Below are 57,175 nucleotides of genomic sequence, written 5' to 3'. Positions count from 1 at the left end.
AATGGTAATATCGCAGAGCGTTGCGAGTTCACAGTGCGTTCCCGGCCCGTTGACCGCCCCGATGGTCGGGATGTCAATGCAGAAGATCAGATTTTCAAGCAGTCTCAGCGATTCATGATACTGTTCGAGCTTCTTTTGCTTCGGCCAGTCCATGAATTTAGTATTCCAGACCTCAGGGTCGCCAATCAGCCATTTATCCCCGGTTCCCGTAATAATCATGACTTCGTTCTCAGGGTCACGGCCAATATCTGACCAGGCATGAGACCAGGCGGTATGAGCTTCCCAATTGTGCGTGTACGATCCTCCGTCGGTGTGAAGACGCACTTCAAGGATTCCGTCACGGCGGGTCATTAACAGGAATTCCTTGTATTTCTCCGAGTACTCTTCAAATTTGGTGGGTCCAATCATCCGTCTCTCTGTCATTGTAATTCCTCCTAAGTTTGGTTTAGAGCTTATCTGTTACTTTCAAGCCAGTCTCTGGCAAAAGCTGCGTAAGCCGCAGCCCCTCTATGAAGCACCTCATCCGAGAACATCGTCTTTGGATGGTGTACAGGGTAACGATAACCATCTTCGATATTGCCTGCGTTAAGAAACACTGTGGTACTTGGCACCGCCTGTGAGACAAACGCGAAGTCTTCCGAGCCCATTAATTTGCCGCCGGGTACCAGTTCGGTTATACCAATGTAGGAACCGTCACCAAAGGTATTTGCAATCGAAACCCTCATTTGCTCATTAAGCCTGCCATCCGTTTTCACTTCAGGACAGCCTCTGGTATAGATCACTTCCACCTTGGCCTGAAAAGTTTCTCCGATCCCTGCGCTAATTTCGCGGATTCGGGTCTCCACTTTATCCCGCAATGCGGTGTTAAATGTGCGTACACTGCCTTTCATTCTGGCCGTATCGGGAATCACATTGTTTGTACTTCCGCCTTCCATCACGCCTATGGTAAGGACTGCATTATCAATCGGCGAAATTTCCCGGCTAAGTATACCCTGCAGCGCCAGATGAAGATGAGCAGCCACATTTAAGGGGTCCACTGCGGCCTCGGGCATTGCGCCATGTGAGCCCCGTCCGCGGATGATGATTTCGAACCAATCCGAAGAAGCAGAAATCGCTCCACCTTCCTCAGGCACTACAAATTGTCCGATAGGAAGTGGCATTCCGGTCAACACGTGAAGCATCATGGCTGCATCCACTTTAGGATTGTCGAGAATCCCGCTCTCAAGCATCATTTTTGCCCCGTGCAGCGTCTCTTCACCCGGCTGAAACATAAGCTTAACCGTCCCGCGAAGCTGCTCTTCGTTAGCCTTCAGGATCTCCGCCGCTCCCAGCAGCATGGAAGTATGCATGTCATGACCGCAAGCATGCATGTTCCCGTTCAACGACGCGTAAGAAAGCTCCGTTTCCTCTGAAATGGGCAAAGCGTCCATATCTGCACGGAGAAGAACCACCTTCCTGTCATGCTGTCCGCCAATGGTAACTGTTAGCCCTGATTCCCCTACGGGAGCGGGCTTAAGACCCATCGACTCCAACACCTCTTTGACGTAGGCCGTTGTTCTGGGCAAACTTAAATCAAGCTCCGGAATCGCATGAAGATGATGCCTGTACATGACCAATTTGTCCTGCAGCTGATGAGCCATACTCAAATCGTCTCCAGCTTCTTCAATCACAATAACATCTCCCAAAACACAAATTGAATGAATGTAAGTACAGAGTTTAAATGGCCTCCTTCACATTTTAAGACTTTTTAAGAACGATTTTATCGTACTTTTAAATTCATTCGCTGTCAAGAGATTATTAGACATTTTAAGAACATTATTTTAAAGGTGCCGGAACGTTGTAATATCACATTTATTGTGATATAACTCTTTTGATTGCATTGTCTTTTGAAAGGAATATACTATGAAAATCAAGCTGGGTATTATCACGCCAGAGAGCCATATGGATTATTTCCGCGCCATTGAACAAGAAATGCGGCCCATATGCCAGTTCCGGTTCCTTACCATCAGCACCTTCGGACAAACAACAGACCTGTATCTGCAGAACTTAGATTCGGTGGATGGATTTGTGGTCAGCGGCAGGATGCTTTATGAGTCAATAGATAAGGATTGCCTGGATGAGAAGGTCCCTATTCACATTTTGCAGGATAATGAGAACCTTCTATATAGAGAACTCTTCCGGGTGCTGGTGACAGAGCCCGGGCTTGATATATCGAGGATCTATGTGGATTATGCGTATGTTATCGATTCCTTCAGTGAATTCCAGCAATACCTGACTCATGAAGGGAAGCCTGTTGACAGCGGAGATTTGTTCGAACGGGTGGAGACCATGCTGGAGAACCATATCACTTTGTGGGAAGCCCAAAAAATAGACCTGTCCATTACAGCGTTCGGCCACTTTGTTCCAGAGCTCAAAAAGCACGGAGTCAGATATATCTTGATCCGGCCCACTTTGGAAGATGTTAAAGAGACCCTAAGCGAGATCATCAACGAGATTACCATCCTCAAGCTTAAGAACCAGCGGGCAGTTGTCGCATACTTATCGGTCCACAATGAGCAGCCACCATCTGAAGATCAGCTTCAAGAGCTGAAAGCCCTGGTTGGCAGGTTTCTGCATAGCGTGAATCTTGCCGACACAGCCCAAATTTCGGAAGGCTTTGTCAGACTATACACCACTTACGGAAATTTCATGAAAATTACCTCCAATGCGCAGAACTGCTCACTGCTGGAGTATCTGGAATTGTACGTAAGCTACAAGGTGAAGATCGGGTGGGGCTCGGGACATGAATATTTTCAAGCTAACGAAAACGCCGCCAAAGCTTACAGACAGGCGAAAGCCTACACGGGCAGCTGCAGCTTTTTTATAAACGAGGATCAGAAGGTTATCGGCCCAATGCAGAGCATGAATGTCATACAGTTCTCTGAACAGGGGGACCCGGAAATCATCGCATTGGCCAAAAATATTGGAATAAACAACATCAATTTGCAGAAAATCATGTCCTACGCAGAAATTATGAGAACAAATAAATTATCCTCTGAGGATGTTGCTGGGTGCCTGTCCATGACCGTCAAAGGTGCAAACCGTATCCTTAACAAAATTGAAGAAAAAAAATACGTACAAACGGTATTTGAAAAACGTGACAACAGTAAAGGGCGGCCGAAAAAATACTACGAGCTGTTGTTTCTCGACAAAGAAGGACGCAAATTAAGCAAATGATGCGCATTGCAAAAAGGCACGTTTTCAAAACTGAAAACGTGCCTTTTTTGCGCTGGATTTATCAAGTCAAATCCCTTCTTGGCCGGACGACCAGCTCTGCACATGCTGCAGGAATCGTCTCGTTGCAGGAGAAGCATATTTCATCGAGCTGACGGCAATTCCCAATGAGCGGAAACTCCGTTCCTCCAGCTCAAGCATGGCCACATTATGATTCTGGAACCGGGTGACCAGCTCCGGGAGGATGCTGATGCCCAGCCCCTTCTCTACCATGGCTATGATCGCATAGTCATCCCCGGCCGAGAATTTGATGTTCGGCTTAATCCCCGCCTTCTCCAGCACCCGCTGCACATCATAGTCCGAGCCGGGTCTCGGAATGATGAAATCCTCGTAGGCGATCTGGGCCAGCGGCATGTACGGGGCTTTGCTCAGCGGGTGGTCCAACGGAAGAATCGCCAGCATCCGGTCCTGCTTCAGCGGAAAGACCTCAAACTTCTCCCGGGTAGGCAGCGACAGGAAGCCGCAGTCGACCACACCAGCCTCAATCCATTGCTCAATCTCCAGATATCCGCCCTCCATCAGCTTGAATTCAATGTATGGGTACTCTTTGCGGAACTGTTTGATCATGTCCGGCAGCCAGTGAACGGATACGCTTGTGAAGGTGCCTAGTGTAATTGTCCCTGTCTCCAGACCATGAATATCGGCCACCTGCTGCTTCAGCTGCTCATTCCATTTGAGGATTTCGCGGATAGGCGGAATAACCTGCTCCCCATTGACAGTCAGCTTGACACCGGAACGGCTCCTCACAAGCAGCGGAAAACCAAATTCGCTCTCCAGGCTGCTGATCGTATGGCTGATACCGGATTGGGTGAAGCCCAGCACCTCGGCGGCTTTGGTCAGACTGCCCAGTTCAACCACTTTGAGGAACACTTCGTATTTGATTATACTCATCGCTGACCCCCACAGTTTGCATGAGAATTTCTCATGTTTCATATGATAAACATTCAGTTACCTTATGTATTTGAGCGTATTATACTATAATCACTTGAAATAAAGAAGGATGATGATGGAATGAAGCCGTTAAAGGCCGAGCTGATGCTCATAGTAGTAACGATGTTCTGGGGTTCCTCCTACCTGTTCATGAAAATGGGACTCGGCACACTGGGGGAATTCAATCTGATTGCGCTGCGCTTCGGACTGGCCTTCATTCTGGCGGCTCTGCTGTTCCGCAAACGGCTGCGCAGTGTGGACGCCAGAACATTGAAATATGGAGCCCTGCTCGGCTTTCTTCTGCTCGGTGTGTTCACCTGCATCACCTTCGGACTGAAGACCACCACGACCTCCAATGCCGGATTTCTGGTCGCTTTGACCGTTGTTTTTGTACCGCTGCTGGATGTTCTGATCTTCAAAAAGAAGGTCGCCCCTCCGCAAATCCTCGGTGCCATTCTGGCCATCGCTGGCATCGGGCTGCTCACCCTGAACGGGTCGCTGCATGTACAGCCTGGTGATCTGCTCTGTATTCTGGCTGCCATTTTCTACGCAGTGCAGATTCTGGTTACCAGCCGCGCTGTCAAGAGCAGCGATTCGCTGAATATCGGCATTCTGCAGCTGGGCTTCGCCGGGGGATATGCCCTGATTCTGTCAGCAGTCTTCGAGACTCCTGCACTGCCTTCGACACTTCCCGGCTGGATCGCCATCCTCGCACTCGGTATTTTCTGCAGTGCCTGCGGCTTCATCCTGCAGCCCGTTGCCCAGAAATACACAACGCCGACCCGCACCGGATTAATCTTCGCCCTGGAACCGGTCTTTGCCGCCTTCTTCGGCTACTGGTTCGCACATGAACAGCTTTCGCTGCAAGGCTACACCGGCGCTGCCCTTGTCCTGCTGGGCATTATAGCTTCCGAACTGCTCGGCAGATTGCACTTCGCCCCTTTTCAGGCAAGGATGCTCAAGAAACGGCGGGCAGATCTATAAGTCTTCAATAATTGCTCTGATCTGTGCTCTCGCTGTCTTGGATTCCGGGAAGAAGAACAGCGGCCAGACATGCAGCATTTGCGGATATTCATAGTAGCCGATCTTTATTCCTTCAACCAGTAACCGGTCTTTGAACCTCTTGACATCGGGATACACAATGTCATGCGTCCCAATGAAGATGCTGACCGGCCCTATATCCGTGACCTCCCCATAAGCGGGGCTGATCAAATGAGAAGTAATCTCCTGATCCCCCGCATACCACTCAGCAATTTCTTTGATGGCAGGAACTGCCGTGACAGGATCTTTACGCTCCACAGCCTTGATATCCGGGTTGCTGAAGGTCATGTCGAGCACCGGGGAGATCAGGATCGTGTGTGCAGGCCGTGGTATCCCCTTTTCCTTAAGCAGCTGCACTAGTGCAAGCCCCATTCCGCCGCCAGCCGAATCCCCCATGACCACAAGCTTGTCTCCACACTTAGAACTCTGTGCTAACATCTCCTCATATAGCGGTACCAGCATCTGAAATACTTCCTTATGTCCATATTGCGGTGCCAAAGGGTACATGGGAACCGCAATCGTACACCTCAGCTTGTCTGCCATACCGGCCAGGAACTCCCAATGCAGCGGGGATATCTTCAGCACATAACCTCCGCCGTGCAGATACAGGATCTGTTTGCCGCCCGAAAGAGACTTTGCAGACAGCACATAGTAAGGAGAACCGGCTATCTCACGCTCTTCGACGCTGCATAACGTATACACTTTAGCCGGCGGCTTACTGCTCTCCTTCCGCTGCTTCGTTTCAATTTCCTTCCGCAAAGCTATCCCTGTCTTCTTCCACATGGCGTTAATCCTCATGAGGCGCAAGCCCAGCTTAACCGCTCTGCTCTGCCAGCTTTCTTGGGAACCCTTCATTGTTGTCCTTCTTTCTGCGTCATCACGGCTTCCCGCAAACGCTGCGCCCAGGCCAGATCCAGCTCCTGCGCCTCCAGACGCACCTGCAGCAGATCCATCGTTGTCGCATAGAACCGCCCTCCCGGCGCGGCAGCATCAGGAGCAGTCTCTTTTCGGAAGGCGTCTATCCCTTTTAGCAGCTCTGCAATGCCTTTAGCGGCGTACGCAAGATAATGGTCTACAAGCGCCAGCTGCGCTTCAGGGGCAAGGAACTCCAAATGCTGGGCTTTAATATGAAAAAGCTTCTGATAGGTTGCCGACTCCGTCCCCGTATCCATCATCAGCTCGGTGAACCGGGTCCGCCCTTTACCGGTGAGCTGCAGCGCACGGGACGGCCGTTCACTGGGATAAGGCACTGATGAAGGATCGGCTTCGCAGATCAGTCCCTCTCTCTCAAGTCTGGACAACAGGGTGGACAGCGTTCCGCGGCTGATTTTCTCCCACGGGCTGATAATCTTCGCAATCAGATAAGCATGCAGCGGGAAATGCATCAGCAATGACAGGACCAGTAATTCATACATAAGGAAACCCCTCGTCAATAGTTTTATTAAAACTATATAGAATTCCTTATCAGCCGTCAAGCGGTTCACAAAATACTCCAACTGGCGCCTGCCCCGGATTAATCCCACATACCGCCGTAATTCCTCCCATTTCGCCTTCTGTATCGCATCCAAGGCGATGTGATGTATACCTCTAATTCCTTCTTTCGCCCTTCTGTATAGCCGTCCTATAAGATGACAGCAATTGAGTGACTTCAGTTCTTGCTGTAAAGACATAAATGTTGTATTTCGTGCAGGATTTCGAATCGTAATCGCGACAACGGGGGTGAAATGAGAAAAAACCGCCGCAGCGATTAGCTGAGGCGGCCGTAAACCCAAGATATAAATTAATGTCCCATCATTACAGCAGCGTCGGCCTGCTGCCCTTCCGGAGTTCCGGCGGAACCGGCTGTCTTCGGCTTGCGCAGAATCAGACTGATGACCACTCCGGCCAGCGCGATGCATGCGGAGAGGAAGAATACATCATTGAAGCCCTGAACAGCGGCGACAAGCGGATTGCTTCCGGCAGCCATCTCACCCATATGAACGGTAATCTGGCTGGTTAAGTATCCGGTCATTCCGGCAACCGCGAACGATACTACGACCTGCTGGGCTGCGGCGGTCAGCGGAGTCACCCGGCCAACCCATTCACGCGGAGCGGAGTTCAGAACATGAGTGTTAACCGGCATCATCGACAAGCCCATACCCAGACCCATCATAGCGAGACAGCCCATGATAACGGGAAGACTGGTGTCTACCGTAACACCGGACAACAGGAACAGTGCAGTGGAAATGACACTGAGTCCGACGAACAACAGCGGACGTGCACCAATTTTATCGAATAAGCGGCCGCCCACCGGCATACCGATACCGGATGCCAGCGCCTGCGGAAGCAGAATCAGACCTGTCTCAAGCGGTGTGTAGTTGCGGATCTGCTGCAGATACAACGGAACGAACAGCATGGAACCGAACAAGGCAGCCTGGGTCACCCAGGATAGGATAATGCCGCGTGTGAAGTCCGATGAACGGAAGACGCGCAGCTCCAGCAGCGGATGCTTCTGCATCAGCTCAGCAATGACGAACAGCACCAGCGCCACACCGCCGACAGATAGACCTACGAGAGCCCCCGTCGAAGTCCAGCTTTCGCCTCCGCCTTGATTGACGCCATAGGCAAGCATGGAGAACGCAAGCGGAGCCAGAATGATACCGAAGATATCCAGATGGGCTTTGCCCTTCTTCTCTGTAACAGGCAGATATTTAACTCCCAGAATGATACCAACGATACCGATAGGCAGGTTGATAAGGAAGATCCAGTGCCAGCTCACGTATTCTACCAGCCAGCCGGAGAGGATCGGTCCAAGTGCCGGAGCCAGCAGCATGGGAATTCCGAGCATCCCCATAATAGAACCTCTGCGCTCTGCCGGAGCCAGTCTGAAGACCATGGCCATACCGATTGGAGCTACCATACCGCCGCCAAGACCTTGAATGACACGGAAGATGACCAGCTGCGTTGAGGTCTGGGCAACCGAACAAAGAACGGACCCCAGTACAAACATAACAATAGTCGTTAGAAAGACTTGCTTGGAACCGAAGCGGTCAGTCATGTAGCCAGCCAGCGGAATTACGGCAGCCAGCGCCAGCGTATAACCCGTAATGGCCCACTGAACGGTCTTAAGATCTGTTGCGAAATACTGCACCAGATTCGGTACCGCAACGTTTACGGCAGTGCTGTCCAGGATAACCATAATCATGCCGACGATAATAGCCATTAACGGCGGAATAATGGCTTTCAGCGAGAACGGTGCTTCTACTGCTGCACTGTTTCCTTTATTTGCGGTGTTTGTCATTCTATTCTCCACTCTTTTCTCTGTTTATAATTAGTTATACTTATGAAAATAAAGATCAAATAAACCGTCAATCTGCTCCTCAAGCGGCGAAAGCCTGAACATCTCCTTGAGATCCTCCCGTTCCTTCGGCAGGCTGGAGACCATAATTACCGGAAAAACAATGGCCCCATAGACTTGCATCATCATCATCATGAGCTTGTCGCGGTCCTGCTCCCCAGTGATCTCACTGAGCACTTCCTTAATGCGCTCCAGTCTCATCAGCTTGGAGTACTTCGCATATTCATCCTGTGAGCCCATAATATGATGTCTTTGATCAAGCATCTGCCGGGCCATTCCCGGGTAACGGCTGAGATTCATAATATAACGCATGAAAAATAACTTCATCCGCTCCTTCGGCGGCAGGCTGTCATCTTCCAGTGCTTTGAAGGCATCATCAAAGGTAGACACGAGTCTCTTCACTGCGTCGCCAAACAGTTTTTCCTTGGAGCCGTAATAATAATTCACCAGTGCAAGATTCGTCTCTGCCCTTGCTGCGATACTCCGAAGGGTGATACAGCTGAACCCCTCTTCGCGGATCAAATCCACGGTTGCATCGAGTATAATCTGCTTCGTATCTTTATCTGAAGAATCAGCTTTGTTGTCAGATTTAACCATAATGCAGCTTGTCGCCCTCCTTTGCCGCGATTTCTAATCATCGATTTAAACAACGTTTAATCAGAATTTAAAATTACTCTCTTTGGAGTGATCTGTCAACAGAAGTTTTCAGGAATTTTCAAAAGAGTTAGCATTAATAAAAAGAAGCATCTCCGGCAGCGGATTACAGCTGCGAGATGCTCCTGCTATGAATGATCAATTATTTGTTATTTCGAAGGGTTGACCAGCACTTCCGCTGCCTGCAGCGCCGCCAGGCTCAGCTTCACGATCTTGCCCGATGTATTCAGCTCCAGGGTCAGCAGCGCCTCGGATTTGGAGAAGGACAACACGCTTGTTATTGTCATATTCCCGTCATGCTGCCGGCTCTCCGTAGATTTCACTCCGAAGTACTGGCCAGCCGGAGCGCTTACACCCTCCCAGTTCTGCTGAATGACGGGCAGCGGGGGCTGTTCTGCTTCCGCAGTGAAGTAACGCTCGCGGAGTCCTGTATAGTTGCCTGCGGCCAGCAATCCGGCTACAGCTCCGGCAGTTACCTCCGGTGAGTAGATTTCAACCTGCCCTTTTGCCTGATTATAGGATGTAACCAGCCCGATCGCTGCAAAAAACGACAAAGGTGCATATGCGCGCTGCTGCTTCAGTTCAATACTATCTGTAAAAGGCACCCGATCCTTGCCGTTCAGAATGATCTCTTTCCCGCTCAATCTGAACTCAATGGTTTCCTGGAAGCGATTCAGCTTGAACTGTCCTGTGGCACCTACAAAGGTAGTCTTATACTTAAGGATTTCCGTAGTCTCCCGGAGCGGGAGCATGAGGGTTGTTCCGCTGGTATAGGTTTGCGGTCCATCCAGCTGCAAGGCTTGTCCGTTCACAATAATATTTACACCCGGTGCTGCGTGGACACTATTTCCGGTTAATACTCCCGATCCTGCTGCCAATAACAGTACACTTAGGAAAACGGCTGCGATTCTGTTCTTCAAATCGATCCCACCTCTCCTGTAATATAATTATTATGCACGCAAACTTCAGGGACTAAACTTATATTAATCATTAACCGTTCTGCGCAGCTTTGGAACAGCCTCACTCCACATTAAAGTTAAAATACTGCTGTGGATAAGGCTCCTTGATCAGTGTGAAATGCCACCACTCCTTGGTATAGGGCTTGAAGCCCTGCTTCGACATGGCATCCTTAAGAACTTTACGGTTGGCATGCTGGGTACTGTTGACCAGAGTGGTATTATAGTAAGAAATCTCGCCGAAGAAATCATACGGGCTGCCCATGTCAACCAGTGCCCCTGTTTTTTTATCAGCCAGTGTCAGATCGATAGTGCTGCCCCGCGAATGCCCCGATTTCTTGGAGATGAAGCCCAGCTTGAACAGATTACGCTTGTCCAGCTTGGGATAATACTGCTGCTTCATCTTAATATCCGCGGCATCCTGTGACCAGCGTACGAAGTGATTAACGGCTTGTTGCGGACGGTAGGCATCATAGATTCTCAGGATATACCCTTTGCCAGCCAGATCCTCACTGACTTTCTTCAGCGCACTCGCTGCTGTCCGCGAGAAAATCGCCAGCGGAGCCTTATACCCGTCCACCCTTGTTCCGGTAAAATTATTCTCACTGTAGTAGCGTATCTCATATTGCGCCGTAGGAATCACTTCATCCAGATACACAAAGCCGCCGGGCAGATTGTGTTTCTTCTCCACCTTGCTTTGCGCCGGGGCTGCGGCTGTATTCTGTAGCTTAGGAGCAGCCGCTGTGGCTGCTGTTGCTGTTGCTGTTGCCGTTAAAAGCGTAGCTCCGCCTAGGATAAGCGCACATGAGACCAGCCCTAATTTTCTACCTGTATTTCGCAGCTTCATCACAATGCTCCCCCTCTCCTGCCTCGTCCGTATTTTCACCCTACCAGTATACGTGCAGCCGCACTAGGCGTCCATAGTTAAGTCTAGGCTTGTGTCCCCAGGGAGCATATCCTTCCGCCGGTAGACACCCATCAGCAGCCCGACAGCGGCGAATTCAATGAAGACATGCTGTCCGTAGCTGAGGAATGGGAACGGTATAGCTGTAATTGGCATTCTTCCGCTGAGGATCGATAGACCATAAGCTAAGCGGATGGCTAGCATAAGGGCCAGAGCAAGGATAAGCATCCGCCCGTAGGTATCGCGTACAGCGCGGGTATAGGAGATCATTTTGAGAACGAACCAGCCCACTGCCGCGATGAAGAGCAAGCCCCCGGCCCAGCCGAAGCATTGAACCAGAAATACCGGAAAAAGATCCGAATACGCATACGGCAGTCCTTCTTCCGCACCTCCGAAGCCATACCCTCTCCAGCCTGCGGATGTAATGGTCTCGTGAATTCTGCGGTTGAGGTAACCCGGGCCATTAAGCATGTAATTATGATTTATCGCTCCGATGACCCTGTCACGCAAGGTCAAATTATTCCAAACATAGATGGCTCCGCCCGACACAAATGTTATAGCCATTAATCCGGCTGTAATCCAGCGCCGTGTTATCCATACATATAGCGTCAGCGATACTGCCAAATAAACCACCAGCTCCGGTAAAGACCGGATCGCCGCATAGATCACCGCAGGCAGCAGCAGTAAGGCGAACTCCGCGAATTCCCTGGTCCGTCCGCTCCATTTCAGCACAAAGCTGTGGCTGGTCCATATTCCTGTCAGAGCGACAACAAATATATAAGGACTGTATCCAACCAGATCAAAATAAAAGCCCATAAAACCAACATAGCGTCTATTCCCATTGATTAATTCAGGACCCAGCAATAGGCTGGCAACGATAGCCATTAATGCTGCAGCATAAATGAATCCTGATGCTTTCTGAAGCAGCTTGAAATTGACGAAGTACATTCCTGTCATAACGGCGATCCCAAGGATGATATACACCGTCTGGCGCATCGTCAGATCAGATAGGGCCGGGTTGAAGGAGGTTCCGGCTTCTATAGCCCCCATCCCCAGCAGACTCACAGCTGACAACATCATTACTGCGGTGAGCAGTCCCCACGGAATCCGCGGTTTATGGATTCTGTGCAGATCCCGGCCGACCACCTGCGGATCACCCATTTGCGCGATCGCATATTGCTGTGCTTCTTCTTCAGTTGCACCAAGCTGCTGCCGCTCCAGCATCAAGTCCTGGAAGTGCCCGCTGAGTTCCTCCCTTATCTCCCTGTGCATCCCTTTGGCTCTAACCTCTGCACACACCCTGTCCAGATAGTTGTCCAGCTTCTTCCGCTGCTCCATCATGCGCCGCCCTCCCCCAGTACCGAATCCACCGCGCCTTTGAAAAGATTCCATTCTGCTCTCTTCTCCTGCAGCTTCGCCTTGCCTTCATCCAGCAGCCGGTAATATTTGCGTTTGCGCCCTTCTACCTCAAGCCAATACGCCTCTACCCAGCGTTCGCTCTCCATCGCATGGAGTATTGGATAGAGCGTGCCCTCCTTCAGGGAAAATACCCCCTGCGAGCGCTGCTCCAGTTCTTTAATCAGTTCGTAGCCGTATAACGGCTTATCGAGCAGCAGAGTGAGAATCAAGGTCCCCGTGCTGCCCTTCAGCATTTCTTTACTGACTTTCATCGGCATTCCCTCCCGTACGAATGGCTGTCCGTCGATACATCGTTAATCTATGCTTAATATACTTTAATTCCCAGTTGATGTCCAGAGATTGTCTCCACGTCAGCCATATGAGTAATCCGTTAAGTTGCATATGAGTAACCTTTAAGCTTGCAGACAAGTAACCCGTTAATATTTGCGCATAAGCTGCCTCTTGGGCATTTATGTTGTACGTTTTACAACTTTGATCCCCAGATACCCGGGCGCCAGAGAGGATTGTTGTACGAAATACAAGAATTGTCCAAATAATCCGTTTGGAGTAGGAGAAATGTTGCCTTTTTTACAACAAATATGAATTAGGAGCGATATCATGAGGGAAATGTTGTATTTAGGGCAGGATTTTATACAATGAATGCTCTGTAAGCTCCATATTGCACATAGCAAAAAAGCACACCCGGATTACGGATGTGCTTGCAGTCAATTAATGAGATTAGTGCATGGAAGCCTGTGTTTTGTGCGAGACAATAACACGTTTGAGGAAGAAAGCAACAACCAGACCGATAATGGCCATCACCATGCCGAAGATGAACGCATTCTGTACCCCATGGGTAAATGCAGCGCCAATATTCAGCGGATCACCAGGATCAGTTACAGTCTTCATGTAGCTCTTGGTACCGGAGGTCATAATGCTTACTGCCAGAGCCGTACCAATCGCCCCTGCAACCTGCTGCAGAGTATTCATGATCGCTGTACCGTCAGGATAGTATTCCAGCGGAAGCTGGTTGATCCCGTTCGTCTGGGCAGGCATCATAATCATCGAGATTCCGATCATCAGCACGCTGTGAAGTACAATTACGAAGATAACGGTAGAAGTTGCTGTAATACTCGAGAAGAACCACAGCGAGACAGCAACGAGCACAAGTCCTGGAATAACGAGCCATTTCGGACCGTATTTATCGAACAGGCGTCCCATCACTGGTGACATCAGTCCGTTGATAATTCCGCCCGGCAGCAGCAGTAAGCCTGCTTTAAACGCTGTATAGCCTTGTCCCTGCTGCAGGTACATTGGAAGAATCAGCATCGAAGACAGAATCACCATCATGCAAATGAAGACCATCAGTACACCGACCACGAACATCGGGAATTTGAAGGCACGCAGATTAATCATCGGCTGCTTCATCGTCAACTGCCGGATGCAGAATAGAACGAGCGCAATTACACCAATAGCAATGGCGATAATCACCTTCGGACTTCCCCAGCCTTCCGCTTCACCGGCGCTGCTGAATCCATACACAACGCCGCCGAAACCAAGTGAGGATAATACAATCGAGAGGATATCAATCTTCGGCTTGGTCACTTCTGTGACGTTCTGCATGAAGAAAATTCCGCTGAACAGCGCGATCACAAGGAACGGCAGGGACAGCCAGAAGATCCAGTGCCAGCTCAGACTCTCAATAAGCAAGCCGGCAATAGTAGGGCCGATCGCTGGAGCTACCATGATGACGAGGCCGATGAGCCCCATCGCCGCGCCTCTTTTCTCAGCAGGGATAATAATCAGGATCGTATTGAACATCAGCGGCAAAAGAAGTGCAGTTCCCATCGCCTGAACCACACGCGCTGTAAGCAGGAATTCGAAATTCGGCGCCATTGCAGCCAGGAATGTTCCAGCAATCGAGAAGCATAGCGCAGCAATGAACAGCTGTCTGGTCGTGAACCACTGCAGGAGCAGCCCGGAGATCGGAACCAGAATCCCCAGCGTCAGCAGGTAAGCTGTAGTCAGCCATTGCGCTGTGGTCGGAGTAATTTGTAATACATTCATAAGATCACTTAAGGCTACATTTAATGCGGTCTCACTGAACATGCCGATAAATCCGGCAAGCAATAAGGAGACGAGAATTGGAAGGGTCTTAAATTTGCGGGGCTCTGTGTGCCCCTTACCAGTCATAGTTGCGTTCACTCTCATATCCTCCTGATAATCTGTTTGTTCTCTCTCTATTTGTTACTGTGTTGCAGTATTGCGATGGTACGATGGTACTATGAAACCTTAAGCCAGTATTGCCGGAATACTCTCTGCTGCCGCAACCAGCGGCTGGACATTTCGGCAGGTTAACGCCAGGAGCAGCGCACCTTCAAACAAGGAGACCACAACAGTCGCTTTTCCCACAGCAGCTTCCTCCTGCATGCCATCCTTCATCAGACGCTGGGCGATCACATCCTGCCAATCCTTGAACACACATTGACAAGCGGTTCGCAGCTCATTGCTGACACAGGAAGTCTCCACGGCTACCCAGAAGCTGAACGGCACCAATCCTTCAAAAGACGATTCCTCCGCTTCCCTCGCCATAGACAGAATGAAATTCTGCACTGCCTGAGCAGGTGAGTCTTCACTCTCTACATAATGCCGCAAATTTTGGGAGACCATTTCACTTGTCCGGTTAATACAGGTCAACACCAGCTCTTCTTTGCCGTGAGGAAAATAATAATACAATGATCCTTTGGGCGAATCGCTGTCCTTGATGATCTGATTTAGTCCGGTTGCATGATAGCCCTGTGTGAAAAACAATCTTGAAGCCGTATCCAGAATAGCTTCACGTGCATTATGCTTGTTTGACAAGCCGGACACTTCCTTTATAGATGTTTCTGCACTTTTATAACAATTGGTCTACATAATAAAACCACGAGTGGGCTCCGGCTGTCAATGGATAATAATTTCAAATTTTAATGTTTACGCTTACCGATTGCCACATTGCGGATCATTGGTTATAATTTAATTATTCCAATGGGAAAGGTGTGATTTAAATGAGTGAGCCTTCAATCATTAAGGGAATTCCCCGGCCGTTAGTCAGAACTAATCAGGCTTTTATCGTAATTTCTGTATTATTGTCACTGTTTACGGGAGCTTACTGGATTCTTGCCCTGCCGCTTGCCGCAGGACTGTCTGGCCTAATCTTCGGATATAATCCGGTTATCAAGGTTGCGGCGAACTTCCTGACTAAGGAGCGCTCCGCCTATGTACTGGAAGACTGGGAACAGCAGCAGTTCAACCAGAGCATTGCCGTCTTCTGCCTGACTGCAGGGCTGGTCAGCTTCCTAGCCGGCTGGACCGTTGCGGCTTATATCTTCACGATCATGGTTGCGGTAGCAGCCACAGTAGCTATCCTCGGCTTCTGCATCGGGTGCTTCATCCACTACCAGTGGAGAATGTATACCTATAGACGCAAACAGGCAGCCCTCCACAAATAAGCAGGAGTCTGCCCGTACGGTGTATCTTACAAGGCCAGTAAGCCACAGCAGCAGTATGCTGCCAGACCTATGCTGGCCTCCAAGCTCCTTCTCCTTAACATCCCCGGTTATTCCACAATATAATCCGCCAGAATTCGCTCCACTGAAGAAGCGAAGCTTTTGCCGGCGCCCCAATCGAGCTTAAGGATCAACCCGTTGGATCCTCCCGCCGGAATAAGCCGGACATTACTTCTGCCCTTCAGATTATCCACTAGAATCACCAGCGCCGCCTGATTACCGGACCGGAAATAATACCGCTCATAGACCAGCGTTCCGATCATCTTGCCTTCACCGAGATCATTCAGCTCCTCGTACAACAGCTCCGACTCCTGCGTCATTCCCTCTTTGATCAGCGCAAGCGTCTCATTGGGCTGCAATCTGACATCGAGTTGATAGGCCTCATTCATGCTCATCACCCTCCCACGGGTTTAGGTATACAACTATTTGCCTAGCGGCCTTCACCAGCCACATCCCAGCGGTGACGGAATTTCTCCAGCCGCGGATGCAGTTGTGCGGGCGCTTCTGACAACAGCAAACGCAGCTTGACGATCCATTCCTCGAATGAGGAATAGGAAGCGAACAGATTAGCCATCTCCGGAGTCAGATAGAGAAAGTAAGGTGCGGAATAGACCTCGCTGATATGGCGCAGCGCAGAATCAAGCGGGGTGTATTTCTTGCGTTTCCCCTCCAGACTTTCCACGGTAATGAAAGAGCGCCCCTGATCTCTTTTCCACTCATGCAGCCGGTCCTCCCGTTTATATAAAACCTGCACCGGCTCCTTCGTCATCCGTCTCACGGTTTCTTCATGCAGCGGATACAGCACCAGCTTGGTGAATTTGCGCTCTATCGCTGTCTCAGCCGCCTTCAACAAATCCATATCCGAGATATGCTCGAATGAATCATAGAAGATTAAGGTCCCTTTGCGTTCACCGGCTGGGGGTTCATAACCATAAGGCACATGCTGAATGTCTCGTTTCATCATTACCCTCCTGTGTGCTTCAATATCTACAGCATATCATGCTACCCCGGACCGCGTACAATTCCTGGACCTAGAACCTATGCCCTGAATAGTAATACTCGCCAAAAAAGCAGCGGTTGCCAGTCATGGCACCGCTGCTATATGTAAGTGTTGCTCAGTGTAAGGACATTCTGTGCCCTCATATCTAATACCGGCTGGCAGGTGCCCTCTTCCCTACAAGACGGTGAGTCCGTCAGGCTCTGAAGCGGATTGCTCCTCCTGCAGCCGGCAGCGCCGCAGAAACACTTCGGCTAGATCCTTAGCCCGGACCACCAAATACTGATCAGGAAAGCGGAAATCTGTTGAACAAGCGGTCAGCACGTAGCCCGGATCTACCGGATATTGCCTGAACGCATGATCGGGCAGCCGGTCACTAAGCACAGACTGCTCATATTTCAAAGCATACTGCTCAGAGAATACCGAACGGATCGGAACCGTCAGGCCAATGCCCTCCATCTTCAGATAACTCTCCTTCCGCGTCCACAGGTCATAGTAATAGCGTATTTGAGCCTCTGATTTCAAGCTCTGGTATTGCTCCATTTCTTCAGGGGACAGGCTGTACCGGGCTAACGCCGGATTTATGGCAGCCATCTTCTGAATGTCGATTCCAACCCGCTGTCCCTTGCGGCTGACGATACCTGCTACCCATTTTCCCGAATGTGAGAGGTTATAGTCCCACGGTTCGCGCATAGCAGACAGCCGGGGTTTGCCAAACACCCCTTTGTCAAAACAGATCTCATCATTCCGCATTCCCTCCATATCCATGGCGAACATCCGGGCAAGGATGTCTCCGATAAGAGACCTGCGAACATCGTCTTCACGTTTCAGCCGGCTGCTGCTCATCCGGCGCTCCGGTGACACATGGGGCAGCAGCTCAGGAATCGAAAAAGCAGTCCCGAGTGATACAGCAATGATATGCATGAACGGCCAATCCTCCTATCGGTTCTCCGGTCTATTCCTGCTGCTCCCGGAACCAGCCCAAGGTTTCTTTGACTGCATCCTTGTAGGCGGTTGGAGAATATTCCGGGAACCGCTTCATGAATTTGTTCTCGCTCAGCACCAGCGGATACTGGTATTCGTATAGCAGCTCATGGAATTCCTTAGCTTCTTTATCGAATATACCTGCCAAACCAACGGCCCAGCCCGGGAGAGTCCGGCATTTCCTTGGACTGTCTGCTTCATCCTGGATGAGATTCAGGAACTGGCGGCCTTCAATCGCCCCGGAGCCCGACACATGCCATTCCCCTTCTTCCCCGCTATACGCCAGCAGCACGGCTGCTTTGGCCGCATCACGGATATAGACCAGATCATGGGAAACATCCAGCCTGACCGGCCAGGCGATGGTTTTGGCCCGCAGCGCTCCGTTGAATATCGGTCCGAATACCCTGTTCGTAACGTTGGGACCATAGTAGTCGGGATAACGCGGAATGACATAGCGGAAGCCGTTCTCCGCTGCCCGCTTCTTCAGCAGCTCTTCCAGCTGGTTACGGAGCTTTCCTTTACGGGTAAGAGCCGCCTTGGGATGGTTCTCATCCGCGGGAAGGTATTGGAATCTGCCGTATCCGTAGACATTGCCGGGAAATACCAGCGTCTGCCCGGAATGCAGCTTCGCGGTAACCCGTTCCAGCGCTTTGGGCATGATCGTGTACCAGTCCTGGTAAGGCACATTAAGACAGAAGTAGACCGTTTTCACTCCTGTCAGGAGAGCAGCAAGAGCCCTCTCATCTTGTATATCCAGTGAAGCCATAGTCAGCAGAGGTCCTCTCAGTCTGCTTAGTGCCTCATTAGAACGATGATAGGTCGCTGTTACCAGCTTCCCCCGCCACAGTAATTCTTGGGTAATGGAATGGCCTAAACCGCCATTGCCTCCGATTACGAGATTCATAACATTACCGGCTCCTTATCGAGCGTATGAATACCTTCAGCCACCAGCTTCAGTGTTTATTCAGTCTGCCCGGGATGATGTTTAGCAGTTATGAAGAACCGTTACATGCCGCTTCCTCAGGAACTGCCGGATATAGAACTGCTGCCGAATTCTTAACCTGCTATTAGTATACAGCCAAGAATATGCTGTCATCATTGGGATAATTTGACGATTATTGTCGTTTAAGGTCCTTAATATGTAGATATGGTGAATTATTGAGATTCAATAGTTTTGCATCACCTTACGTTAATCTTCGCCGATCATTGTTCCGGTCAATCATCATTTAAGAGCATTCAGTCTCTGGTCCGCATATACTGCTGCGCCAAGTGTGCCCGCCCTGCTGCCCAGTTCGGCTTGAACGATCCTGCATTTGCTCCCTGAGAGCTTCAGCGCATGAGCATTTACAGTGCCGCGGACGCTGCCCAGCAGCCGTTCTCCTGCGGCAGCCATACCGCCTCCAATAATGATCAGCTCCGGGTTCAGCAGATTAATTACATTAGCCAGACCGTACCCCAGCAGTTCTCCGGTTTCATGCATGACCTCAATCGCCAGCGGGTCCCCGAGATCATAAGCCTCCGAAATCATTTTTGCGGTAATTTGTCCGTCATCCTGATTCGTCCAAGTCTGAATCAGACTGCTCCTGCCATCCAGCAGCTTCTCTTTGAACGTGTTGACCATACCCACAGCAGATACATACCTCCCGAGACAGCCGGAGCTCCCGCAGCGGCAGGGCCGGCCCTGCCGGTACATATTCATATGTCCGATTTCACCAGCGCTGAAGGTTGTTCCGTACAACACCTTGCCGTCATCGACAATGCCTGAGCCCAGTCCGGTTCCAAGTGTGAGCAGCACCAGGTTACGGCATCCTTTTCCGGCTCCCTGCTGCCATTCCCCATATAAGTTAACCCGCACATCATTATCGATGTAGACCGGATAATCATAAAAGGGTTTCATTGCATTCACTATATGTATTTGTTCCCATCCGGGAAAGTTAGGCGAAAAGATGGACAGGCCTTCCTCCGGGTCCAGCAGACCGGGAATTCCCATCCCCATACAGGTGATCTGCTGCTGATCTATCCCCTTGCCCTCTGTCAGCTGTGTAACGGCCAATCTGATCCGCTCCAGCACATGCGCCGGTCCTGCCGCCGCTTCCGTTGGCAGAGACAGCTCCTCGACTGCGTTGAAATCCCCATCGAACAATCCCGCTTTGATATTGGTGCCGCCCAAATCGACGCCTATAGTATAATTGTTCATCGCTTCTGCTCCTTTACAGCAATTGTCCTTATCCTTACTTTACTCTCACCACTTATTATGCGCTTTCATGTATTGGACAGGTAGGATTTTTTGAGCATTGTTATAGTATTTTCTACACAAAAAAGGGCCGTCCGCGCCAGCCAATGAATAGCTGCTTGGACGACCCTGTATAATGTTCTTTGCGGAATCCCTTAAGACCCCGCACCTTTGTACCGCTTAACGCCATAGCTCCAGGCCATCAGGCCGATGCCGAGGAACACTGCACCCACAACGGGGGTCAGCAGCGCCATCCCCTTCATCTCATCACGGTGGAGGAACAGGGCTGCCGGATAGATCCCGACAAAGGCAAACGGGATAATCCAGGTTAGCAGCACCTGAATCGCCCGGTTGTAGATCGTAACCGGATAACGGCCGTAGGTCTGGATATTATACATCAGCGGCAGAATACCCGTCGGCGCATCCGAGTAGAACGACAGTGAAGTCAATGTCGTATAGATGCCGGTATAGATTGCTACCGCACTGAGTGTCAGGATAATCAGCATCGGAATGGTCCACCATTCGAACGGCAAGCCCAGATTGCTGCCGCTGATGGCCATAACAATCAGTCCGATGAAGGAACCCACAAGTGACGGCGGGTCCACATTCTCCAGGAAGATCTGGAACAGGTTATGCGCCGGACGGGTCAGAATACGGTCCATCTCGCCTTTGACGATATAACGCTCACTGAAGCCCCACATATTCACGAAGCAGCTGAACACGCCGAACGGCACCATGAAGAAGCCGTAGACGAACACCACTTCGTTCTGATTCCAGCCGCCCAGGCTGTCGGTATGCATGAAAATGACCAGAATGAAGATAAAGTTCGTTGCCTGGAAGAGCAGATCGGAAACCACCTCCACCCAGAAATCAGCACGGTAGGTTAACCTTGTCTTCATATAATTTTTCAGATATTCAATTAACAAGCCAAAATAGTACATTCCGGCTCAACCTCCCTGCACGAACAGCCGCTGGCGCGCTGCGTGATATAGCCAGACAATCGGAACCAGCAGGACCAGGAACCAGATCACCTGGATGCCCAGCACATTCCAAATGCCCACTCCCTGCACACGGCCCGTGAATACGGAACCCGGCAGATACGTGATGGCCTGAAAGGGCAGAACCTTGAGAATGGACGATAACCAGCCCGGAAACAGCGTAATCGGGACGATCAGGCCGGAAAACAGGTCAACGATAACACGCTTCATGCGCATCATCCCCTCATTATTCTCGACGAAGAATGCAGAGAGCCCCGTTATGATATTAATCTGTGAGCTGATCAGGAAGCTGAAGAAGAGCATCACCAGGAAACCGATCCAGGCGGATGGTTCTGTCGGCAGCTGCACCGGAAACAGCAGAATGGCAATCACCATGCCCGGAATCATCAGCATCATGAAGCGGAACAGGCCTTCGCCAAGTCCCTGCATCATTTTGACCAGAACATAGTTATAAGGGCGGATGAACTGAATCGCGATGCTGCCGTCACGGATATCGGTAGAAATCTCCCTGTCCAGGTTATTGAAATAGAACGCCCGGGCCATCCATGAGACGGCCACATACGTAGTCATCTGCGCTCCGGTAAAGCCGCCTAGCGACTCCCCGTTGCCATATATAGCTTTCCAGGTGAAATAGTTAACCCCGATATTCAGCGTGTAGATCAGAATTCCTGAATAGTAATTGATCCGGTAGGCCAGCATCGTCAGGAAGCGGATGCGGATGAAATCGAAATAAGCGCCGAGCAGCAGCCTGCGTCCGTTCTCTCCAGAACCGCCTGAAGAGCCTCCGGAGGAGGCAACTGCACCATTAAGCTGCTCAGACATGGATGACCTCTTTCTCATCTCGGAGTGCTGCTATCATCTCTTCCGGTTTCTCTGCCGAACCTGACTGATAAATACTGCGGACAATATCGTCCGTGTTCGTCTCAATGATTTTGATGTCTGTAATATCTGCCTGTCCAACCACCCGGCCCAGTACATCCGATACATTCAGCTCGAGCGGAATCCATACCTTGGCACCCAGCTCATTCTCGGCGGTCCAGGTAACCGGCATCCCCTCTGTCCACTGAACCAGCTGCTGCAGCTTCGTCGCAGTACCGAACTGAAACTGCACCTCGCGTCCGGTTCCCCACCGCTGCTTGAGATCCTCCAGACCCCCGTCATAGATAATCCGCCCGTCATCCAGCATGATTACCCGCGAGCAGAGAGCTTCAATATCCTGCAGATCATGCGTCGTCAGCAGAATGGTTGTACCATGCTCACGGTTCATATCCTTGAGGAACTCACGAATCTCCGACTTCACGACAATATCAAGGCCGATCGTCGGCTCATCCAGAAACAGAATTGACGGGTTGTGCAGCAGCGCAGCGACCAGCTCACAGCGCATCCGCTGTCCGAGACTGAGCTTGCGTACCGGACGGTTCAGCAGCTCCTGCAGCTCCAGGCGCTCGACGAGCTCATCCAGCCGTTTTTTGAAATCCTGCTCGGAGACCCGGTATACCTTGCGCAACAGCTGGAACGATTCGATGACACCGATATCCCACCAGAGCTGGCTGCGCTGTCCGAATACGACTCCGATATTCTGTACGAACTTCTCCCGTTCCGCATACGGCACGAAGCCGCCTACAGACAGACTGCCGGCGGTAGGTACGAGAATCCCGGTGAGCATCTTAATCGTGGTCGATTTGCCGGCCCCGTTCTCCCCGATGTATCCGCATATTTCGCCTTCCGGAATACTGAACGAAATGTCCTTCACTGCGGTCACTTCGGAATATTGCCGTTTAAACAAATCAGCGAAGGCCCCTTTGAGGCCCTCGCGGTTTTTTTGGACTTTAAATGTCTTGAGCAAGTCCTGCACTTGAATAGCATTCATAGGTTACCTCACTAAGCTAAGTATTGGGTTCAGTACCCCATTATAATAGAATGAATCCAAAAGTACTACCTATTTCCCTTACCATTCTGCTCTGCCAGAGTACGGCCGGCTTATTTAGCTACTCTGCCCTCAAAAAAATCCGCGCTCTGCACAGCCTCCAGATGTCCCGAGCGGGCTACTTTGGTACGCAGATACTTTTCGTTGAAGACCGAGACATCGCCCCATAGCGGTACTCTTTTGACCGTGTTCATTCCGGCAGCTCTCAGAGCTTCCATCTTCTTCGGATTATTGGTGATAAGGGTCACCGGTTTGTTGCGCAGGGACTGAAGCACGCTGATCGCGTCACTGTAATCTCTGGAATCATCGGCAAAACCCAGCTCCAGATTAGCTTCAACAGTATCATATCCTTCTTCCTGCAAAATATAAGCCATGGCTTTGCTGAACAGGCCGATGCCTCGTCCCTCATGATTAGCCAGGTAAAAGAGGGCACCGGAACCATGCTGGGCAATCATCTTCATCGATGTGTGCAGCTGGAAGCCGCAATCGCAGCGTTTGCTGCCAAAAATATCGCCGGTATGGCAGATGCTGTGCATCCGGATCAGCGCTTCGTCGGAGTTCTCGAAATCCCCATAGACAAGAACGCTCGACTGTTGTCCATCCGCAAGGTTCATCGAAGACAACCGGCTGATGAGCAGCTCTGTAGCCTCTTTACCTTCCGCTTGCTGAAGCTCTTCATCCGTCACTTTCAGCCAGCTGTACCATTTGAAGGTAACGGTCTCCCCGTCCAGGTTCACAGGTAAGGTAATGGGACCAACCAGTATATTCGTGGAATCTTCCATTGAGATCCGTTTGATTTTGTTCTGTAATATGGAAAGGATATCGGGTTTGATCATGAGTGCACCGTCCTAAAAGTTTTGATAGCATTAGCTTCTTCGTTTCCGTTTCGCAAAACTTGCTTCGGAAGCATACACTTAGTTTTGATAGCATAGCCCAAGCAACTTTTCTCCCGAAAATGCGTAATAGCCTATGCCTGGTTCGTAAAATTTTAATATTCATTTTTTGCACTAGTAACTATTTGTAAGTTAGTTTATCATTGTAATATAAGTTCGTCAAGTTATAATATATATTTAAATATTAATGATTACTTATTGTAAGTTTATGATATAATGAATGTTGAGGTGATGCTAATGAACAATTTCGAAATGTGTCCACGCTTCGAGAAAGCGGTCGATGTGCTTAGTAAACGGTGGGTTGCTCTGATCGTATTCGTACTGATGGATGGTCCGCGGAGATTCGGGGAAATCGAGCATTGCTTATCCAATCTAAGCGGCAAAGTATTATCCGACCGGCTGAAGGAAATGGAGAACGAAGGCATCATTCAGCGTACGGTATATCCTGAAATGCCTGTGCGTATTGAATATTCGTTAACCGACAAAGGCACGGCACTGGCTCCCATTCTTGGTGAAATCGGTAACTGGTCCACGGATTGGATTGAGATTGGCGTGACCAAATGATTGCCGGCCTGCATGCGAAGCAGCGCCCCTGAAGGTTCCTTAACCAGGAAACTTTGAGGGCGCTGTTTGTTTGTCTTATAAATCCTTGCGCTGAAAATGCAGAATTCCTATCGCAAATACAATTACGGTATAACACACAGCATATACGATGAATGACACTGACGGGTACGCGGTGATATTAATGATGCTGAGTCCGCCGTTACTTAGGGAAACCAGGCCGCTGATATCCTTCAGACTGAACAGCTCGGCGGTCATTCTGCGCTGCAAGGCATCTGCCGGCATCAGCATCGACATGATTCCGGTCAGATTATGGAGCACATTCAGCGCGTCGTTCTCCAGCCGCAGCGAACCGCTTAGCTTATCAAGCATTCCTCCCAGAAACCCTGCCCCATAGAGCATCGTCATGAACACACCGTTACCCAGCGCCGAGAAAATCCCTGAGCCCAGCATGGATACGGAGATTAACAATGGAACCACAGAAGCAAACAGCAGAAATGACTTCACTAGTGCTGCCGGATCTCTGGGTACACTCGCATGGACATTTGTGATCAGCAGGATAGCCAGAAATAGAATGAATGCATAACTTACACCCAGTGTTACGAAACCGAGCCAGCGGCCAAGATACCATTTCCAGCGGGGCAGCGGCCGGGGCAGCAATGCCTGCATGACTCCTTGTTCCGCTTCCCCGGCAATTACCGAGAACGAGCTGAAGATCGCCAGAAAGGCGATTACAAAGGCGCCGAAAAAGTATCCCAGACTAAGAATAAAAGCGCCGTTCGTAAATCGTGTGAACAGCTCGCTCCCGTTATGTACGGACCCTGCCCCGGGGTCATTCTTTCCAACCGTATCGGCCACAAACCAGAAGGCGATCAGAAAGACAAACGTGAGCAGCAGAGTCAGCAGCATCACCTTTTTGCGCAGCATTTCCTTCCATGTCATTTCAAGTATGGTATTCATTCGCTCTCCCCCCTATGGCTAAGTCCGGATACGGCATCCATGAACCACTCTTCCAGCCGTTCTTGTTTGCGGGTTACTTCATATAGAGTCATCCCCTGCTCCACAATCAGCCCGTTCAGCCAGCCCGCCTGCTCCTCGTTGTCCAGCTCTGCTTCCAGCCATACGACACTGCTGCCTAATTCCGGCTCTTGCCCGGTTTTTCCGGCTCCAGCGGCCGTCTGCCGGATGGTAAGCCCTGTATGCTCATTCAGCCAGGACAGCAAAAAAGGCGTATACCCGCCCACTTTGAAATGCCAGCTGGTCCGCTTGCTCAGGATCTCTGATACTTTGCCGTGCCGCAGGACCGCCCCGTTATTAAGCAGGGCCATCCGGTCGCACAGCACTTCAACATCCTCAAGCAAATGGGAGTTGAGAAATATCGTGATCCCCCTCTCCTTCAGCCGCTCCAGAATCATCCGTACTTCCATTCTCCCGATTGGATCAAGAGCAGAGGAGGGTTCATCAAGAAAAATAATTTCCGGCTCATTGACCAGCGCACAAGCCAGTCCCAGCCGCTGCTGCATTCCCTTGGAATAATGCTTGACCCTGTCCTTCCCGCGCTGACCAATGCCTACTTCCTGCAGCAGCTGTGGGATCCTTCTATCCGCCAGAGTCTTCTCGATCCGGCATAGCTTGGCATGCAGTCTGACTACCTCCTCTCCGGTCAGCCACTCCTGATAACGGTATAGCTCCGGCAAATATCCAATCTTGGCTTTGGCTTCAAGAGAACCGAGCGGGTGACCCAGGATGGAAGCATTCCCGCCTGTTGGCGAGATGAGTCCCACCAGCATTTTGACGAAGGTGCTCTTGCCTGCACCGTTGGGGCCGAGGAAGCCGAAGGCTTCCCCTTTCCCCACAGTGATGGTAACATCCCGGCAACCGCGTCCATTAGTATACTCTTTGGTCAGGGCGTTAGCATCAATTGCAGGTACGCTGCTCATTGTGTGATCAACTCCTGTACTTTCTGAATGAATTGATCCCTGTCTGGATAGACATCTCCGCCAGTAAGCTGGAGCATCTGACCATCCTGGACCCAGACCGCAGAATAGCTATAGCCACTGCTGAACTTCATTTCGGTAAGAATAACAGAAGTGTCGGCCACCGTAATCTGTTCATCATTGCTGCCCTTTATCAGCGGCATCGGAATATCGCCTGACAGAATCCGGCTCTTCTGCAGGTCACTTCTCAGATAATCGGGAATTAGCGGAAAGTTAACTACGGCATCCAACGCTTCATCTATATCTATAGAAGGATCAACAGTAACTACAGGTGTATTCATCTGTGACAGAGTAGCCCAATGCTCCGGATCTGGAGACAGGTCATAATTCACAATTTCGGGCAAATGCAGTGTAAGCGGTTTTCCGTCCACAGACTCCGGCAACAGATCGTTCGAGCCTACACGCTTCAACGCCTGATTCACTTCATCCACGTTCAGCGTAAGGGTAATATCACGGGACGGACTCACCTCTACAGTCTTCATGCCAGTCATATCTTGGCCCTTCAGAGGTTCATATCCCAGCACTCCTTGTATTTCCCCAACCGGGAGCTTGCCCTCGACAGATCCGTTAGCGAATGTGAAAGTGCCAAAGGAATTCATCGTCTTGTGGAAATTCCCTTCCCCGCTCACCTGATAGAACATATCGCGCAGATCGCTCTCTTCCACTACAGCTACATCCTGCATCCGGAACTGGTTGAGGATAGCAGCCATGGCGGTATTGCCTACTGGAGTAGCCAGAATAGCGGCGAAGATGGCAACCCCTGCAGCGGCAGCAGCCCACTTACGGCTGCGGCTCAGCACTGGTCTGCGTGATTTGCTGATGGAATTCTGCGGAAGCTCTGAACCTGTATTTTCTCTTGCTCTTACTGAAGATATAGAATTGATTCCGCTTGCCACAGAATCCGTTATAACAGTTTCCTCTGTTTGAGCCGCTAATGCTGCCTCCTGCTTGCCCCATTCGGCCCAAACCGGATTTACCGGTTCTTGTCCGAGCTTCTCCTGCAATTTAGCCCATGCCTCGTCTGTTCCCACGGGCTGAGAATTCCCGTTTGCTCTATTGTTCATTGCTTCATTCCTCCCGGATGATCTTATTCTTGCGGAAGCGACTTCACCGCATGCTGTTTCAATTTGGCGGTAGCCCTGCTTAACAGCGTGCCTACTACCGGCGGTTTCACTCCGAGCTCTCCGGCGATCTCTGCATAGCTGTAACCCGAATACTTAAGCAGCAGAGCCTGCCGGTCCCGCTCGGGAAGCCCGTCCAGCCAGCTCCGCACATCTTCCTGGTCCAGCTTGCCCAACACTACTTCTTCCCCCGTAGGGGCTGAGGCATCTGTATCGTACATTAACTCCTGTTTATTAATCAGTCTTCGCTCCCGCACTTGCTTGTTCAGGTAATCGTATCCGATCCGTGTAAGCACTCTATGCAGCCAGGCTCCCAGAGCTTCGGGATCATCCGGCGGATTTCTGTACAGTCTCAGAAATACCTCCTGCGCCAAATCATCGGCTGCACTCTCATCCCTTACAAGCGCGGACAGCTTTCGGCGCACGATTGGATAATGTGTATAAAAAATCGATTTAAAGTTGTCTGATTCCGGAATGTCCATCAGGTAATCCTCCTTATCCGCTGCAGCTATAAGTAAGACGAAGGCTGAAGCATATTTGTATCATTCCCGTTTCAAATATTCATCCCATTCTTACCATAAGAGCTGCCGATACGCAAAATAACCCCACAAAGTGGGGCCTTAAGTTCGATGTATATTCAATTAAATAGGCACTACCCGTACCCTACATGTCCATGTTAAGTATTCAGATAATTACCATCCGCAAGGTCAGAATATCCATAAATGTGACAAAAATCAAAGAAAAAACGTACCAATTTAGTATAGACAGGTTGCTCTGAACGGTAAAATATAGTAATTTTAAAAGTGTAAACTATTATAAATTGAGAGGTGGAGCTAACGATGGAAAAGATGTGTATGGAAATGATGATGAACATGTGTATGGAGGACATGATGTGCAAGATGAAGAACATGAAGATGTGCATGGAAAAAATGACCGAAATGGGCATGATGGACATGGATATGGACATGATGATGAAGAAAATGCAGGAATGCGATGAAATGATGACCATGTGTATGACCATGATGCGTGAAGGAATGCAAATGTCCAAGTAAGTGACCGCAAGTTGTTGAAGTGAATCCGCTAAATTCACTCTAACAGTATATTCGCATATCATGGCAGAGCAGACTAACTGCATGCCATTTTTTATGTCTATTTTTTATTTATATTTCTGTATCTTCTACCTTATTATATCTCCGAATATCCCTTGCCTGGCCTATCTGATCTTGATATACCGATCCTGAATCTGTTTGGCTACGGTAATCCGCTCCATCTTCAGCTCCCAAATCTGCTCTTTCCACCGGTCGCTACCCTCATCATCCTCATGATCTCTCAGCTTATCGAATAACTGCAGCAGCATGAAGTTAATGTGATCGAACCGCGACCAAAGCTCTCTTACGCTATCCACTTGTTTCTGTGCTTCCGCAAGCTCTTTATAGTTCTTCAAGCGATCCAGGAGATCAGCCTGCCACTGTTCATCGTTAATTGCTATGGCGTAATTTAGAAGATCCAGATAATCATCGATTGACATGTGTACCGACTCCTTAATTTCTTTATACCAAGTATTATACTCGGTATTATGTATATTGCAATAGTTTGCATAAAAAAAAGCAGACATCCAAGATGTCCGCTTCGGAATAACTATTACGCTGCAGAGTTACATCAGCTTTTTGATATCATCCTTAATCTGCTCGGACTGCGGTCCGAATACAATCTGTACAGCCCCTTGCCCCAGTCTCATTACACCGGAAGCGCCAAGCTGTTTAAGTGCAGAGTCCTTAACCGCCTTGTCATCGTTAACGTTAAGTCGCAGACGGGTAATACAGGCATCGATGCTGCGGATGTTCGCAGGGCCGCCGATGTTCTCCAGAATCTTGGCAGCGCGGGAAGAAGCTGATACGGTTGTTGTTCCTTTGCCCAAGTCAATAGCTTCATCATCCGTGTCATCTTCACGGCCTGGTGTTTTGAGATTGAATTTCACGATGACAAAGCGGAACAATACATAATATAGTAAGAAGAATGCCAGCCCTACAGGGAACAGAACCCATGCATTCGTTGAAATCTTCAAATTGGTCAGATAATCAATTAGACCTGCGGAGAAGCTGAAGCCCAACCGTACATCCAGGATGTACATCACAGCCATAGACACACCGGTGAGAAGCGCATGCACGAGGTACAGAAGTGGTGCCACAAACATGAACGAGAATTCAAGCGGTTCAGTGATACCTGTAAGTATTGAGGCAATAGCAGAACCAATAAAAATCGATGCCACCATTTTTTTCTTTTCCGGTTTTGCAGTATGGATGAAGGCAAGCGCCGCACCCGGCAAAGCGAACATCATAATCGGGAAGAAACCGGTGGTGAACATCCCTGCACTTTTATCCCCAGCCAGGAAGCGCCAAACATCTCCATGGACGACCTCGCCGGCTGCGTTCGTATAATCACCGAGCTGGAACCATGCAATAGTGTTAATGACATGATGAAGGCCAATCGGAACAAGCAGACGGTTTGCGGTTCCGAATACAAATGCGCCAATTGCACCAAGGCCTACTACCCAATTTCCGAATTCACTGATGACATCCTGTACCGGACTCCAAATCATACCAATGAAAACAGCCAGCACCATAGTCGAAGCCGCAGTAATTATCGGAACAAAACGTTTACCTGCGAAGAAGCCCAGCCAATCCGGCATTTTGATATTATGATATTTCTTGTACAGGAATGCTGCCCAGGCTCCGGCAAAGATACCGCCAAGCACACCCATATCCAACACAACATCATCGCTAATGAAACCAAAGGTTCCCGGAACGATCAACAATATTTTGGTAAGAACCATATAAGCAATCAGTGCGGATAAAGCAGCTACGGCATCCCCGGCGAATCCAATGGCGACACCAATTGCAAAAATTAAGGCCAGATTGCCGAATACCGCACCAGCACCTGCGTTTAAGAATGGAGCAACGTATTGGTTCAAGAATCCACCTATTGTGCTACCCAGATGCAAATCCTTTTCATAATCGAGAAGTCCAAGCCCTTGCAGAATCGCTGCCGCCGGCAATGTAGCGACTGGTAGCATCAGAGACTTCCCTAACTTCTGTAAAAAAGCTAACATAATGAAATCATCTCCCGGTTTCATATTAGTACGTATATGTTTTTATAGCTTTGAAACCACTGTAAGAATACTGTTCTGTCCCGCAAATACTGCGCCGTAATGGCATTTGACTTCCGGGGTGTACTCCTCGCTGCTGGTCACAATGACTGGTGTAATGGTTCGGTACCCCGCTGTCCGTATCGCCTCGAGATCGAACTCAATCAGCGTCTGGCCTGCTTTCACTTCATCTCCGGTAGCAATACTGCTGATGAAGCCGTTTCCCTTCAGGCTGACCGTATCGATCCCAATATGCATCAGGAGCTGCAGACCGGAGGAATGCTCCAGGATAAGTGCGTGATTGGTTTTGACCACATGGGCGATTGTTCCGTCAAAGGGAGCGATTAATCTGCCCTCGGTCGGTTCTATGGCAATTCCCTTACCCATATGCCCGCCGGCAAACGTCTCATCCGGTACTTCAGATAACGGAACGGCTTGCCCGCTGACCGGAGCGGGTATCTCAATACTTGCTTCAGCATGTTTCTCTTCTTTTTTGGATTTCCATCTGGAAAACATAAATGTCACTCCTTGCTGCTGTTATTTATTTTTCTCTAAGGTCTGGAATAACCGGTGCAGATGCATGGCAAGGAAGCATATTTCTTCTTCCGGTACGTCTACGCCGAGCTTGCCCTGCATGATCTTTCCCATTTTGAGAGCCAGCTTGTATTCATCCTTGTATTCTTTCTTGATATGCTTCACGAATGGATTATCAATGAGCGAACCCTGCAGAATCCGTTCAATAGAGAATCTCAGGTGTACCATCAGCCGGACATGATTCATACTGCCCTGTTCAAAAATAATATTGCGTTCGTTGCGGATCATATCCATCAGATCACTGACGATGTTAGAGGCTTTGACCAGCTGGCCAACCGGCACATTGCTGACCGCAGAATATACGTGATAGGTGAGGAATCCGACTTCATCTTCAGGAATCCGCACCTCGAATTCCACGCTGATCTTCTCCGCTGCCTTGTAAGCGATCTCAAATTCCCTGGGAAAGGTCATCCGCGTTTCCTCAAGGAACGGATTGACAATGTCCATACCGCTCCGCAAGCGGAATATGGTGAACTGGATATGGCTGGGGAGCGCCAAATAGATCTTGTCGTTTAACTTGCCGGGAAACTCACGGGCGATATCCGAAATAATCTCATCCGTAATCCTCATGACCTTGGGATCTATGTCTTCCAGCAGAATCTGATACTGGCTCCATTCCTCCCGGTCCTCCAGCCGAAACAGCTTCTCAATCCGGGGATCATCCGCATCAATCACACCTGCGTCTTTAAGCGCAAAACCGATGCCCTTGCCGATAATCACATATTCCTTGCTTTTCTTGCCTCCTTGGACCATCACGACATTATTTCCAATCACCCGCAAAACCTGAAATTGTTCATTTTCCCTCGCCAAGTTCTCCCTCCTTTCCGCCCATTGCCTGATTTTTCGCACAAAAAAGAGCCAAGACTGACTCAAACGAATGAGATCAGATCTTGGCTCATGCCCTATTAAGGTAACACGCCACTTGCATATAAATGATCATTTATGATCTCATAATAAATCATACCTTGTGTTCCGTCAATGAGTTTTTCGAAAAGTCAAGTTTTACCCCGACAATCATGATTTCAAGATCTATTCTATACCTATATACATTATTTATACACTCTACAAAATGCGATATTCATACTTGTTATAAACACTTTCTAATGATTCATGCGATTCCTTCACAGTTATTAATTTACATTCTAATCATTTTTTTGACTTATTATTACTTTTAATTAAAAATATTGCGTATCATGTAAGGTTGGACTATTATGACAATATTCCATGGAAAAAATTACTAAAGGAGAAGAGAAGATGAATAAAACCTCGATTTCGGACATTTTTGAAGAACTTAATGCAGATGAATTTGATTTGAATGGGGCTGGCTTTAGCGCTGCAGAATGCGCTTACTTATGGTCGATGTGCCTCATATACCCGCAAGGTTGTACAAGCCCTTGCGTACTCTTTTACCAAGGCTGTTCTTAAGTATTGGTTATAAAGGCCCCGGAAGGGGCCTTTATCTCAAGGGGGATGCATACGATGCTTAAAAAAATTCATATTCATACAAAACAACAAGACTCTGCAGATTGCGGCACAGCATGTGTTATGAGCCTGTTAAATTTTTATGATAACTATCTTAATTATCAATATCTTAGAGATATACTAAAAACTGATACTACGGGAACAAGGTCAAGCAGTATGATCCATTCTTTGCAAAATCTTGGGTTTGAGGCAAAACTGGTCCGATTAAAACAGTTAAATGTGGTCTCCATGCAAAAAATTGTATATCCGTGCATTGCACATACATTCGTTGCCGGTCTTGAACACTACATCGTTCTTTATGGTCTTAAGAAGAATAGATTGATCGTTAGTGACCCCCAAAAGGAAAAAATATGTCTAGTAAGCTTCGATGAATTTATTTCTTCTTTTACAGGAGTAATAATCCTGGCATATCCTTCATTAAGCACTTCATTAATCTCGCCCATGCAAAAGAAAAAAAATAGTGCAGGTCAAAAAATATGGCGGATTTGCAAGCATAACCTGCCCTATATTCTTCTCTCTGCTTTTTTTGCTTTGGTTGCTGCTATATCTGCTGTCGTATTTTCTTATATTTACCGAGCAGCATTTGACTTTGTTGTTCCTGAGAAAAACGAAGATTTACTGAACCAGATCATAGGAGCTTTCTTGCTAATTATTCTCGTTAAGGGTTTGTTTGAATTTCTGAGAGGAATGTTCATCTCTATGCTTAGTAGAAGAATTGATGATCGTTTGGCTAATCATTTTTTTACAAAAATACTTAAATTACCCTTAAATTTTTTTACTAGCAGAGAAAACGGAGATACTCTTGCACGTTTTCACGACATTTCTAGTGTTAGAAATTTAATCAGTAACACTTTAATTTTGAGTGCCATTGACCTGATGACTATCTGCATAACCTCTTTCATCTTGTATAAGGAGAATCAACAGCTGTTTTTAATATCGCTCTCGCCGGTGCTAATTTATCTGTGCATCAACAGCTTGTTCTTCAATCAATTACATAAATCCAGCAAAAAAAGTATAGAAGATCAATCTTATTTGACCAGTCATATGATTCAAGTACTTGAAGGCATGGAATCCATACATGCCCTTAATAAACAGCCTTATGTCCATCAGAATCTCATTAATAAATTGAAGGGAGTTCTTAAGCGGAATTTTCTATTCAACCTGCTTTCCAATATCAACATTTCACTCACTCGAACTATCCAATCATTTTTTAGCCTGGTTGTCTTATGGGTCGGCATCAAACAGATTATTAATGATCAGTCCAGCATTGGACAATTAATGACCTTTACGGCACTTGCCAGCTACTTCATTCTTTCGGTGGAACGATTGGTAAATGCTCAGCCTGACATCATTAAAGCTTATGTTGCCATTAACCGATATTACGAATATTTGGATTATCCGACCCCTGAGAACAGTGTTTCCGGAATCCTCTGCAGAATTGATTCCATTATTTTTGATAAGCTTTCCTACTCGTACACCAACAGCAAGGTGCTGGAGAATTTATCTCTCGTGATATCACGTAACGAAAGTATCGCAATTGTTGGACAGAGTGGTTCGGGTAAAACTACTTTGGCCAAATTGATTGTTCGTATTCTGGATTCAAATGAAGGCAAATTAATGATAAATCATACGGATATCAATAACCTTGATATATATTCTGTCCGTCAGAAAATCATTTATCTATCACAAAACCCTTTCTTTTTTGCCGGAAGCTTACGGGAGAACTTGTGTATGGGTACCGATTTTACGGAGAAAGAGCTTAAAATTGCTTGTGAAGCTGCCTGTATCTGGGAAGAAATTCAGCGGATGCCTGGGCAACTTGGCTATGCCGTATTAGAGAGCGGGAGCAATTTTTCATTAGGACAAAAGCAAAGACTCTCATTAGCACGTGCTCTTCTTAATAAGCCTGAAGTAGTGATTTGTGATGAGATCATGAGCAATGTTGATGTGGAGAAGTGCCGTATAATCTACAATAATCTACAAAATATCCAGCTTACAAGATTATATATTACTCATAAGCCTGAGGATATCCCTTATGTAGATAAAATCTTTGACCTTGATAAAAACATGTTAATTAAGATTCGCGAGGAGGTTTCGGTGTGATCAAAAAGCTTATTCTCTTAACAGTTTCAGTAGCAGCAGTAATTATTTTGTTATTGAATGTATTCCACTCCATTGGAGCTGAAAAACCCCTGTATACAAATATCACCCTCTCAGAATATCAAAAGAAAATTAGTGATCTTGAAAATTTCTCGATTTATATCTATGCTACATCCTGCCGAGCGTGTCAGACTTTTAAACCCATTGTTAACGAAGTGCTTAAAAACAAACCAAATGTAGTCTATGCTCTAAATCTTGATAAAAACCAAAATAGAGATCTATCCTTTTTAAAAGAACAAAATATCTCACTAACCCCTACGATGGTAAACTACGAAAAAGGTAAAGAGATCGCCAAAAAAGAAGGCGTTCTATCTGAAACTGAACTAAAAAACTTTTTAAATCTTAATTAGTGTAAGAAGGGAGTACCGTATGCTACTCGCAGATATCTTTCAACATATTCGTAAGGAAAATCCTCTTTGCATAGATAACGATTTGGCCCAGATAATTGAGTGCATTACATATATTAATCCCCATCCGCAAAACAATGAAAAGACAGAAATCATTCACGAATTCCCTTTATCGTTTAAGAATGAACCTTCCCCGCTCCTTACTTTTTGTGTACTAACGAAAAATGAAGAGAGATGTATTCAGAGATGTATTCAGAGCATTTACAATCATGCCGACGAGATTATAGTAATTGATACAGGCTCAACGGATAACACCTTAGAAGTAATTAGATCCGAATTTGAAGGGATCCGCATCTATAATAAGGAATGGACTAACGATTTTTCGGATATTCGCAACTACGCCTTAAATCTAGCGACGTATACATGGGTTTTTTTTCTCGATGCTGATGAGTACATGAAACCAGAGAGTCTAGATACCCTGAAGGATACTCTGAAGCTGGCAGAAATGATAGAGGACCAATGCTATTGTCTCAGTCCGTCCATTCTTGATTTAAATGGCAACCGATATACCAATACGCAAAGAATTTTGAACAAGAAATTTGATTTTCACTACACTGGTAGAGTACATGAAGAACCTAAATCTCATCGATTCAATAAGGTTTTTGATATTGGCCTTTCACTAACTATTTTTCATGACGGTTATGAGCAAAATATTTATCTCAACAAGAGAAAGGCTGAACGAAACATGAATATGATTAAATTAATGCTGAATGAAGAACCAAATAATCTTAAATGGAATTATTATCACGCTAGAGCGCTTCTCAGATATCAACAAGCACCGGAAGAATATGAAGCAGAACAAGAACTGCTAAGAGTATCAGTGACAGTGAATAAATACACTTCAAGATCTCTTATATTACTGGGTCAGCTCTACTGCAAACGCGCTGATATCATGAATCTAAAAAAGATCATCGCTTTAATTAAGGAATCTAATACATTCGTTCCTCAGGTTGATCTTATGTATCTGGAAATGGCTTTGAACCTCATGCTCGTACTTACCAGAATGAACACTATACGAAATGAAGCAGAGAAACTGATAGGTGGAATTAATAATAGCTTGATTCATTCCAGAAATGAACACCTAAAGAATATAGCGGGGCTGTATAGTTTTCATATGGCTGATTTCAACAAAATTACCGATTTTCTCACGTCTAATGAGAACAGTTTAAATGAAATCCCAATTATACATGAAGAAATCGCTTCCTCTTTGAATCTATTGGACAGGATGAAACATAAATTATCGCAGATATATTAAAAGGGGTGTTTTCATTTGAAAAAAAATACGTTGCTAGTTACTGTTGTTGTTGTGCTGGCTGTCTTCTTCTCGGTTATGGGAGCCGCAAAAAGCTCACAAAGAAGTGAACTTGAGAAAATCCCGTCCTTGATGGACGCAGTAGGACAAATCACATTAACTCCAGGAGATTTCAAACTCGATAAGCAGCCTTCGATGGGTGATCCCAGTGCTCCAGTAAAGGTTATAGAATTCATTGATTATAAATGTCCTTCTTGCAAGAAATGGGATGCGGAAAGCTTTCCAAAATTCAAGCAAGAGTTTATTGATACAGGTAAGGTGCAATTTTTCGTCATAAACTTCCCCTTTCTAGGGCCTGATTCCATTGAAGCCGCAATGGCTGCAGAGTCCATTTTCCAACAAGATTCCAATAAATTTTGGGAGTTCAAAGTGCAATTGTACAGCTATCAAGGAAAGGAAAAAAACGTGTGGGCTACTGAAAAACTCCTAAAAAAAATTGTCAGTGAAAATATTAACGGAATTGATCAGAAGAAATTTGCAGCAGATTTAGAGAATCACACTTATCTTCTAAATGTTAAAGAGGATTTTAAAATATCAGCTGCCAATGGAGTATATGGAACCCCTTCATTTATAGTCAATGGCACTTTAGTCAAAACAGATGATCTCAGCGAAAAAATCGCTCAAATGACTAAATAGCTTTCATTGGCAGACTCATTGTATGAAAGGAACCGCAGATGAAGCTAATCAAAACAGAAGGCTATTTTCTAGCCATAACGGTCTCTATAATCAGTGTAATCAGTACTATTTACTTTATAGCTGTCATGGGTTTTAAACCTGGCATCTTATGCTGGATTCAGATTGTACTAATGATATCAGTAATGTTTTCACTCGGACTTAAGTATAAATACAAACCTCAGCAGTGTAGAATCTATAGTATAGCTGTATCATCGACTGGTGTAATCTTCTCAATCTATCATATAGTAAAGCAAAAAATGAGCAGTATACCGTCTCAATGTGTAATTGGGAAATCTGCATGCAATGAAGAATACTTAAATATATTCGGTTTTATATCAATTCCCACTCTTGCACTTCTTGCTTTCTTTAGTATCGTCTTATTTCTTTATTTATCTTGTGAAGAAAAACAAACATAAATAACTCTAATTAAAAGAGCCGGGAAGAAACCAATAAATGGTTTACTTCACGGCTCTTTAGTATGCAAAATCAACTTCTATACGCCATCCTGGATCCACCGGCACATCCGGCTGACTACATCTTTCATTACTACAGGCTTGCTTATGAAATCTGTTGCTCCTGCAGTAAGACAGCGTTCACGGTCTTCCTTCATAGTCTTGGCTGAAATCGCAATGATCGGAAGCTCTGTGAGTAATAGTTCTTCCCGGATAATCGACAAGGTATCGTAGCCATCGAGATTCGGCATCATGATGTCAAGCAATACAATATCCAAGTCAGGCTGTTCTCTGACCATCTGCAGACACTCGTAACCTGTCTGGGCAGTGAGGATATTCATTTCATAAGGCTCCAGGCCCTTCTGCAGTGCAAAAATATTACGTGCATCATCATCTACAATCAGCACAGTTCTGCCCTGAAGCTTCTGGAACTCCTTTTCAAACAGTAAATCCTTGCTGTTGACCTGCGTCTCCCGCCGGACAGACTCTGCCTGTTCAGACGCTGCTGCAGCCTGGGTCTGCCCCGTGAGGCTATCAGGCTCTTCCCCGCTGTCCAGCTCACGGCATGGAAGATAGAGCGTGAACGTGCTGCCTGCACCCTCTTCACTCTCCAGGCTGATATGTCCGCCCAGCAGCTTGGCTAACTGTAGCGAGATGGATAGCCCTAATCCGGTTCCTCCGAATCTGCGCGCAGTCGTCCCGTCAGCCTGACGGAAGGCCTCAAAGATCAGTTCGCGGTTCTCCGCCGAAATGCCGATACCCGTATCTTTTACAGCAAAGGACAGTAAGGATTCATTCATGGCGTAATTCATATCCGAGTAGGAATCCAGCTTATGGACATCCACAGAGACTGAGCCATGCTGTGTGAATTTGAACGCATTGGACAGCAGATTACGCAGGATCTGATGCATCCTCATTTCATCGGTGAAGAACAGATCGGGAACCTCCGCGCCGATGGTCACCTTAAATTCTAAATTCCTTCCCTCAGCGAGCTTACCGAAATAACCCTGCAGCAGGGACGGCAGCTCAGTAAGATTAACGGCATCCATTTCCACCAGCATTTTGCCGGCCTCCACCTTGGAGAGATCAAGAATATCATTAATCATACTCAGCAGATCACTGCCGGAATTGTAAATTACTGAGGCATACCCCTGTTCTTCTTCTGTCAATGTGTGATTGCGGTTCTCCGTAAGCAGCTGTGAGAGAATCAGCATGCTATTGAGCGGTGTGCGCAGTTCATGTGACATATTGGCCAGAAACTCTGATTTATAGCGGGAGCTTAGCTCAAGCTGTTCATTGTACCGCTCCAGCTCTATTGCTGCGTTCTCTGCCACAGCCTTCTGATCCTCAAGCTCCTTGTTCACTGTCAGCAATTCACTGGTCTGGTTCTGCAGCTCCTCAGTCTGTACCTGAAGCTCCTCCGACTGTACCTGCAGCTCTTCGGATTGCACCTGCAGCTCTTCATTCATAACCTGTGAATCATGCAGCAGCTTCTGAATCTCCATCCGTGTCATTACGGAATTGACGGTCACGCCCATCATTTGGAGCAATTCATCCAGCAGCTCGAAGTGATAAGGAGCCCACCGTGTAAGCGCAGCAACCTCCAGCACCGCCACCGTCTTGTTCTCAAAAACAATCGGAGCGATGACCGCAAACCGCGGAGCCGTCCTGCCCAGCCCGGAAGAGATATAAACATAATCCTCCGGCAGATGCTCGATAATGTTAACCCGCTGATCCAATGCGCACTGACCGATCAAACCCGCTCCAGGCTGAACGAGATCTCCGCTTAAACGGGCTTCCTTGTTCTCGGCTCCCGCATAGGAGTACCTGCGCTCAAAAAGCTCATCCCGGTTAAGCACAAATATAGTGGCGTACTGCATTTCCAGCATCAGCGACAGGCGGTTGATAAAGATCCGGCACAAAGCAGCCATATCCGTCGTTTCCTGCAGTGCAATAGACATCGAAGTAAGCTGTTCGCTGTTCCACTGATCCCGCTGCACAGTGTCCAGCAGGCCATTGGTCGCTTCTCCCAATTCATAGATCTCATCAAACGTCTTCACTTTGATGCGCTCTGACTTATTCCCTCCGCCGGCTATTTCGTTAATGGCCCGGATCACACTGTGCAAAGGATTCACAATGCTGGCTGAGAGCAGATAGGTAATGAGTGAGGCTAATAGGGCTACGAGGCCCCAAAGAATGTACATCGTAATGAGCAGCTTATGGTTGCTGTCCTTTAGATTGTTAATACGCTCATTGGTAAGCGTGCGTTCAATATCGCGGAAGTAATCGGATTGCGAGCGAATCGCATCGATCACAAATTTACCTGCATCATTGCGAAAAAAAGCACTTACAGTCTCATCCTGGCCATTCCGCTTCAGATCAACTACATATTGGCCGGCCTCATCGATCCATTTCTCAATATTATCTGATATGTTATTCAGGTTCCCCACTTGCTCCGGATTATCTATAATCAGACCGTTTAGCTTCGCGAAATTAATCCGCCATTCTACAAGACCGTTGTTATATGGCTCCAGGTAAGACTCGTCCCCGGTAAGGGCGTATCCCCTTTGCCCGGTCTCCATATCCAGTACATTTTTTTCAATTTGATATGTAAGTTCATGAACCTCGATATCATGGTCACTCAGAAACACGGTTTCTTTCTCCAGGCTGGTAATCCTGTTGGAGACGATAACCAGAAACAGCCCCAGCATTAATAAAATGATGACATATCCAAGTGCGATTTTGCCACGGATCTTCAAGCTCCACGCATGCTTCTCCGGCAATGGTCCAACCCCCATCTTGCGTTATAATATACTGCATTCCCTATAATTGTAAAGGCTGGAGCAAAGGTTAACAAGCAGACCGGTTTCCAGGTGTGCAGCCCTACAAATATCCTTCTGTGCGCGGCAATCTGTCCTTGAGCTGCCGTACATTGGCTTCCAGTTTAATAATAATTTCTTCCAAATCCAGCGGATCGATCCCTTTGATAACCGGAGCAGGTGCTGTTGCTGCCTTGGTCTCGGCCTTCAACTCCTTCATTTCAATCTGCTGCTCCTGCCACTTATCCATCAGATCGGCAATGGTAGCATAGAACCGCTCATAATCCTTAATTACACTATCCAGAAACGTATCCACTTCCTCGGCATCGTAACCGCGAAGCTTCATGCTGAATTCCTTCTCATGAATAGTAAGTGCATCCAGGGTAATTCCGAGCTGGCTGAACAGCTTTCTTTGCTTGTCCAACCGGCGTTTCATATGTTCGTCCATTTAAGTAACCTCCAAAGTTATGCTGCATTCATCCGGCAGTAATTATTATAACAGGGTGAAAGCAACCTGAAAACATCACTAAAGTTGCATTTCAGCAGAACGGAGCCTGCTGATTGCACTCCGGGACAATAGGGTAAGGAAAGATTACAACAGTATAACTACTACACACACCCGAAAGGAAGATGACCCGATGAGCCACTTATCAAAATCAGAGTTGACTAAGCTCCGGCAGCTACTTGAGGAGCGCAAAACAGAACTGGAACAGCATTTCTCCAGCAACGGGGCTGAAGACAGCCTGCTGGGTGATTCACTCACACTCTCTACGGGAGAACTCTCTTCAGTCGATAACCACCCTGCCGATACAGGAACCGAAACGTTTGAACGCAGCCGTGACCTGTCCATCAACACTTCACTTTCTGAAGAATTAACCGATATCGAAGCTGCCCTTCAGCGGATCGAAGACGGTACTTATGGAATCTGCGAAATCAGCAAACAAGAAATTCCTTATGAACGTCTTGAAGCCATCCCCTACACCCGTTACGCCGTTGAATATGCCCCGTCCAGCCGGAATTCGGACGTGCGTCCCGTGGAAGAAGAAGTCATGACTCCGCCGCCTTCCGGCGCGGGCCAGGGACGGCAGGAGCATAGCGGGAGATTCGATGATGCCGGAGCCTGGGAAGCTGTCGAGGATTACGGCAGTGCAAGCTCACCTGTCACCACTCCGGGCCAGGATACCGAAGAAGAGGATTCCTGAGTTACGGGCGGAATAGCGATCCAATAGATCAGCTTCAGAAGTTGTCTGCTACCGCCTTATTCAGTATCCCCAGACAGCGGTCCAGATCAGTCTTTACCTGTTTTTTGTACAGCTTGGCCTTCTCCTCCCCGTCGGCAGTGAAATGGTATAGAACAATTTCCTGGAAATCAACTTTGGGATCACTGCCCTTTAGCTGCTTCGTGCGGTAAAGTATCCCCTGCTGCACTAATTCATGCAGCGCACGGTAAATTTCACTTTGGGGAGGAGAATACCCATACGCTTTGAAATCTCTCCGCAGATCCTCCAGCATCTGATAACCGTATCCTTTGTGCTGTTCCACCATAGTAATCAGATATACCTTTATAAACGCCCGCTGGGCAATCATAAACGCCATAGGACACCTCCTGGGTGTTTTTTTGATATGGATTCTTTGATATGAATTGTTTGATAGGGTTGTTTACAGTTTGTTATGACTTACTTGTATCCCTAGTATAAACCCTATTTCCCATCATTCACAACAAGTAATGCCCAAGTAAAAATTCAGGATATCGGAAGGGTTTGAATTAAAGGTTCCTTTTTCCGGTTCGAAAAGTTTGATAGGTACGTGGCTAGTTTGGTCTAAGGAGTGTGTGTGGATAGGTATGTGGTGGCATTTTTAGTATTTCTATTGTGAATTTTTCATATGATGAATTTGCAGAATTATAGCGATTAAGTTAGCAAAGTGGCCTTGCTTGCTCAAGCGGACTGACATTCCGTTATCTTGTTCATTTGAGTAAAAATCGGGGCATTTCAGAATGTTTAACGGAATCACTCAGTCCGCATGCCCCTGTATTTAGCCAGAATTAACCGCTTAGCGGAATCTCAGTCCGCATTACAGTTGATTAGTCATGAAGAGCCCGCCAAGTTAAGGGTGACGAAATATAGAATTGGTCAGTTCCATCTTGATCACCCTATGAGTTCGGGTATTTCATGTTTCTTGCATCTGGATACCTGTACTGACTGGACTTATTCATTATGAATTTTTAATTTGGGAGTTTATTTATAGGGATCTATTTATTGAGAAGTTATTTAAAGTAAATATAGATGGTGAGATTTTCAATCTAATCAAACTATTATGATTTTTTCACATAGTGATATTATATCAACAACTTTTTTAGTTTTTTTCTTTGGTCTTCTGTTGGTCTTCTGTTGGTCTTCTGTTGGTCTTCTGCTGGTGTTCTGTTGTTCTTCTGTCAATCCACTACTGGTCTACTGCTGGTCTACATTGAGTTATTTTATCCATCTGATTTCGTCCTTCTTTTTATTTTAATTAGCCGGGTTTAGTTTGTGTGTGTTCTTGGTCTGTTTTTGTTTGTGTGTCTTTCTCGTCTGTTTTTCTCCATCTGTTTTTCTTTGTATGTTTTTCTTTGTATGTTATTCTCGTCTGCTTCCCTTGTCTGTTTGTATTCTTTGTTTGGTACTTTGCTTCTTTTTAATGCTGGAGTTTCTAATGTGAATTTTTCATGTATTGAAATTTCACTTCACTTCACAGATTTATTGTTGTAAATGCAACATAAATCATGTACTATTTTTTTACCACCCTGTCAAAATAATATTGCGGGCTGCAGCAGACACGGCAAGATTACACGAGCGAACAGTCCTAAATGTTGTACAAATTGCAACTTGTATGTTTTGATCCAAGGTGATTCGTAAAGATTGTTGTATGAAATACAAGAATCGACCACGCATAGCCGCTCAAACACAGGGAAATGCTGCTTTTTCTACAACAATTTTCGAATATACTCTATATTCTGCCGGGAATGATGTATTTCGTGCAGGATTTCAGTTAGTGTTGTTAGTCTCTGAAGTTCAGCCTATACAGGGTAGTTGTAATAACGGAAGAATGTTTGAGATAAGGAGGAATCATAAATGAGTATAACTATAACAAAGTGCTCGGCCGGCGATTTGGGCTTGCTTCAAGACATTAGTGTTGAGACCTTCAGGGATACATTTGAGCATCAAAATTCAGCGGAAGTTATGCAAGCCTATTTAGAGAAAGCCTTTAACCTGGAGCAATTAAATACTGAGTTATCTAATAGCGCTTCTGAATTCTATTTCATCTACTCCAAAGGCGAGCTTGCCGGGTATTTGAAGGTAAACACGAATGAGGCCCAATCTGAAAATATGGGTAACCATTCGCTTGAAATCGAGCGGATCTATATCAGGAGGCCTTTTCACAATCAGGGACTTGGAAAATATCTGATTGATAAAGCCATAGCAATTGCGGTTGAGCGGAATATCGATAAAATTTGGCTGGGCGTGTGGGAACGAAACGGGGGTGCGATTGCTTTTTATACAAAAATGGGGTTTGTCCAGACCGGTATGCATTGTTTCTATATGGGTGATGAGGAACAGACTGATTATATAATGACCAAAACGCTTAACAGCACCGCAGCAGACGGTACAAAAATCACTTCAGATAAGCCGGGAAATTCATAGACCCTACGGACTCTTAGACGATACCTGCTTTATATCCCTCCCCAAAGCAAAGACTGCCCCAGGCCAAATGCTCCTGTAAGGCAGTCCTTGTTATTATTTATAATCATGTTGAGCCAATTTGCTCATTTAAAATTTGTCGCGGTTGTACAGATCCGGATCGCTGTCGGCGTTCATCGCGCCTCTGTTGCCCAGCGTGTTACCGACCCTCGTATCCTCCGGAATGATATCCGGATTCGTAGGTCCGCGGTCTGCCAATGTGCTGTTTACGGTATCGTCGGCATAAAGGCTGTCATAACGGCTTGCGTTAAGGGAACTGTTGCCACGGAAAACATTATGGATATCCCTGCCCCGGCCGTTGTCGTCAACGAGGACGAGGATTTTGCCGCTGTCCACGTATCCTTCGTAATCACGCGCTGCATCCTCCGGAATGCCGAGTCCGATTAATCCGCCCACGAGTCCGCCTGCACCTGCGCCGATTGCAGCACCTGTTAAAGTGGCTACAATGGGACCTGCTGCGAGAATCGGTCCTATCCCCGGGATAGCGAGTGCGCCGATTCCTGCAAGTAATCCTGTGATTCCGCCGACTACGCCCCCGGTTGCCGCTCCTGTTGCTACCCCTTCCGGCGCCATCGTTCCTGTATCCTCGGAAATGCTTTTTAAATCATCACGATCCCGTGTAATTACTGAAATATCGTCGTTAGTGAACCCTTGGCTCTGCAAACTTTCAATTGCTCTGGTCGCTTCTTGTTCTGTGTCGAATACACCTACGATTTTATCTGTCACTTGAAGCCCTCCTTCGAAATTGTCGTTCGCTATTGTATTACCCATTCACAGGTGTGCCAAACAGCGATTCCAATTCTTTGCGGGTTAATTTGCGTTAATATGCAAGAATGTTTATTTTGACGGACGGGTGCGGTTGGTTGGAATAGCCTGCAGCGGATCATCCGGCCAGTAGTGCTTGGGATAGCGGCCTTTCAAATCTTTTTTGACCTCAAAATAAGTGCCCTGCCAGAAGCTGGCCAGGTCTGAGGTCACCTGCATCGGCCTTCTGGCCGGAGACAACAGATGCAGCAGCACCGGAATCTTCCCTCCGCCAATCCTCGGCGTATCGGTCTGCCCGAACATTTCCTGCAGCCTGACGGCCAATACCGGAGATCCCGGATTGCTGTAATCCAGTGGAATACGCGAACCGCTAGGCACGGTAATATGTGTGGGCGCTTCTCTATTCAGCGTCTGCCTGCTGTTCCAGTCCAGCATACTCTCCAAAGCCTGCGTCAGATTCACACGCTGCAGATCGCGCAAATTGCGCATTCCGTGGATATACGGGGCCAGCCACTCGTCCAGGGTATCGCACAGCGCAGCATCGGACATATCCGGAAAGTCCGCCCGCAAGGTATGAAGGAAGCCCATCCGCTGGCGCAGCTGGAGGGTTCCCTTGTCCCACGGCAGCCGTTCCAGCCCTTCTGCAGCAATCACTTTCAGCAGTACGCGTTCCGTCTCTTCTGCGGTTGCGCGTTCATGCGTCGTCTCCTTCAGGATGAGCGCGCCCAGCCGGGTTACTCTGCGCGCCTTCACGCTTCCGCTCTCGTTGTCCCAGTAGACTTCGCGCTCTTCAAGAAGGCTGTCCGCATGATGCTTCAGCAGATCCTGCTCGGAGAGCTCTGCGGCAAGCATGATCCGGCTCTGCCCGGCACGGTCATCCACGCCGGGCGCCACAATATAGGGCGAGCGCGCCAGCGGCTGGCCCTCGCGCATCGCCGCCCCCCGGCCGCCGGAGAGGAGAAACGCGCCATCGCCGCGTTTCTGCCCGATGCGGTCGGGATAGGCGAACGACAACAGCAGCCCGCTGAGGCTGATGTTGTCAGGCGGTCCGCCCGGCGCTGCCTGCAGCTGCGCCAGGAAGTTCCGGCTCTCGCGCTGCACCGCGCGAAGGGCCGCCGGGTCCGCTCCGCCGCCGGCAGCGGAGCGCCCGGACCCGAGCAGCGCCTCCACGCGCAGCGTGAGGTCGCTGCTTAGTGCCGCGGGACCCTTGAAAAGGTCCCGCTCCTGCAGCAGCGCCGCGAGCAGTGCCGCCAGCGGCGCCGCTGCAAGGTCTGCCGCGCGCAGCAGCATGTGCGCGATGCGCGGGTGCGCGCCGAGCGCGGCCATGCTGCGGCCGTGCGGCGTAATGGCGCCGCCGGCGTCCAGCGCGCCGAGCTGGCGCAGCAGCGCCGTGGCCTGCGCGTAAGGCGCGGCAGGCGGCGCATCGAGCCAGGCGAGCGCTCCGGGCTCCGGCACGCCCCACAGCGCCAGCTCCAGGGCAAGCTGCGCCAGGTCGGTCTCCATAATCTCCGGTACGTTATCGTCCGGAAGGCGGTCATGCTCCTCCCGGCTCCACAGCCGGTAGCACACGCCCGGCGCCGTGCGGCCGGCCCGGCCGCGCCGCTGATCCGCCGAGGCCTTCGAGACCGGCACCGTGGTCAGGCGCGGCATGCCGGTGCGCGGAGAGAACACCTGGGTCCGTCTAAGACCCGTGTCAATCACCGTGCGCACACCTTCAATCGTCAGACTGGTCTCGGCGATGGATGTCGCCAGAACGACCTTGCGTTCTCCCGGTACAGCCGCTGCGACTGCTGCTTCCTGCATCTGCTGCGGCAGCTGGCCGTAGAGCGGACGCAGCACAGTTCCCTCCGGAAGACCTCCGGAGGCCAGCTCCTGCTCCGTCCGGCGGATCTCCCGTTCGCCCGGCAGGAAGACCAGTACATCCCCCGGCTGCTCGGTAAGTGCCCGGCGCACGGCTGCGGCCGCCGCTAGCTCGGGATAGATCTTGTCGGGGCCCGGTACATACACCGTTTCAACCGGATACGTCCGTCCCGGACAGTTGACTACCGGCGCCCCGCCAAGCAGAGCCGATACCCGCTCACCATCCAGTGTCGCCGACATCACCAGAATGCGCAGATCCTCCCTCAATACACTCTGCGCTTCGAGCGTCAGCGCCAGCCCCAGATCAGCATGCAGGCTCCGCTCATGAAATTCATCGAAAATCACGAGTCCGACATCACCTAGCGAAGGATCGCTTTGCAGCATTCTCGTTAATACACCTTCTGTAACCACAACAATACGCGTATTCCTGCCCACCTTGGTATCCATCCGCATCCGGTATCCGACCGTCTGACCGACACTTTCCCCGAGACAGGAAGCCATATAAGCCGCCGCCGAACGGGCTGCCAGACGTCTGGGCTCCAGCATGAGAATGGTTTTGCCGGCCAGCCAAGGCTCGTCCAAAAAAGCCGGAGGGGTCCCTGTGGTCTTACCCGCTCCCGGCTCGGCGATCAGTATTGCTGCAGTAGTATCTGTAAGTATTCTTTTCAGGTCAGGGAGCACCTGCATAATTGGAAGCTGCTTCATTTCATCTCTCCATCATCCGCTACAAATTAGGTATAATTGGAATTAACATACTTTAATCAGCTATATCCATTTCATTATCATGGGCGAAACCGGCCCGGATATCAAGGAGTTCAGCCATATGAAGATTATAAAAGTGATCAGACTCATTTCTATGTCAGTTTTGGCGTTAAATGCACTAAGCGGGTGTACGCCCAAAGATACCGCCAACTCCCCCGCTTACGCCAGCAGCCAGACCTTTATTCCTGCCGTGCATCCCGTCCCGGAGCCTACGCCCGTCTTTTCGCCGGAAGCCCAGCCTTATGCAATGTCCGTCTCTTCAGGGGACAAAGTTAAGCAGCAGCTGCAATTCGTCTTTCATCATGGTTTTCTTCTGCGAGACGGCAGCCTGGAGACACAGGTTCCTTCTAATTATAGCTCCGCGGATACTGAACTGCCCCCTCATACGGAATTGAAGCTTGAGAGACTCTACGCTTCTACCGCGGATACAGGCACGCAGTCATTCCTTCTCGCAAGCATCGTTTGGCCCACTAACAGTATCGGCAGTACTTTGGAGCAATGGCTGTATAGTTATGAACCCGGGAGAGGCTTCACCCTGCTGTGGTCATTGGCAGATGAGCAGCCCGCTGTGGCGACCACACAGATTGACGCGTACACGCTGCAAGTCAAGCTGGCAAAATACGGACTGACGCAGAATCTACGATTGCTGGATGAAGATATCCTCCGTTTGAAGAGCAATTCTTCTCTGCCGAATCCGCTCAGCCAGTCTGATCTGATAGATATAGGTACACCTACTGCTTACAGCCTGCAAGAGAACGGAACAGATCCTTCCTCATCATGGATTGTTAAGAGACTGGTCAATCTCGAATCCGCGCCTTTTATAGTTGGGAATCTATATACTGAGTTTGAGCTGAAGGGCGGGTCTGCCAGCGTGAGCCGGGCATTCCTCTCCAGTTATGCCAATCTGGCAGAAGGAGTTGTCCTTGACCGCATACTGATAGACAAGCTCCACCTTCCGTCAGACTCCGCAGAACTCCATTCTGCCTTAGCCCAAGCTTCTACTCTTAATACGAATCAGTTGGTCGAGGCAGTCCTGGCACTTGCTGAGCAAGGCATCATTCACGAAGAGCGCGGTTTCTATATCTCTACTCCTCTGCCGTAAAACTCTTCAATGTAGTATAGAAAACAGCCCCCAGTTCTTCGAACTGGAGGCTGCTCCTACATATTCCTTACTCGTCCATTCCTTCAAGGCGCTGCCGGATCTTATCGCCGTAATCCATATAAGCCGCACTGCCGTCCAGTCCGCGTTCCTGCAGCAGGACCTGCAGACGCAGGCGCTTGAGGGACAGCTTGGATTCCAGCTCCTTGCGTTCGCCGCTATCGCTGTTCCCGCTGCGGTGACAGGCGGCCAGCAATTCTTCCAGGGTTACACACTCCGCACGCAGAGAGACTTCCTCCGGGAGCAGCCCTGCATTCTTCATGATCTTGTAGGACATCCGCAGATCCTCAGGCACTCCCGAGAGATCCTCCAGTTCCAGCGGCTTGCCATGCCCCGGCAGATTGGCAAACTCTCCGCTGCGCATGGCCTCCTGAATTCTCTGTTCTGCAAGCCAAGATAATATAGCCATACACCCCGCTCCATTCGCCAGCACCTGCTGTTTGCCCTTATTTTAGCACAGGCGCTGATGAAATTCATTCCCGGTTCACCTTCTCCTTATGATAACCCCGCTCCCCGTAAGGAGACAGCTGCTCCAGCCATTTGGTCTCCAGCTCCGGCAGCATTTTGCGGTATTTCTTCAATTCCTGTACATCTGCCACGAAATCTTCTTCAGGCTTAATCTGCTCCAATACCTCAAAACAGAATCCGGCCTCACCATATTTATTCCAATCGGCCTGCAGCTCCTTGTTGTCATGGTTGTTGATATCCAGCATGAACTTATGCTTGTTCCAGACCCCGTCAAGATTCAGGCTGCTTCCTACATACGCTTTGTCGTTGCCGGTATTTACAATTCTGTATACCCCCATCGGCCTGTGCGTGTGCGCATAATTATATCCCAGCTCTTTGCGTCTTGATTTATCCATTCTCTTGTCTCTCCTTCTCATCTGCGTTAGCTTATCTATTCTTCCATAAGCTTCTGCTATAATTTCACCCAGTAGCTGCTTCCGTCATCTTCGCGGTCCAGCAGTCCGTAATCGATCAGGTAGCGCCGCAGCGTCACATAATCGGGATAAGCCGATTCCAGCACGGCGTTAATTTCTTTCTCACTGTACTCGCGTCCCGTCTCAAAACGCTGGATCAAATGCCGCAGAATTGCCGCTTTACGTTTCTGTTTCTTCGGGAACTCTGACAAGGGGCCATCCAGGCCCTGTTTGAAATAAGCACCCAAGATCTCGGTATTCTCCTGTTCAGTAATGGCAAACCGTTCATCAACCATCACAGCCGTACGCGGAATACTGACAAAAGGGGATGAAGCCCCCGGCTTCTCTTCGGCCAGCTCCATTACAGCCAGGAATAGCCTGGCCTGCTTCACCTTCTCCCTAAGGGTGAACCGGTGATTGCGGACGGTGGACGTGCTGCCGATTCCCAGCTCTTTGGCAGCCTCAGCGTCACTGAGACTTTGACGGAAGGCCTGCAGCAGACCTTTCTGCAGCTCCGTTAATCCGGTCAGCTTCTTATCCAGCGTAAGCAGCCAAGTGAACATCCCCCCATGCGTGCTCTCTACATGCAGGGCTGCGAACCTCTCAGCTTCATAGAATTTGTCCCCATCCTTATAAATAATACCCTTCTCGAACTGCTCACCGCAGACCAGACAATAGAACACAGCCAGGTGTCCGTCACCTTCACACGTGTAGCCCTGCTTCAATTCTGCAATGGAAGCATTCCAGAATTTTTCCGAAATCCGGATCGCTTCATTTTCTTCCGACAACTGGATCACCACATTCTTTGTTTGTTTTTATATAGACATAATATCATTACGTTTGTTATTTTACAACTATCTAATTAGATTGTTTGTTTAAAAAACAAAAACACTGCCAATCATGGCAGTGTCTCTGGAAACAGGCTGTGGTTATTTGATTAACCGTTCTATAGTGAATCCGAGGCTTGCTTCAGCAAGGAGGACAGCAGTTCATAATCGACAGTCTTGCCCTCCGTTAGCTTGGTTGTCAGGCGGTCTCCGCTTCCCGCTTCGAATTGCCCTTCAGGTACCTCCAGCGCTGCTGCATTGAATATAGAGAAGCTTACCCAGCCTTTGGCGGTGGAGATTACAGCTGCATATTTCCCGTTTTTGAGAAAATGCGGTTTGCCATACTGAATCCGTTCCGTCACGTCAGGGACCGTTTCGTGAATCACTTGACGCAACTTAGAGCATATCTCCGCTTGCCAGGGTACTTTGATTTGAGCAATGAAATTTGTAACCTCTTCGTTCATGGAATCACCTTTTTCTGGAGGATGTGATGCAGGCTCTTACGGTTTGGCTATAGCAGCAATATCCCGGTTCTCCACAATATCACGGTCATGGCCCCGGCTCACAATATGAATCATTGCCAGTCCCATTTCCTGCAGAGTTACAGCATACCCCGGAAATAAGGCGCGAAGCACGGGGTACATCCATCCAATAGCATAATAATATTTATGTGTGCGGGTCAAGCCCGGAGTAGGCCGGATAAACCCCGGACGAAAGAAGTAGGTTCCCCGGAACGGCAGCTTGCGCAGATCATTCTCCGTCTTGCCCTTCACTCTTGCCCACATACTGCGCCCTTGTTCTGTACTATCCGTTCCCGATCCGGTCACATAGCAGAAGACCATGTCCGGATTCACGGCAGACAGCTGCCGGGCCACATGCATCGTAAGATCATAGGTCAGCCTGCGGTATTCCTCTTCCTTCAACCCGACCGATGATACCCCGAGGCAAAAGTAACAGGCATTATAGCCCGCAAGTTTCCCGCTGATGCTGCTGAGATCATAGAAATTCTCATGGATTATTTCGGTTACTTTAGGATGCGAAATGCCGGAGGGACGGCGGTTGATCAGCAGTATCTGTTCCACCTGAGGATGCGTAAGGCATTCATGCAGCACGCCTTCACCCACCATACCGGTAGAACCGGTAATAATTGTACGGATTTTGCCTCCTGCTGTTACAGGTTGGGATGATCTCATATATTCGCCTGCTTTCTTTGTAACTATTAGCTCTAACCGCTCTGCGTCTTATCTTATCAATCCGCGGCAAAATCCGCAGAAGTGCTAAGCGCCTCCCAGCGTAAGGTTTCGGCCAGCTTGGCCTGATCGATCTCCTTGGCCATCCCTACAGCATCACTGCCCAGCAGCAGACGGAGCGGCGGATGAGCCTCTTCCACAATCGCCAGCATTGCCTGCGCCGCTCTGGCCGGATCTCCGGGTTCTTGTCCTGTGCGGCTCCGTACATGCTTCAGCAGTTGACCTACTGTGTCCTTATACGGTTCTCCGGGTTCTACATGACTCATGGAAGGCCCCGCCCAATCTGTACGGAATCCCCCCGGTTCAACAATAGTTACCTTGATTCCCAGCGGGGCAGCCTCTTTGGCAAGTACTTCCGAGAAGCCCTCCACCCCCCATTTTGCCGATTGATACGCCGCGAGTCCCGGAGCCCCTGCACGTCCGCCGATAGAGGATATCTGCAGGAAATGCCCGCTTCCCTGCTCACGCAGAACAGGCAGCGCTGCCTTGGTGACATGGATGACCCCCCATAGATTTGTCTCCATCTGTGCCCGGAAATCATCCAGAGAAGTCTCTTCTATTGCAGAGATATTACCATAACCCGCATTATTTACAACAACGTCCAGACGCCCGAACCGTTCAACTGCAGCTGCGATAGCCGCCTCTGTCTCCCCCGGATCAGTCACATCCAGTGTAACCGCGAATATTTGCCCGCCGTAACGTTCTTCCAGATCCGCAAGCTGCTGCGGATTGCGGGCCGTGGCCACAAGTTTATCCCCATTAGCCAATACAGCCTCAGCAAGGGCACGGCCTAATCCGCGCGAGCTTCCGGTAATGAACCATACTTTTGACATATCCTTTAACCTCTTTCTTTTATTTATTAAACGATCGTTCGTTCTTTTATAATCAAAAAAAGAAATTATCAAGCCTTAATCGCATCCCAGCTAAGCTTGATAATCTCCGAAAGCCTGTCCTCGTTAAATTCGCCGTTTCCTTTGAAATGCTCCTTGGCCAGGGCGATGACAGGGAAATAACAATAGGTCAACAGCAGACTGGCGTCAAGCTGCTTCAGCACGCCCTGCTGCTTCCCGCGCCCGATATAATCATGCAGGGGATTGAACATCAGCGCCATACTCTCATCAAGGCATAATTTCGCAAGCAGCGGAGAATTGCTGAACTGCTCCAGGAACAGGAAATAATCCCGGTTCTCCAGCAAGAAATCACGCAGATTCCTCATCATAACCGCCATTCCCTGCTGCACCGGCTGATCGGCCTCAAGTCCGTGTACCATATTCAGGCTCATCTTCTCTTTCACACGGGTATACAGCTTGCCGAGCATGTCCTCCTTATTCGCAAAATAAACGTAAATTGTTGACGGTGACACCTGGGCACGCTTCGCAATCTTGGACATTGAAGTGTCGGAGAATCCGATCTCATTCAACAGCTCCAGGGTTGCCTGAAAAATAGCTTCACTTTTATTCTCATCTTTATGTCTCATGAGGTTATAATAAACGATCATTCGATTATCGTCAAGCCGGCATAAAATAACCCTGTCCAGATCATGCGGATCTTGGGACAAGGTTATTTTCTACAATCTATTTATACAAGCTACTCAAGATAATAATGACTCCGCTCCATCAATAACAATCTGTGCACCGGTAATATGGATCGACTCATCCGAGGCCAGGAACGCCACCAGATCAGCCACATTCTCAGGTTTACCCGGACCGTCTGCGAGCGGCTGTGCACCTTCGGGGAATTCAATCGGAATCACAATCGATTCCACATCCTCATTGAACTCTGTGCTTTCATCGATATTCGTGGATATTGCTCCCGGGCAAATGACATTTACGCGGATTTTGAACTTGGCCAGCTCCAGTGCGGCCATCTTCGCAAACGCCACTTGGCCTGCCTTGGTAGTACTGTATGGTGACCAGCCGAAACTGGCGAATCTGCTGTTGCCGTTAATCGAGCTGGTGATAATGATGCTGCCTTTGCCTTTCTCCTTCAGGTGGGGAATACTGTATTTCAGCGTCAGGAAGGTACCGGTCAGATTGACTGATATGGTTTTCTCCCAATCACTCAGGCTCAGCTCCTCAATCGGACCGACCGCTCCGTTAATGCCGGCATTCGCGAAGACAATATCAAGCCCTCCGAAATGCTCCACTGTCCTGCGCACCGCTTCTTCCATCCGGACGGCATCCGAAGTATCCACATCAATGGCTAATGCGCAGTCTTTGCGCAGCTTGTTCAGCTTCTGCTCCAGGATCGAGGTACGTTCATTCACCAGATCGAATAAAGCCACATTCGCACCTTCGCGTGCCATCTGAATCGCAGCCGCTCTGCCGATCCCCGAGCCCGCACCTGTAATTATGGCTGTTTTCCCGAGAAAACGCTGTTTTTTAGCTATATTTGGGCTCATATGTACACTCTCCTTCCGTATCGTCCATCTTCATGTGAATGGCTCTGTTTCAAGATTACCCATTTGAGCCTGGATTATAATCATTTTATGCAAAAATTGCACAAAACTTGTGCAACTTGCACAGGTTAATCACACAATTACAATAAGAAAGGACCCCACCATTGTGAGGCCCCGCCTGTTGTCTTTAATTATCCAGCCGCCGGACATCCACTTTAACAGTAAGGGTGCCCGCTACCCCGCGGTAGACGCCTTTGACCGGAACAATGTCCTTGTAATCCCGTCCATGTCCAAGCTTGATATACCGCCAGCTGACTTCAACATTATTAGTCGGATCGAAGCCCAGCCAGCCCGTTCCCGGAATATGGGTCTCTACCCAGGCATGCGAGGCCTGTTCGAAATTGGCATTGCCCCCCTGCAGATCGCCGACAAAATGATACCCGCTCACATAACGCGACGGCAGCCCTACACTGCGGCAGACGGCAATCATCAGATGCGCATAATCCTGACAGACCCCGCGTTTGAGCTTCAGCGCTTTTTTGACCGTTGTGTTTACGCTGGTCGCTTCAGGGTCATACGTGAACTGTTCATAGATCGTTGAGGAGAGCTTCTTGGTCCACTCATACATATCCTCGGCTTCCTCAAAAGGATGCTGTGAAGCAAACTCCACCAGCTCAGGCGTCACCTCGGTATACCTTGTCGGCAGAATAAACTCCACATAGCGATTCTGGAACTTCTCGTCATTAAGCAGCTTTACCTGTTCCTCCAGCGGGATATGCGGCAGGTCCGCACCCTGGGCCTTGTCAAGCGTCACCACCGTCGCTTTGGTATGAATCACCATCTCCGTATGCGGCTTGTTCACTGAATAGGCATGGACGCGGTTGCCGAAGAAATCTTCATAGGTCAACAGATTGGCCGGCGGATGCACCTCCACCTCATGATGGTAACAGGATTGGCGGTAATTGGTGCGCGGCGTCAGTCTGACCTCATTGACACTGTCCGTCACCGGCTCCGAATAAGTGTAGGTTGTCGTGTGATTGATTTGGATCTTCATACCGAGACTCCTTCACGGCGAAAAAATGCACCCTCCATCGTTTTGCCGAGCTTCTGGCAGGATAACATCAGAGCCTGCAGAACATCCTCGACTAAGTCACCGGACATTTCTTCCTTCTCCATATAGTCAAGCTCGGCTTTGATCTTCCCCGCCTGGCGGATGACCTTCTCATGCCCCGAGCCCTTCTCGGAGCTATCCAGCTCCAGCTTAGCCAGATGCTCCTCCAGCTTATGGAAGGAGAATCTTATGGAACGCGGGAAATGCGGATTCACAATCAGGAATTCCAAAATGCATTCCGGCGACATATCATCCGCGTAATACCGGCGGAATGACTGATATCCGCTCACCGATTTCAGCACCGCTTGCAATTGCGTATAGATTGAATTGATATCCTTCGATTTGCAGGATACCGTTACTGCCTGAAGAATACGCGTTGTATTCTCCGCCCGTTCCAGGAACCGGCCGCTTTCAATGAAATGCCATTCGTTGCCGCGAAGCATCACCGATTGTTCTGCTCCGAGGAACATGGCGGCGCGTTCTTTGATCTGCTGATAGAACTGGTGGGGGCTGCTCATAATATCCGCTACCGACTGCTCACCAAGCCATAGATTGAAGCTGTTGGCTATATCCCACAGCTCACTAGGCAAATGCTGGCGCAGGGTGCGCAGATTGTTCCTGGCCTGATGCACGCAGGAGAATAATGAATTCGTATTACCGAGATCCAGTGTGATGAAGGACAGCACATCCTGCTCGGCGAAGCTCTCGAATTGCTGCAGATATTCATTCCGGACACCAAGCGCATCAATCAGTCTCGACCACTTATGGCCCTCCGCCTGGAAATCCTCTTCCTGTTGAATATGATAATGCACATCGATCAGCCTTGCATGATTCTCAGCCCGTTCTATATACCGGCCAATCCAGAATAAAGCCTCCGCATTGCGATTCAGCATCGTAGCCACCCCTTCACCTTACATATTGATGCTGCATTATTGGTGAATCCATATCACGTTAGGCCATTACCCAAGTGTCCTTCACTCCGCCGCCTTGTGATGAGTTCACGACCAGCGAGCCTTCGCGCATCGCCACCCGGGTAAGACCGCCGGGAATCACATGGGGCTTGCGGTCAGCCCCCATCAGCACGAATGCTCTAAGATCAATATGGCGCGGCGCCATGGACGCTCCCGACAATACCGGTGCACGGGACAGCGACATTATGGGCTGGGCGATATACCGCTCCGGTTCCGCCAGAATCTTGAGCCGGAAATCCACCAGATCCTGCTTGGTTGCCTCGCTTCCGATCAGCATGCCGTATCCGCCGGAGAGCGAAGTCTCCTTCACCACCATTTCGGACAGATTATCCAGCACGTACTGCCGCTCCTGCGGCCGGGATAACAGGTACGTTGGAACATTGCCCAGAATCGGTTCTTCATTGAGATAATAACGGATCATATCCGGCACATACACATACATGGCCTTGTCATCTGCGACGCCGGTTCCTGGTGCATTGGCAATTGCGATATTCCCGGCACGGTAGGCATTCATTAAGCCGGCAACCCCAAGCAGTGAGCTGGGCTGAAAAGCCAAAGGATCGATGAAATCATCATCTAAACGGCGGTACAGTACATCCACGCGGCGAAGGCCATTC

General features: G+C 48.8%; 58 protein-coding genes (2 of these 58 cut by a window edge). 12 read left to right on the top strand and 46 right to left on the bottom strand.

Translation table 11 applies throughout. The features are described 5' to 3' along the window. On the bottom strand, positions 1-423 hold the 5' portion of the coding sequence (locus NSU01_RS16175) for an enoyl-CoA hydratase/isomerase family protein (RefSeq protein WP_042136985.1). Its footprint begins 417 nt before the window's first position; 423 of the gene's 840 nt are visible here — the first part of the coding sequence; it begins with the start codon at positions 421-423; the stop codon falls past the left edge of the window. Between the two features lie 29 nt (positions 424-452). Further along, a complete protein-coding gene (locus NSU01_RS16170; protein WP_256703912.1) occupies positions 453-1,670 on the bottom strand; it encodes a M20 family metallopeptidase in 1,218 nt (405 codons plus the stop codon). Between the two features lie 232 nt (positions 1,671-1,902). Between NSU01_RS16170 and NSU01_RS16165 the strand changes: the two genes are divergently transcribed. Continuing rightward, a complete protein-coding gene (locus NSU01_RS16165; RefSeq protein WP_042136983.1) occupies positions 1,903-3,216 on the top strand; it encodes a hypothetical protein in 1,314 nt (437 codons plus the stop codon). Positions 3,217-3,282: 66 nt separating this feature from the next. Here NSU01_RS16165 and NSU01_RS16160 read toward each other — a convergent pair whose 3' ends face one another. Beyond that, on the bottom strand, positions 3,283-4,164 hold the full coding sequence (locus NSU01_RS16160; protein WP_042136981.1) for a LysR family transcriptional regulator: 882 nt from the start codon (positions 4,162-4,164) through the stop codon (positions 3,283-3,285). A gap of 120 nt (positions 4,165-4,284) precedes the next feature. On the opposite strand from NSU01_RS16160, the gene NSU01_RS16155 reads away from it, so the two are divergent. Beyond that, on the top strand, positions 4,285-5,187 hold the full coding sequence (locus tag NSU01_RS16155; protein WP_076244944.1) for a DMT family transporter: 903 nt from the start codon (positions 4,285-4,287) through the stop codon (positions 5,185-5,187). On the opposite strand, the gene NSU01_RS16150 is transcribed toward NSU01_RS16155, so the two are convergent. The 10 genes from NSU01_RS16150 to NSU01_RS16105 form a co-directional block, all read right to left on the bottom strand. Continuing rightward, positions 5,182-6,099: an alpha/beta hydrolase gene (locus NSU01_RS16150; protein ID WP_076244942.1), complete on the bottom strand. Its 918-nt coding sequence runs from the start codon at positions 6,097-6,099 to the stop codon at positions 5,182-5,184. The two genes, NSU01_RS16155 and NSU01_RS16150, sit on opposite strands and share 6 nt — an antisense overlap. Further along, positions 6,096-6,659, bottom strand: coding sequence for a PadR family transcriptional regulator (locus NSU01_RS16145; protein ID WP_076244939.1), 564 nt, complete (start codon positions 6,657-6,659; stop codon positions 6,096-6,098). The genes NSU01_RS16150 and NSU01_RS16145 overlap by 4 nt, the downstream gene beginning before the upstream one ends. A 365-nt stretch (positions 6,660-7,024) precedes the next feature. Next, complete coding sequence (locus NSU01_RS16140) at positions 7,025-8,524, bottom strand: DHA2 family efflux MFS transporter permease subunit (RefSeq protein ID WP_042136976.1); 1,500 nt, start codon at positions 8,522-8,524, stop codon at positions 7,025-7,027. A 30-nt stretch (positions 8,525-8,554) separates the two neighbouring features. Beyond that, complete coding sequence (locus NSU01_RS16135; RefSeq protein ID WP_076244937.1) at positions 8,555-9,178, bottom strand: TetR/AcrR family transcriptional regulator; 624 nt, start codon at positions 9,176-9,178, stop codon at positions 8,555-8,557. A 206-nt stretch (positions 9,179-9,384) separates the two neighbouring features. Then, positions 9,385-10,155 (bottom strand): stalk domain-containing protein, encoded by a 771-nt coding sequence (locus NSU01_RS16130; RefSeq protein WP_042136972.1) that lies wholly within the window; start codon positions 10,153-10,155, stop codon positions 9,385-9,387. 100 nt (positions 10,156-10,255) lie between these two features. Beyond that, entirely contained in the window at positions 10,256-11,038 is a 783-nt protein-coding gene (locus NSU01_RS16125; RefSeq protein ID WP_081969989.1) for a M15 family metallopeptidase, read from the bottom strand. 63 nt (positions 11,039-11,101) lie between these two features. Next, positions 11,102-12,436: an FtsW/RodA/SpoVE family cell cycle protein gene (locus NSU01_RS16120; RefSeq protein ID WP_076244935.1), complete on the bottom strand. Its 1,335-nt coding sequence runs from the start codon at positions 12,434-12,436 to the stop codon at positions 11,102-11,104. After that, positions 12,433-12,765 carry a PadR family transcriptional regulator gene (locus NSU01_RS16115; RefSeq protein ID WP_039292805.1) on the bottom strand — a complete coding sequence of 111 codons (333 nt, stop codon included), beginning with the start codon at positions 12,763-12,765 and terminating at the stop codon, positions 12,433-12,435. The genes NSU01_RS16120 and NSU01_RS16115 overlap by 4 nt, the downstream gene beginning before the upstream one ends. Before the next feature lie 466 nt (positions 12,766-13,231). Further along, complete coding sequence (locus NSU01_RS16110) at positions 13,232-14,686, bottom strand: DHA2 family efflux MFS transporter permease subunit (protein WP_042141151.1); 1,455 nt, start codon at positions 14,684-14,686, stop codon at positions 13,232-13,234. 99 nt (positions 14,687-14,785) lie between these two features. Beyond that, positions 14,786-15,355, bottom strand: coding sequence for a TetR/AcrR family transcriptional regulator (locus NSU01_RS16105; RefSeq protein ID WP_042136969.1), 570 nt, complete (start codon positions 15,353-15,355; stop codon positions 14,786-14,788). A 185-nt stretch (positions 15,356-15,540) separates the two neighbouring features. Here NSU01_RS16105 and NSU01_RS16100 point away from each other — a divergent pair, with 185 nt between their 5' ends. Then, on the top strand, positions 15,541-15,984 hold the full coding sequence (locus tag NSU01_RS16100) for a DUF4395 domain-containing protein (protein WP_042136966.1): 444 nt from the start codon (positions 15,541-15,543) through the stop codon (positions 15,982-15,984). Positions 15,985-16,091: 107 nt separating this feature from the next. Here the strand turns inward: NSU01_RS16100 and NSU01_RS16095 are convergent, their stop codons facing one another. The 9 genes from NSU01_RS16095 to NSU01_RS16055 all read right to left on the bottom strand — a co-directional run bounded on the left by NSU01_RS16095 (position 16,092) and on the right by NSU01_RS16055 (position 24,016). Next, positions 16,092-16,430, bottom strand: coding sequence for a DUF6054 family protein (locus NSU01_RS16095; protein WP_042136964.1), 339 nt, complete (start codon positions 16,428-16,430; stop codon positions 16,092-16,094). Between the two features lie 41 nt (positions 16,431-16,471). Continuing rightward, positions 16,472-17,002, bottom strand: coding sequence for a hypothetical protein (locus NSU01_RS16090; protein ID WP_076244933.1), 531 nt, complete (start codon positions 17,000-17,002; stop codon positions 16,472-16,474). A 213-nt stretch (positions 17,003-17,215) separates the two neighbouring features. Beyond that, complete coding sequence (locus NSU01_RS16085) at positions 17,216-17,962, bottom strand: 4'-phosphopantetheinyl transferase superfamily protein (RefSeq protein ID WP_042136961.1); 747 nt, start codon at positions 17,960-17,962, stop codon at positions 17,216-17,218. 31 nt (positions 17,963-17,993) lie between these two features. Then, positions 17,994-18,926 carry an NAD-dependent epimerase/dehydratase family protein gene (locus NSU01_RS16080; RefSeq protein WP_042136959.1) on the bottom strand — a complete coding sequence of 311 codons (933 nt, stop codon included), beginning with the start codon at positions 18,924-18,926 and terminating at the stop codon, positions 17,994-17,996. A 318-nt stretch (positions 18,927-19,244) separates the two neighbouring features. After that, complete coding sequence (locus NSU01_RS16075) at positions 19,245-20,219, bottom strand: ROK family protein (protein ID WP_042136957.1); 975 nt, start codon at positions 20,217-20,219, stop codon at positions 19,245-19,247. A 191-nt stretch (positions 20,220-20,410) separates the two neighbouring features. Next, positions 20,411-21,196 carry an ABC-2 family transporter protein gene (locus tag NSU01_RS16070; protein ID WP_076244931.1) on the bottom strand — a complete coding sequence of 262 codons (786 nt, stop codon included), beginning with the start codon at positions 21,194-21,196 and terminating at the stop codon, positions 20,411-20,413. A gap of 6 nt (positions 21,197-21,202) precedes the next feature. After that, complete coding sequence (locus NSU01_RS16065; protein ID WP_039292934.1) at positions 21,203-21,997, bottom strand: ABC-2 family transporter protein; 795 nt, start codon at positions 21,995-21,997, stop codon at positions 21,203-21,205. 70 nt (positions 21,998-22,067) lie between these two features. Continuing rightward, positions 22,068-23,123 carry an ABC transporter ATP-binding protein gene (locus NSU01_RS16060; RefSeq protein WP_076244929.1) on the bottom strand — a complete coding sequence of 352 codons (1,056 nt, stop codon included), beginning with the start codon at positions 23,121-23,123 and terminating at the stop codon, positions 22,068-22,070. Between the two features lie 110 nt (positions 23,124-23,233). Continuing rightward, positions 23,234-24,016, bottom strand: coding sequence for a GTP cyclohydrolase II (locus NSU01_RS16055; RefSeq protein WP_042136953.1), 783 nt, complete (start codon positions 24,014-24,016; stop codon positions 23,234-23,236). Positions 24,017-24,310: 294 nt separating this feature from the next. Between NSU01_RS16055 and NSU01_RS16050 the strand changes: the two genes are divergently transcribed. Further along, positions 24,311-24,637 (top strand): helix-turn-helix domain-containing protein, encoded by a 327-nt coding sequence (locus tag NSU01_RS16050; RefSeq protein WP_039292833.1) that lies wholly within the window; start codon positions 24,311-24,313, stop codon positions 24,635-24,637. Positions 24,638-24,712: 75 nt separating this feature from the next. Here NSU01_RS16050 and NSU01_RS16045 read toward each other — a convergent pair whose 3' ends face one another. Genes NSU01_RS16045 through NSU01_RS16030 form a run of 4 tightly spaced genes read right to left on the bottom strand, consistent with a single transcriptional unit; the run spans position 24,713 to position 28,234 of the window. Continuing rightward, entirely contained in the window at positions 24,713-25,594 is an 882-nt protein-coding gene (locus tag NSU01_RS16045) for an ABC transporter permease (RefSeq protein ID WP_076244927.1), read from the bottom strand. Then, positions 25,591-26,574, bottom strand: a complete 984-nt coding sequence (locus NSU01_RS16040) for an ABC transporter ATP-binding protein (RefSeq protein WP_076244925.1) — start codon at positions 26,572-26,574, stop codon at positions 25,591-25,593. Before NSU01_RS16040 ends, NSU01_RS16045 begins: the two co-directional genes overlap by 4 nt. Beyond that, complete coding sequence (locus NSU01_RS16035; protein ID WP_076244923.1) at positions 26,571-27,695, bottom strand: hypothetical protein; 1,125 nt, start codon at positions 27,693-27,695, stop codon at positions 26,571-26,573. Before NSU01_RS16035 ends, NSU01_RS16040 begins: the two co-directional genes overlap by 4 nt. A gap of 23 nt (positions 27,696-27,718) precedes the next feature. Further along, positions 27,719-28,234, bottom strand: a complete 516-nt coding sequence (locus NSU01_RS16030; protein WP_042136946.1) for a sigma-70 family RNA polymerase sigma factor — start codon at positions 28,232-28,234, stop codon at positions 27,719-27,721. Between the two features lie 357 nt (positions 28,235-28,591). Between NSU01_RS16030 and NSU01_RS16025 the strand changes: the two genes are divergently transcribed. Next, positions 28,592-28,804, top strand: a complete 213-nt coding sequence (locus NSU01_RS16025; protein WP_039292850.1) for a hypothetical protein — start codon at positions 28,592-28,594, stop codon at positions 28,802-28,804. Between the two features lie 161 nt (positions 28,805-28,965). Here the strand turns inward: NSU01_RS16025 and NSU01_RS16020 are convergent, their stop codons facing one another. From NSU01_RS16020 to NSU01_RS16005, 4 genes are all read right to left on the bottom strand, one after another. Next, positions 28,966-29,280: a hypothetical protein gene (locus NSU01_RS16020; protein ID WP_076244921.1), complete on the bottom strand. Its 315-nt coding sequence runs from the start codon at positions 29,278-29,280 to the stop codon at positions 28,966-28,968. 126 nt (positions 29,281-29,406) lie between these two features. Continuing rightward, positions 29,407-30,861 (bottom strand): PTS transporter subunit EIIC, encoded by a 1,455-nt coding sequence (locus NSU01_RS16015; protein WP_076244919.1) that lies wholly within the window; start codon positions 30,859-30,861, stop codon positions 29,407-29,409. Positions 30,862-30,903: 42 nt separating this feature from the next. Beyond that, positions 30,904-31,413: a PTS glucose transporter subunit IIA gene (locus NSU01_RS16010; protein ID WP_042136942.1), complete on the bottom strand. Its 510-nt coding sequence runs from the start codon at positions 31,411-31,413 to the stop codon at positions 30,904-30,906. Between the two features lie 21 nt (positions 31,414-31,434). Then, positions 31,435-32,301, bottom strand: coding sequence for a PRD domain-containing protein (locus NSU01_RS16005; protein WP_076244917.1), 867 nt, complete (start codon positions 32,299-32,301; stop codon positions 31,435-31,437). A gap of 669 nt (positions 32,302-32,970) precedes the next feature. Between NSU01_RS16005 and NSU01_RS16000 the strand changes: the two genes are divergently transcribed. Genes NSU01_RS16000 through NSU01_RS15985 form a run of 4 tightly spaced genes read left to right on the top strand, consistent with a single transcriptional unit; the run spans position 32,971 to position 37,488 of the window. Beyond that, entirely contained in the window at positions 32,971-35,076 is a 2,106-nt protein-coding gene (locus NSU01_RS16000) for a peptidase domain-containing ABC transporter (protein ID WP_076244914.1), read from the top strand. Continuing rightward, on the top strand, positions 35,073-35,483 hold the full coding sequence (locus tag NSU01_RS15995) for a thioredoxin family protein (RefSeq protein WP_083705577.1): 411 nt from the start codon (positions 35,073-35,075) through the stop codon (positions 35,481-35,483). Before NSU01_RS16000 ends, NSU01_RS15995 begins: the two co-directional genes overlap by 4 nt. Positions 35,484-35,502: 19 nt before the next feature. Next, positions 35,503-36,795, top strand: coding sequence for a glycosyltransferase (locus NSU01_RS15990; protein WP_076244912.1), 1,293 nt, complete (start codon positions 35,503-35,505; stop codon positions 36,793-36,795). 15 nt (positions 36,796-36,810) lie between these two features. Further along, on the top strand, positions 36,811-37,488 hold the full coding sequence (locus NSU01_RS15985) for a thioredoxin domain-containing protein (RefSeq protein WP_052421858.1): 678 nt from the start codon (positions 36,811-36,813) through the stop codon (positions 37,486-37,488). 532 nt (positions 37,489-38,020) lie between these two features. On the opposite strand, the gene NSU01_RS15980 is transcribed toward NSU01_RS15985, so the two are convergent. Further along, on the bottom strand, positions 38,021-40,762 hold the full coding sequence (locus tag NSU01_RS15980; RefSeq protein ID WP_179093538.1) for a CHASE3 domain-containing protein: 2,742 nt from the start codon (positions 40,760-40,762) through the stop codon (positions 38,021-38,023). 100 nt (positions 40,763-40,862) lie between these two features. Beyond that, entirely contained in the window at positions 40,863-41,246 is a 384-nt protein-coding gene (locus tag NSU01_RS15975; protein WP_042136936.1) for a DivIVA domain-containing protein, read from the bottom strand. A gap of 190 nt (positions 41,247-41,436) precedes the next feature. On the opposite strand from NSU01_RS15975, the gene NSU01_RS15970 reads away from it, so the two are divergent. Then, on the top strand, positions 41,437-42,000 hold the full coding sequence (locus NSU01_RS15970; protein WP_042136935.1) for a TraR/DksA C4-type zinc finger protein: 564 nt from the start codon (positions 41,437-41,439) through the stop codon (positions 41,998-42,000). Positions 42,001-42,034: 34 nt separating this feature from the next. On the opposite strand, the gene NSU01_RS15965 is transcribed toward NSU01_RS15970, so the two are convergent. Continuing rightward, on the bottom strand, positions 42,035-42,394 hold the full coding sequence (locus tag NSU01_RS15965; RefSeq protein ID WP_039292873.1) for a helix-turn-helix transcriptional regulator: 360 nt from the start codon (positions 42,392-42,394) through the stop codon (positions 42,035-42,037). Between the two features lie 1,514 nt (positions 42,395-43,908). On the opposite strand from NSU01_RS15965, the gene NSU01_RS15960 reads away from it, so the two are divergent. After that, a complete protein-coding gene (locus NSU01_RS15960) occupies positions 43,909-44,478 on the top strand; it encodes a GNAT family N-acetyltransferase (RefSeq protein WP_076244908.1) in 570 nt (189 codons plus the stop codon). Positions 44,479-44,604: 126 nt separating this feature from the next. Here NSU01_RS15960 and NSU01_RS15955 read toward each other — a convergent pair whose 3' ends face one another. Together NSU01_RS15955 and hrpB are read right to left on the bottom strand one after the other, a co-directional pair. Continuing rightward, positions 44,605-45,261 carry a general stress protein gene (locus NSU01_RS15955; RefSeq protein WP_076244906.1) on the bottom strand — a complete coding sequence of 219 codons (657 nt, stop codon included), beginning with the start codon at positions 45,259-45,261 and terminating at the stop codon, positions 44,605-44,607. Between the two features lie 111 nt (positions 45,262-45,372). Next, a complete protein-coding gene (gene hrpB / locus NSU01_RS15950; protein ID WP_076244904.1) occupies positions 45,373-47,865 on the bottom strand; it encodes an ATP-dependent helicase HrpB in 2,493 nt (830 codons plus the stop codon). 118 nt (positions 47,866-47,983) lie between these two features. Here hrpB and NSU01_RS15945 point away from each other — a divergent pair, with 118 nt between their 5' ends. Next, on the top strand, positions 47,984-49,024 hold the full coding sequence (locus NSU01_RS15945; protein ID WP_076244902.1) for a hypothetical protein: 1,041 nt from the start codon (positions 47,984-47,986) through the stop codon (positions 49,022-49,024). A 67-nt stretch (positions 49,025-49,091) separates the two neighbouring features. Here the strand turns inward: NSU01_RS15945 and NSU01_RS15940 are convergent, their stop codons facing one another. From NSU01_RS15940 to NSU01_RS15890, 11 genes are all read right to left on the bottom strand, one after another. Further along, entirely contained in the window at positions 49,092-49,490 is a 399-nt protein-coding gene (locus NSU01_RS15940; RefSeq protein ID WP_076244900.1) for a DnaJ family domain-containing protein, read from the bottom strand. 64 nt (positions 49,491-49,554) lie between these two features. After that, positions 49,555-49,944: a GIY-YIG nuclease family protein gene (locus tag NSU01_RS15935; RefSeq protein ID WP_042136930.1), complete on the bottom strand. Its 390-nt coding sequence runs from the start codon at positions 49,942-49,944 to the stop codon at positions 49,555-49,557. A 56-nt stretch (positions 49,945-50,000) separates the two neighbouring features. Then, positions 50,001-50,768, bottom strand: a complete 768-nt coding sequence (locus NSU01_RS15930; RefSeq protein WP_076244999.1) for a DUF2087 domain-containing protein — start codon at positions 50,766-50,768, stop codon at positions 50,001-50,003. Positions 50,769-50,947: 179 nt separating this feature from the next. Further along, positions 50,948-51,292 carry a DUF1801 domain-containing protein gene (locus NSU01_RS15925; protein WP_076244898.1) on the bottom strand — a complete coding sequence of 115 codons (345 nt, stop codon included), beginning with the start codon at positions 51,290-51,292 and terminating at the stop codon, positions 50,948-50,950. 36 nt (positions 51,293-51,328) lie between these two features. Continuing rightward, positions 51,329-52,021 (bottom strand): epimerase, encoded by a 693-nt coding sequence (locus tag NSU01_RS15920; protein WP_076244896.1) that lies wholly within the window; start codon positions 52,019-52,021, stop codon positions 51,329-51,331. 56 nt (positions 52,022-52,077) lie between these two features. Next, positions 52,078-52,911, bottom strand: coding sequence for an oxidoreductase (locus NSU01_RS15915; protein ID WP_042136927.1), 834 nt, complete (start codon positions 52,909-52,911; stop codon positions 52,078-52,080). Positions 52,912-52,979: 68 nt separating this feature from the next. After that, positions 52,980-53,576: a TetR/AcrR family transcriptional regulator gene (locus NSU01_RS15910; RefSeq protein WP_076244894.1), complete on the bottom strand. Its 597-nt coding sequence runs from the start codon at positions 53,574-53,576 to the stop codon at positions 52,980-52,982. 93 nt (positions 53,577-53,669) lie between these two features. Continuing rightward, entirely contained in the window at positions 53,670-54,479 is an 810-nt protein-coding gene (locus NSU01_RS15905) for an SDR family NAD(P)-dependent oxidoreductase (protein WP_042136926.1), read from the bottom strand. Between the two features lie 184 nt (positions 54,480-54,663). Further along, positions 54,664-55,530 (bottom strand): transglutaminase family protein, encoded by an 867-nt coding sequence (locus NSU01_RS15900; protein ID WP_039307438.1) that lies wholly within the window; start codon positions 55,528-55,530, stop codon positions 54,664-54,666. Then, on the bottom strand, positions 55,527-56,480 hold the full coding sequence (locus tag NSU01_RS15895; protein ID WP_076244892.1) for an alpha-E domain-containing protein: 954 nt from the start codon (positions 56,478-56,480) through the stop codon (positions 55,527-55,529). Before NSU01_RS15895 ends, NSU01_RS15900 begins: the two co-directional genes overlap by 4 nt. 58 nt (positions 56,481-56,538) lie before the next feature. Then, on the bottom strand, positions 56,539-57,175 hold the 3' portion of the coding sequence (locus tag NSU01_RS15890; RefSeq protein ID WP_042136925.1) for a circularly permuted type 2 ATP-grasp protein. Its footprint extends 827 nt past the window's final position; the window shows 637 of its 1,464 coding nt (coding positions 828-1,464); the start codon falls outside the window, past its right edge; it ends in the stop codon at positions 56,539-56,541.

Origin of the sequence: Paenibacillus sp. FSL H8-0259, assembly GCF_037963255.1 — a bacterium.
Taxonomy (GTDB): domain Bacteria; phylum Bacillota; class Bacilli; order Paenibacillales; family Paenibacillaceae; genus Paenibacillus_AQ; species Paenibacillus_AQ phytohabitans.
Note: the sequence above shows the minus strand (reverse complement) of the source record. Positions and strands in the feature narration are given on the sequence as shown.

What these genes read in the sequence shown, in the direction of transcription:
- NSU01_RS16165 (WP_042136983.1), top strand. Translation starts at nt 1,903, where the DNA reads ATGAAAATCAAGCTGGGTATTATCACGCCAGAGAGCCATATGGATTAT.
- NSU01_RS16160 (WP_042136981.1), bottom strand. Translation starts at nt 4,164, where the DNA reads ATGAGTATAATCAAATACGAAGTGTTCCTCAAAGTGGTTGAACTGGGC.
- NSU01_RS16155 (WP_076244944.1), top strand. Translation starts at nt 4,285, where the DNA reads ATGAAGCCGTTAAAGGCCGAGCTGATGCTCATAGTAGTAACGATGTTC.
- NSU01_RS16150 (WP_076244942.1), bottom strand. Translation starts at nt 6,099, where the DNA reads ATGAAGGGTTCCCAAGAAAGCTGGCAGAGCAGAGCGGTTAAGCTGGGC.
- NSU01_RS16145 (WP_076244939.1), bottom strand. Translation starts at nt 6,659, where the DNA reads ATGTATGAATTACTGGTCCTGTCATTGCTGATGCATTTCCCGCTGCAT.
- NSU01_RS16140 (WP_042136976.1), bottom strand. Translation starts at nt 8,524, where the DNA reads ATGACAAACACCGCAAATAAAGGAAACAGTGCAGCAGTAGAAGCACCG.
- NSU01_RS16135 (WP_076244937.1), bottom strand. Translation starts at nt 9,178, where the DNA reads ATGGTTAAATCTGACAACAAAGCTGATTCTTCAGATAAAGATACGAAG.
- NSU01_RS16125 (WP_081969989.1), bottom strand. Translation starts at nt 11,038, where the DNA reads ATGAAGCTGCGAAATACAGGTAGAAAATTAGGGCTGGTCTCATGTGCG.
- NSU01_RS16120 (WP_076244935.1), bottom strand. Translation starts at nt 12,436, where the DNA reads ATGATGGAGCAGCGGAAGAAGCTGGACAACTATCTGGACAGGGTGTGT.
- NSU01_RS16115 (WP_039292805.1), bottom strand. Translation starts at nt 12,765, where the DNA reads ATGAAAGTCAGTAAAGAAATGCTGAAGGGCAGCACGGGGACCTTGATT.
- NSU01_RS16110 (WP_042141151.1), bottom strand. Translation starts at nt 14,686, where the DNA reads ATGACTGGTAAGGGGCACACAGAGCCCCGCAAATTTAAGACCCTTCCA.
- NSU01_RS16100 (WP_042136966.1), top strand. Translation starts at nt 15,541, where the DNA reads ATGAGTGAGCCTTCAATCATTAAGGGAATTCCCCGGCCGTTAGTCAGA.
- NSU01_RS16095 (WP_042136964.1), bottom strand. Translation starts at nt 16,430, where the DNA reads ATGAATGAGGCCTATCAACTCGATGTCAGATTGCAGCCCAATGAGACG.
- NSU01_RS16090 (WP_076244933.1), bottom strand. Translation starts at nt 17,002, where the DNA reads ATGAAACGAGACATTCAGCATGTGCCTTATGGTTATGAACCCCCAGCC.
- NSU01_RS16085 (WP_042136961.1), bottom strand. Translation starts at nt 17,962, where the DNA reads ATGCATATCATTGCTGTATCACTCGGGACTGCTTTTTCGATTCCTGAG.
- NSU01_RS16080 (WP_042136959.1), bottom strand. Translation starts at nt 18,926, where the DNA reads ATGAATCTCGTAATCGGAGGCAATGGCGGTTTAGGCCATTCCATTACC.
- NSU01_RS16075 (WP_042136957.1), bottom strand. Translation starts at nt 20,219, where the DNA reads ATGAACAATTATACTATAGGCGTCGATTTGGGCGGCACCAATATCAAA.
- NSU01_RS16070 (WP_076244931.1), bottom strand. Translation starts at nt 21,196, where the DNA reads ATGTACTATTTTGGCTTGTTAATTGAATATCTGAAAAATTATATGAAG.
- NSU01_RS16060 (WP_076244929.1), bottom strand. Translation starts at nt 23,123, where the DNA reads ATGAATGCTATTCAAGTGCAGGACTTGCTCAAGACATTTAAAGTCCAA.
- NSU01_RS16055 (WP_042136953.1), bottom strand. Translation starts at nt 24,016, where the DNA reads ATGATCAAACCCGATATCCTTTCCATATTACAGAACAAAATCAAACGG.
- NSU01_RS16050 (WP_039292833.1), top strand. Translation starts at nt 24,311, where the DNA reads ATGAACAATTTCGAAATGTGTCCACGCTTCGAGAAAGCGGTCGATGTG.
- NSU01_RS16045 (WP_076244927.1), bottom strand. Translation starts at nt 25,594, where the DNA reads ATGAATACCATACTTGAAATGACATGGAAGGAAATGCTGCGCAAAAAG.
- NSU01_RS16040 (WP_076244925.1), bottom strand. Translation starts at nt 26,574, where the DNA reads ATGAGCAGCGTACCTGCAATTGATGCTAACGCCCTGACCAAAGAGTAT.
- NSU01_RS16035 (WP_076244923.1), bottom strand. Translation starts at nt 27,695, where the DNA reads ATGAACAATAGAGCAAACGGGAATTCTCAGCCCGTGGGAACAGACGAG.
- NSU01_RS16030 (WP_042136946.1), bottom strand. Translation starts at nt 28,234, where the DNA reads ATGGACATTCCGGAATCAGACAACTTTAAATCGATTTTTTATACACAT.
- NSU01_RS16025 (WP_039292850.1), top strand. Translation starts at nt 28,592, where the DNA reads ATGGAAAAGATGTGTATGGAAATGATGATGAACATGTGTATGGAGGAC.
- NSU01_RS16020 (WP_076244921.1), bottom strand. Translation starts at nt 29,280, where the DNA reads ATGTCAATCGATGATTATCTGGATCTTCTAAATTACGCCATAGCAATT.
- NSU01_RS16015 (WP_076244919.1), bottom strand. Translation starts at nt 30,861, where the DNA reads ATGTTAGCTTTTTTACAGAAGTTAGGGAAGTCTCTGATGCTACCAGTC.
- NSU01_RS16010 (WP_042136942.1), bottom strand. Translation starts at nt 31,413, where the DNA reads ATGTTTTCCAGATGGAAATCCAAAAAAGAAGAGAAACATGCTGAAGCA.
- NSU01_RS16000 (WP_076244914.1), top strand. Translation starts at nt 32,971, where the DNA reads ATGCTTAAAAAAATTCATATTCATACAAAACAACAAGACTCTGCAGAT.
- NSU01_RS15990 (WP_076244912.1), top strand. Translation starts at nt 35,503, where the DNA reads ATGCTACTCGCAGATATCTTTCAACATATTCGTAAGGAAAATCCTCTT.
- NSU01_RS15975 (WP_042136936.1), bottom strand. Translation starts at nt 41,246, where the DNA reads ATGGACGAACATATGAAACGCCGGTTGGACAAGCAAAGAAAGCTGTTC.
- NSU01_RS15970 (WP_042136935.1), top strand. Translation starts at nt 41,437, where the DNA reads ATGAGCCACTTATCAAAATCAGAGTTGACTAAGCTCCGGCAGCTACTT.
- NSU01_RS15965 (WP_039292873.1), bottom strand. Translation starts at nt 42,394, where the DNA reads ATGGCGTTTATGATTGCCCAGCGGGCGTTTATAAAGGTATATCTGATT.
- NSU01_RS15960 (WP_076244908.1), top strand. Translation starts at nt 43,909, where the DNA reads ATGAGTATAACTATAACAAAGTGCTCGGCCGGCGATTTGGGCTTGCTT.
- hrpB (WP_076244904.1), bottom strand. Translation starts at nt 47,865, where the DNA reads ATGAAGCAGCTTCCAATTATGCAGGTGCTCCCTGACCTGAAAAGAATA.
- NSU01_RS15945 (WP_076244902.1), top strand. Translation starts at nt 47,984, where the DNA reads ATGAAGATTATAAAAGTGATCAGACTCATTTCTATGTCAGTTTTGGCG.
- NSU01_RS15940 (WP_076244900.1), bottom strand. Translation starts at nt 49,490, where the DNA reads ATGGCTATATTATCTTGGCTTGCAGAACAGAGAATTCAGGAGGCCATG.
- NSU01_RS15935 (WP_042136930.1), bottom strand. Translation starts at nt 49,944, where the DNA reads ATGGATAAATCAAGACGCAAAGAGCTGGGATATAATTATGCGCACACG.
- NSU01_RS15925 (WP_076244898.1), bottom strand. Translation starts at nt 51,292, where the DNA reads ATGAACGAAGAGGTTACAAATTTCATTGCTCAAATCAAAGTACCCTGG.
- NSU01_RS15920 (WP_076244896.1), bottom strand. Translation starts at nt 52,021, where the DNA reads ATGAGATCATCCCAACCTGTAACAGCAGGAGGCAAAATCCGTACAATT.
- NSU01_RS15915 (WP_042136927.1), bottom strand. Translation starts at nt 52,911, where the DNA reads ATGTCAAAAGTATGGTTCATTACCGGAAGCTCGCGCGGATTAGGCCGT.
- NSU01_RS15910 (WP_076244894.1), bottom strand. Translation starts at nt 53,576, where the DNA reads ATGATCGTTTATTATAACCTCATGAGACATAAAGATGAGAATAAAAGT.
- NSU01_RS15905 (WP_042136926.1), bottom strand. Translation starts at nt 54,479, where the DNA reads ATGAGCCCAAATATAGCTAAAAAACAGCGTTTTCTCGGGAAAACAGCC.
- NSU01_RS15900 (WP_039307438.1), bottom strand. Translation starts at nt 55,530, where the DNA reads ATGAAGATCCAAATCAATCACACGACAACCTACACTTATTCGGAGCCG.
- NSU01_RS15895 (WP_076244892.1), bottom strand. Translation starts at nt 56,480, where the DNA reads ATGCTGAATCGCAATGCGGAGGCTTTATTCTGGATTGGCCGGTATATA.